Genomic DNA, 51,643 nt, shown 5'->3' with positions numbered 1-51,643 from the left:
TCTAAGCAACTCCACATCCTTTTCCACTTAACGTATACTTTGGGACCTTAGCTGGTGGTCTGGGCTGTTTCCCTTTTGACTACGGATCTTATCACTCGCAGTCTGACTCCCACGGATAAGTCATTGGCATTCGGAGTTTGTCTGAATTCGGTAACCCGATGAGGGCCCCTAGTCCAAACAGTGCTCTACCTCCAAGACTCTAACTACGTGAGGCTAGCCCTAAAGCTATTTCGGAGAGAACCAGCTATCTCCAAGTTCGATTGGAATTTCTCCGCTACCCACACCTCATCCCCGCACTTTTCAACGTGCGTGGGTTCGGGCCTCCATCCAGTGTTACCTGGACTTCACCCTGGACATGGGTAGATCACCTGGTTTCGGGTCTACGACTACATACTAATTCGCCCTATTCAGACTCGCTTTCGCTGCGGCTCCGTCTCTTCAACTTAACCTCGCATGCAATCGTAACTCGCCGGTTCATTCTACAAAAGGCACGCCATCACCCATGAACGGGCTCTGACTACTTGTAGGCACACGGTTTCAGGATCTCTTTCACTCCCCTTCCGGGGTGCTTTTCACCTTTCCCTCACGGTACTGGTTCACTATCGGTCACTAGGGAGTATTTAGCCTTGGGAGATGGTCCTCCCTGCTTCCGACCGGATTTCACGTGTCCGGCCGTACTCAGGATCCACTCAGGAGGGAACGAAGTTTCAACTACAGGGCTTTTACCTTCTATGGCTGGCCTTTCCAGACCGCTTCATCTACCCCGTTCCTTTGTAACTCCATGTTGAGTGTCCTACAACCCCGAAAGGCAAGCCTTTCGGTTTGGGCTGTTCCCGTTTCGCTCGCCGCTACTCAGGGAATCGCGTTTGCTTTCTCTTCCTCCGGGTACTTAGATGTTTCAGTTCCCCGGGTCTGCCTTCAATACCCTATGTATTCAGGTAAAGATACTGCTCCATTACGAACAGTGGGTTTCCCCATTCGGAAATCTCCGGATCGGCGCTTACTTACAGCTCCCCGAAGCATATCGGTGTTAGTCCCGTCCTTCATCGGCTCCTAGTGCCAAGGCATTCACCGTGCGCCCTTTCTAACTTAACCTAAAAGGTTTTACTTACTCTTAAAAATAAGAGAGAAAAACTAAAATGGCGATTACTCGGTTCTTACTTGGTTACTTCTTCTATACGATTATCTAGTTTTCAAAGAACGAAAGTTTTGAGAGATTGTTCTCTCAAAACTAAACAAACAAGAAACAGTCAACTTCTTATCAGTCCATAAGGACTGCATTATCCTTAGAAAGGAGGTGATCCAGCCGCACCTTCCGATACGGCTACCTTGTTACGACTTCACCCCAATCATCTGTCCCACCTTAGGCGGCTGGCTCCTTACGGTTACCCCACCGACTTCGGGTGTTACAAACTCTCGTGGTGTGACGGGCGGTGTGTACAAGGCCCGGGAACGTATTCACCGCGGCATGCTGATCCGCGATTACTAGCGATTCCGGCTTCATGCAGGCGAGTTGCAGCCTGCAATCCGAACTGAGAATGGTTTTATGGGATTGGCTCCACCTCGCGGCTTCGCTGCCCTTTGTACCATCCATTGTAGCACGTGTGTAGCCCAGGTCATAAGGGGCATGATGATTTGACGTCATCCCCACCTTCCTCCGGTTTGTCACCGGCAGTCACCTTAGAGTGCCCAACTGAATGCTGGCAACTAAGATCAAGGGTTGCGCTCGTTGCGGGACTTAACCCAACATCTCACGACACGAGCTGACGACAACCATGCACCACCTGTCACTCTGTCCCCCGAAGGGGAAATTCCTATCTCTAGGAGTGTCAGAGGATGTCAAGACCTGGTAAGGTTCTTCGCGTTGCTTCGAATTAAACCACATGCTCCACCGCTTGTGCGGGCCCCCGTCAATTCCTTTGAGTTTCAGCCTTGCGGCCGTACTCCCCAGGCGGAGTGCTTAATGCGTTAGCTGCAGCACTAAAGGGCGGAAACCCTCTAACACTTAGCACTCATCGTTTACGGCGTGGACTACCAGGGTATCTAATCCTGTTTGCTCCCCACGCTTTCGCGCCTCAGCGTCAGTTACAGACCAGAAAGCCGCCTTCGCCACTGGTGTTCCTCCACATCTCTACGCATTTCACCGCTACACGTGGAATTCCGCTTTCCTCTTCTGCACTCAAGTCCCCCAGTTTCCAATGACCCTCCACGGTTGAGCCGTGGGCTTTCACATCAGACTTAAAGGACCGCCTGCGCGCGCTTTACGCCCAATAATTCCGGACAACGCTTGCCACCTACGTATTACCGCGGCTGCTGGCACGTAGTTAGCCGTGGCTTTCTGGTCAGGTACCGTCAAGGTACCGGCAGTTACTCCGATACTTGTTCTTCCCTGACAACAGAGCTTTACGACCCGAAGGCCTTCATCGCTCACGCGGCGTTGCTCCATCAGACTTTCGTCCATTGTGGAAGATTCCCTACTGCTGCCTCCCGTAGGAGTCTGGGCCGTGTCTCAGTCCCAGTGTGGCCGATCACCCTCTCAGGTCGGCTACGCATCGTCGCCTTGGTGAGCCGTTACCTCACCAACTAGCTAATGCGCCGCGGGCCCATCTGTAAGTGTCAGCCGAAACCGACTTTCAACCTTCCCTCATGCGAGGGAAGAAATTATCCGGTATTAGCTCCGGTTTCCCGAAGTTATCCCAGTCTTACAGGCAGGTTGCCCACGTGTTACTCACCCGTCCGCCGCTAATCACCGGGAGCAAGCTCCCAGTGATTCGCTCGACTTGCATGTATTAGGCACGCCGCCAGCGTTCGTCCTGAGCCAGGATCAAACTCTCCAATAAAGTTGAGTTGATTAGCTCAAAAATGTTACGTTGGCTCATGTTTTCTATTTAATAGAAGAAACATGATCATTATTGTTTGTTGACGTTTTTGTTTGTTTAGTTTTCAAAGAACAATTTATTAGAGACAGATTTATAATATACCATCTCTTTCCGAACTAGTCAACTGCTTTTTTCAAAAGGCAGCAACCCGGTTCAGCAACAGTAATTAATATTACCGCAATGATCTTTAAATGTCAACTATTTTTTTGAGATAAAATGTTTTTCGTCATATCTCTTAGCGACAAACGTAATATTACTAGATTATTTTTAACACGTCAACATGTTTTTTTGTTTTTTTAAAGTTAATCCCCAAACATGACACCGCATTCTTATAGAATTAAAAGTTACGGTACATATCCTTCGCCCAAGCTGTAAGGGACAAATCTCCCTTTAATTTACGGAACATATAATAAGAAGATCTTATTAATGTAACGGAAAGAAGGTAAATGAATGCCTACCGGAATGCATCAAGTTGAGGTGGATGTACCGATCAATCAGGTTTGGAATTTTGTTAAGGATATGGATAATTGGGCTCCTCTTATCCCTGGATATATTCAACATCGGAAATTTACGAACCGTCAGTCGACTTGGGAGTTTAATAGTAACATAGGATTCATAAAGAAAAAGATCAGTCTGATGGTCACCATAAAAGAATGGATTGAACCAACAAAGATAACTTTTCAGTTAAAGGGGGTAAATGAAGGACTTTCTGGTGAAGGATATTTCCTAGCAGAGGCGGTAGATGCAAATAAAACGAAGATAACCGGCTTTCTTGAACTCACTGCCGGCGGTGCAATGGGTCCGGTAGTTAATGCGATCTTAAAGTCTCAGCTTCCTAAAGTAACGAAGGATATGGTTACTGCAATCGCTACTAAATTGGAGCAGCTTAATACCAATGTATCTCGAGTTTAGCCCCTAAAAAGGGACAGTCCCCTGTTTTGTTTAATTTAAGCGGTCTGTCCCATTACTTAGCCATCCCCCAACTTCCAACAAAGTCCCACATTTATTTTTTTAATTAAACGTTTGATTAATTGCAATGAAATGCTAATAAAAATAGGCTTTCCATTGGGTTTTATAACTAAAAACATTGTCGTTTACACAAACGTTTAATTAAATTTGTACATAACTCAAGTCAAGCGGGAAACTGGCATCTTTTTAGGGCAAAATAATTGCAGAATGAACAAGAAAATAACCGAAGAATTCATATCCCACCGCCATCATCGCTCATGACCTCAACTGCGATTGTCAATCTTCGCCAGATTTCCCTACTAGAAATCTATACAAACGTTTGGTTAAAAACTCTGACATGCGTGTTATGATTGGGCAGGACCTTAGAAGCTTCTAAAATATTTGTCAGTTACTCAAACGTTTGATTGAATTCACAAAAACATTGCTGTTTAAGGAAGTTGCTTAATTAGCATATTAAAAAATTGCAGATTTTTGCCGACGGGAAAATAAATAGACAAAATGCTGCAGAAGAGCCGTCCGACGCTGCTGAAATCACTTCATAAGAGGCAGATAAAAGATTCCCCCACAGGCTTGCTTATTGTCTCCAATAAAAATATGAAGTCCATTTTCCATCTTGCCCTGTACCGTTTTGGTCTTCATTGACCTTAGGATGGTCCATTCAGAAGAGATTTTTCAACTTCGACTCAGCCATTTTTGTATCTTAATCAGGTTTGATTTTTTCTCAGTGATCCTCGATCCGTCCCCTTGCCACATTCCTTAAGCACCATCACTCCAATCAAGCCAAATAGGGAGAAGATGACTGGTGTGATGAAACCATAGTGGTAACCGGCGCTTAAACTGCCTGAAGCGGTCTGAAAGTGATCTAAGACATTTCCAAAGATACTTGGCAGCAATACGGCACTCAAGAATCCACCTGTATTCGCAAATCCGGAGGCAAGGCCGGATTCCATGATCGGAAAAGATTGACGAACGGCAGCAAACGTTAAGGCATTTGCCCCATATGCAAGACCAATAACAAAGAAAAGCATCGTTAACAAGAAATTGGGAGGATTCCCTTTAAATAAAAGAAAGGTAGACCAACACAATATTAGAATGATATGGACAACCACATAAGGTCGTTTAATCATCTCTAGCCGGCTTGAAATCCAGCCAGATAAAGGAGCACCAATCAGTGCCCCGACCAGACCAATCAAAATAAGCTGGCTTGCCTCTGAACGTGTCATTCCATACATATCCATCCCATAGGGCACTGCCCATGAACCGATAAATCCTACATACGTTCCGACAATCCCAAAGTGACATAAGAATAAAGCCCATGCCTGGCGATTCGAAACAATTCTTCTCAGTAAAACCAACGTTTTCTCACGTTGGGTCTCATCTTTTTTAATTATTGTTTTATTAGAAAGGACTTGTTTTGGCTTTTTGACGAGCACAAAATAAAGGAAAATGCCACATAGACATAATAATAGGCCTGTTGAAAAAAACGCAGCTCTCCAACCAATCAGGTCAATCCATAAGGAGAATGGAACTGTCGCCAACAGAAAACCAAGACTCCCCGTCATTGCCGCTACACCGATTAAGCGGGTAAATTCCTTCGCACTAAACCATTGGCTCAAGATTAACACCATATTGACCCAGATGGTCGCATCTCCCATCCCCGTAAGGATTCTGGCAAAAAACAAGACAAATTCATGGGTGCCGAGACTATAAATGATGGTACCGAGACCCGTAAGGATCGCACCGATAATGAGAAAAAAATTGGGACCAAATCGGTCAGCCATAATCCCCATCGGAATTTGCAAACCCGTGTATACAAAAAATTGAATGCTTGCCAGTAACCCAATCGTTGTTGCTGTTACATGAAAATCCCTCATTATTTGGTCCGTAATCAATCCCGGTGCAGTTCGCTGGCTTGACATTATTAAATAAGTAAACAGTACGGAAGCAAATACAACCCATCTAAATCGGTTATTTTGTTTGTCCAATGTATCTACCTCTGTGAACTTTTACTTTATATATATGGTTTTTCTGGCGGCGGTAGAAACTAGTTTTTGAAAAAAAACGACTCCTATATTAGGAATCGCTTTTTGAAGATCTCATTTATTGAAATTCATACCTTTCCGCCTGGCAAATGTGCACCGTATTTAGGAAGAATGGTTTCCTTTGTGTAATCATCGACTTGACGAAGGGTTTCAACGATAGCCGGCATATCCAATGCTTTTACAAGTTCATTAATCGCTTGAACACCCGCAGCGGCATGCTCTTCTCTTTCCTCAGCTGTTTTTAAAAGCGGCGTAGCCATATGATCAGATGGCTCAAAGAAATATGAGCCCACTGCTCCGGATTGATACGCATACTTTCCTAATGTATTCCCTGGATTCTTATTCATCCCTGCTAACATATGCTGCACATCATAAGTCACAGAAGGAGATTCAGGCATATTCAATGGAACATCTTCTAATCTTCCTAACATTTTATAAGCACCTATCGTCATATCATGGAATGCATCCATTAGATTGAGATTGGCTGCCTCTGCTGCTTTTAATACGTCCATATACAGGGCAGGCACTTTTGTTTCATCAAAGAAATCACGAACCATGCCGCTTACGGTCAGATACGCCGGACCATGACTGGTGATATAAATTTGTCGTCTAAAGCCTTGATTCAGCAATGACTTTGCAATTTTATCTAAATAAGCCATTCCGTCTTTTACGGTCATTTGAATGGTTCCCCGGCCGACAATCGTTCCGCCTGGGAAGAAATAAGGTAAGTTGTGCAATACAAGCCCATCCGATTCTTCTGCCATTTTTAAAGCGATGGCTTCCGCAAGAACCGTTTCTGAATCCAGCGGTAACGCTCCATGTGTTTCCGTCACTCCAACAGGAACAAAAATGATATCATTTCTATTTAAATATTCTTCGACTTCCCCATTTGTCAGTTTTGAAAGGAATCTAGTACGCATATAAATCTCTTCTTTCTTGAAATTTCTATAAAACTTATTAAACTGCTCTTCTTTCTTTTAATAGAGCATACATTTCATTTGTTCTCTTTTCATTGAGGTTATAGATCATACCTACACCAATCAGCATTATAATGAATGCAGCGATTGGCATGCCGGTGTACATTTTTAATACACCTTCTGCTACTGCCGGTGATTGAGATTTTGCCCCGGAAACGAAGCCTACCCAGCCTAATGCATAACTGCCAAGAGCGGAGCCTAAACCCATCCCTACTTTACGAGCAAAGGAATATAAGGAATAAAGTGTTCCTTCGTAATGTTTTCCTGTTTGAAGCTCTGCATAGTCGATGCAATCTGTTACAAGAGCCCAAACAACCATAACGAAGACAATCGAACCGATTGTAGCAAGGTTATATAAAACCATGAACACATATACATTTTGAATTGTAACCAATGTCAATATGGCTGTTGCAACTAAACTGAAGATCGCTGTAGCTATGACTAAATTTCTTTTATTAAACTTTACAACCAGTTTAGGAACTATCACGAATAACACGAGCGTAACACCAATGCTAATAAATGAGTTGATAGCGAAAGCGCCTGGCATCCCATAACGTTCCGCAAAAACAATTGGAGCTACTTGGCTTACACCATTGATCATAAGAAGTGAACCTATTGATGCAACCATCATTCCGATTAACGGTCTATTTTTAATCGCTACCTTAAAGGCATCCTTAAAACTGTAATCGGAATTGGCTCCGGTCGTATGATCATCACGAATACGTTCTGTTGATAATTTTACAAGTCCTGTATAAGCTAATACCGATAAAATACTAAATACAATGGCAATTTGAAAGAATGCGTCTGGAACTACAGCCTTAGATTTATCATAGATAAACATTGGAACGAAGGATAAGAATCCAACTCCAACAACCATACCGCCAATCGCACGGGCACGAGATAATTTTGTGCGTTCAACAGGATCATTTGTAATAACAGATGCTAGCGAGCCATAAGGGATTGAGTCAGCTGTATAAGCAACACAGAAGAATAAATAAACGAATACTACCCAAATATGAGTTGCTGCGGATCCCCAACTGGATACGTTTGCAAAAGCTAATAGACAGGAAGCTGCTAAAATCCATTTTGATATATTAATATACGGCAAGAATTTGTCGCCAGATTTGCCTAATTTCCAACGGTCAGGAAGAGTCCCCATAATCACATTACAAATGGCATCAAAGAATTTTCCCAACAAAAACATCGTTCCCATAAAGTAAGGGCTTACACCTAATACATAGGTACAGAAGATTAAGAAAAAACCGCCTATATATAAGTTAACAAAACTCCCCCCAATATCCCCTAGCGCATATCCAACCTGGTCTCTTACTCCAAACTTTTTCATATAAAACCCCCATTTTTTCTTGTAGATTTTGCAAACGTTTAATTTATTTCTTGAAATTAAGTATATATCTGATTTTGAAAACGTTTTTATATTATAGTTGCATCCTTTTATAGTATAATTGCAAAATTTTCTGTTTTTAAAAAGTCCTAGAACGCAGAAAATAAGCGCATGAAATACTCACGCGCCCCTCATTTCTTTTTCAGCTTTTTAAATTCGACTGGGGTGATTCCTTCTACCTCTTTAAAAAATTTGGAGAAATATTGGGGGTTGCTGAAGCCAACCATGATGGCAATTTCCGTCATCGAGAGATTTGAGTTTAGGATGAGCTCCTTCGCTTCCTTCATTCTTCTCAAATTCCGGTAAGTACTAATCGTTATGCCTTTTTCTTTTTTAAACGCCCGCATTAAATGTGAGGGATGAACATGTATTTTTCGGGCTATTTCCTCCATTGAAATATCCTCTGCAAAGTTCATCTCTATATAGTTTTCTGCTTTCTCTACAATTGTTAAGCTGCCACTATTTGATTTTCGGATTTTAGGGTCGGAATACTCTTTTATCATATATAAATGAATCTGATCCAGTTTCGAAATGGTTTCGGCATGCTCAATCATAATGGCATACTTTTCAGAGATAAAGTGGCATTGCCATGGACTTAATCCGCCTTTTTCGGCTGCATAACTATAGAGGGTATTGTGGGACAATAGAATATTTTTATAGGATCGCATTTTATTATTTGGGACTCTGTTTAGAAGGTTAAATTGGTCATCACTTAACTTCAAAAATGGATCCTTTTCAAAGTCAGTCATCAACTCCTGATCACCCATTTGTATTCTATAGAGTAATTTTTCCCTCAACTTATGGCCGGCTTCAATGTATTCAGGTGTAAGTCCATTTCGATTAATATTTGGATTTGGGGTATCAGGTTGCAGATGATCGTTCATTAAAATTCCCTGCCTTACACATTTGGCTTATCCACCTATTATATTATTTTTTGCTACTATCTTGCATTTAATTTAGGGACTTCGTCTAACTATTCCCTTCTGCAACCGTTTTTCAATGACATCAGTGTTATTAGCTGCAAAAAAAATCCTAATCTTTGTCAAGGAGACCCATAAAAAATGATGCACAAGAACCGTCCCCATGCCTCATTAATGACGAAAGTCACATAGATTTATTGACTTTGGTTACTACATTGGAAATGCCCTGTGGCCCTATAATCAAGAGTGTTAAATACAAACTGCCAGCTGAATCGTCCTCTAAGGTTATTTTTTTGTAAATTTATGAAAATGGACTATTCAGAATGTGGCAGAAAAGGTATAATTTACCTGTTTGTAATACTTTTGTACTAGGGGGTACATATTATGACTTGGTTTACCAAGTGGGCGTTACGGAATAAGGCTGCATTAGCTTTTTCTGTCGTTGCCTCAATGATTTTTGGTATTTTCAGTTACACTACGATTCCAATGGAGCTGATGCCATCTGCTGATCAGCCATACGTTACGATTTCAGTCGTCGGAAACGGCGTCGATGCCGTCAGCATGGATGAACAGGTCACACAGCCAATTGAAAAAGCCATAAACGGCGTCAAAGGAAAACAAAATGTGGTCGCACAAACCGGGAATAACTTTACCCAGTTGACCGTCACCTTTGAATCCAGCATTGATATCAAAGAGGCAAAACAGCAAATACAAGAAAGAATTTCGATGGTCAATCTCCCCAATGGAGTCATGAAACCATATGTAGTCAACCTCAACACATCTGAAATTCCAATTGTAGAATTAGGCCTCACCTTCGATAAGGAAGTTGGCAATACTGAGCTAAATCTCGTAGAAAATGAGATTATGCCAATGTTCCAAGACCTAAAAGGTATCGGTAACGTCATCGTAAACGGCGGGAAAAATCAACAGGTAATGATTAAAGTCGATCCAGAAAAATTAGCCGCTGCTGGGTTCCCGCTTGAAAAACTTTATACTCTTCTTCAAGGAAAAAATGCATCCGTCGCAATGGGCGAGCAAACGCTAAATAACGAAGCAACAAGCATTATCGTAACAGGCAAATTAGAAACGCTTGACGATCTCAAAAACATCCAATTAATCGGTAACATTAAACTGCAGGATGTTGCCGATATTACCATGCAAAAAGATACCCAAAGCATCACCCATTTGAACGGGAAGAATTTCATTGACGTCGTTATTCAGAAGGATTCCACCTCCAATGCTGTAACCCTTGGGCAAGATGTCCAAGACACGGTTAAAAAAATCAATCAAGACTACAAGGGAACGCTCCAAGCAACGATTGTAATGAATTTGGGCGATACCGTTCTTGATTCCATCAATTCGATGACAAGAGAAGTATTGACTGGAGCCTTATTTGCAACGCTGATTATCTGGTTATTCCTGCGCAGTTTCCGGATGACCCTGATCACGATTGTCAGTATTCCGCTGTCACTTTGCATTACGATGATTCTACTTTCTTTCTTTGGCGTTACCTTAAACATCCTCACGCTCGGAGGTATTGCGGTATCAGTCGGACGGCTAGTGGATGACAGTATCGTGGTAGTAGAAAATATTTACCGAAGGAAAAAAGATAATGAATTAACCCCCGCTTTTCTAATCGAAGCGGTAAAAGAAGTGGGAGCAGCGATTACGTCTTCCACTCTCACAACGGTGGCCGTATTCCTTCCAATGCTGATTGTTTCTGGAGGCTTACGTGATATTGTTGCCCCGTTCGCCATTACAATCACTTGTTCATTACTGGCTTCACTGCTTGTTTCACTGACAGTGGTTCCAGCACTCAGCGGCCGGATGATGTCAAAGGTAAAGATGAAAGAACACAAGCAGAATTCCTTCTACCCATCACTGTTGAAATGGTCGCTTAACCATAAATGGCTGCCAATCACAATAGCCGTACTCGTTGTGGTCGGGTCTGTCGGGTTATTTGTGAGCATGCCTAAAGGGTCTGTCGATCAGAAGGATTCCGCCTATATAGAAATCGGTCTTCGCTATCAAAACGGAACTCCATTTAGTGAAATGGAAGACGGGGTTGAGAAAATGGAGAACATTCTTGCGGATAAAGAAGGGGTAAAAACCCATATTACAATCGCGGGAGTCAATGAGGACGCTGCCCAATATGGCAATCTGCAGGATGCAAATATGGTACGTTTTATGGTTTTTCCTAAAGAGGGAACCGATTCCGCCAAATTTGTGAAAGACATCCGAAAAACAAAAGATCAGTTCCCAGATGCGGAGCTTACAGCTGACACCGCTGGATTAATGGGAACCAACAAAACGACTGTTTCCATTGATGTCATCGGAAAAAATGATGATGACATTAAAAAAGCCGCTGATAAGGTGAAGGAAAAAATCAGCAGCATTGATGGTGTCCTAAAAGTAGAAAGCAACGATCAAAATACAAAGCCAACCGTAACCATTCAGGTAGATTCAAAAGTAGCAAATGCGCAGGAAATCTCCCAATCAATTTATGCGATGCTTCAGCCTGCTGTCATTGGAAGCATCAAAATAGACGGACGGACCACTGCCGTAAAATTAGGACCACTAAAAGAGATTCAAACGCCAGACGATTTGAAAAATCTTCAGCTAATGTCACCAAATGGACCTGTTACTTTATCCAGCATTGCGAAGGTTGAAGAAAGCAAGGAGCAAGGCACGATCTTTACGAAAGACGGACATCATTATCTTCAAGTCACGGCTCAAGTCAATCCGGACAAAATGGTGGACGTAGCCGGCAAAATACAGCAGCAGCTTGTAACTTGGAGCAAAGATAATACCTTTGCCAAAGGAACTAGCGCCGAACTTACCGGTTCATCTATGCAGTCATCCGACCAATTAGGCGAACTCGCCAAACTGGCCATGTTCTCCATTGGAATCGTGTTTATGATTTTACTTGTGACCTTAAAGTCGTTCCGGGCAAGCATCGCTATCTTGATTTCGCTGCCGCTTGCAGCAATTGGTTCGCTATTAGGGCTGGTTGTTACCAACTCCAGCATTAATATTTCTTCTGGTATCGGAATGCTGATGCTCGTCGGAATTGTGGTAACGAATGCGATCGTGCTGGTTGACCGAATCCGTCATAACGAGGAAAGAATGAGTATCCGCGAAGCGATTATGGAAGCTGGAACTGTGCGTTTACGGCCGATTCTAATGACCGCACTTGCTACGGTATTCGCCATGCTGCCACTCTTGTTTGCACATGAATCAGCCATGAGCCTAAACCTTGTTTCCAAAGGACTTGCCGTCGTAGTTATTTTCGGACTCATCGTGTCCACCCTGCTGACACTGATCGTCATTCCGACATTCTATGAACTATTCCACTTCCGGAAAGCTAAGAAACAAAGACTGCAGGCTAATCAGGTAGAAGGTACTATAAGTCAATAATGAAGCACGGGGACGGTTCTCATGCATCAGTTTTTTGTTCTTTGGACAAAAATGATGCAACGGAACCGTCCCTGTGTATGCCCCAACTAGGGTTTGTTTTATACTTAAAAATTGCTTTAAATAGTTTTTTATAGCTCAGCTAGTCCTTTGAATAGTTCCACTCCAGTTTCAATGAGGTCATCTCGGAAGTCATACTCATAGCTATGCAAATTCGGGTAGTCTTCTCCGTTTCCAATATAACAGTAAGAACCTTTTGTGAGTTTCGTGTAATGACCGAAATCTTCTGATGCACGGAACGCTTCCGTCATTTCAGCCATTGGAATGCCTTTTTCTTTGCAGACTTGACGAATTTTGTCAGAGCTCTCTTTATGGTTTGCTGTTTCTGGGAACTCCTCCTGATACTCAAAGCTCACCTTGAGCCCATAGTTTTCTGCCTCAGCCTTTGCAGCATTTTCCAGATTCTCCTGAAGTTTGACCATCTCTTCTTCGTAACGTGCTCGAATCGTCATCCTTAATACACCCTTGCTTGCATTTACACCGAATGCTTTTGCACCAATATCCACTTGAACGATCGTGCATAGAACGATTCCTTTATTGTTTGCAGGAGCAATGTATCCAGGAATAGCATCAATGATCTTTGCAATAGCAAATGATGGATTTATACCTTTTTCTGGTTCGCTGGCGTGAGAAGGAACACCTTCCATATAGATGGACATACCCTTGGATGCAAATTGTGCTGTTCCATCAATGACATGGACCGTATTTTTTTCAACACCACTCCAATTATGCCAGCCAAAGATTTCATCAATATTGTTTTCCTTGATAAAAACAGAGCATTCGGCAGCACCATTCCCTGTTTCCTCTGCGTGCTGAAACAGGAAGAAGATGTTATTGTCACAGCCTTTCTGATCAATCTCCAAAGCGAAACCACAAAGAGTTGCAGAATGGCCATCATGTCCACATTTGTGAGAAACTCCTGGGAACTTAGAACCGTATGGGAGATTGATCGTTTCCTCTATTGGAAGAGCATCGAAATCTGCGCGGAAAGCTATGTTCCTTCTTCCAATCTTGGAGTGATAGATTGCATAGAACCATGAGCCTCTGTCGACAATTTCGAGCTGTGTATATTTTTTAAGAAAATCAATCAAGTATTGTTTCGTCCAAAATTCCTGATTCGAAAGTTCAGGATGCTGATGTAAATCATGTCGCAATTGTATAGCCAATTCTAGATTTTTACTTTCCATTTTCATTCTGTCTCCCTGAATTAATGGCAAAAACCCTGCTTTCCAGAAGGATTACCAGGGTATTGCATCAAATGATTTTAGCGTGATGCTACAAATAAAATTCTTTATTTTATTTCTGTTTCATTGATATGCGCCTTTAAGAACGGCTCATAGTTCATTTCCTGCAGCTTCCCTTTTTTATTCAGGTACCTGCCAATAATAAAGTACAATATTAGCATCGGTACTCCAATGTAGAAGGAAAATCTTGTATCAGGGCTGTAGGCGGTGTAAATGGCAATACCAACTAAAACCAATAAGCAGATGATTGTTGGAATCGGATAAGTTCCCATTTTGAACTTTAGCTTCTCTACAGAACCTCCGTTTGCCACCAGCCATTTTCTAAACCGATAATGGGAGAGAAAACTGCCGAACCAGCCAAGCAGAGTATTGAATCCAGCGATGGATGTCAGCCAAATGAACACTTTATCCGGTGAAACGAAGTTGGTGATAAGAGAAATCTGACCCAGAAATAAAGTCAGAATAACCGCATTCGTTGGGATCCCGCGTTTGTTCACTTTTCCTAATGCTTTCGGTGCTTTTCCTTCTTTTGATAACGCAATTAACGTTCTGCTAAGTAAATATACGATGGAGTTTGCAGCAGAAGCTAAAGATGTAAGAATAACGATATTCATGATAGCAGCCGCACCTGGTATACCGGCAAAGTCAAATAAGCCAGCATAACCATTACTCAAAACGCTTACATTTTTGTGAGGAACAACCAAACCCATAACCGTTATCGAACCAACATAAAAAATTAATATCCGGAAGAAGATGGTGTTGATCGCTTTAGGAACATTCTTCTGAGGGTCTACTGTTTCTCCTGCTGCTGATACAACCGTTTCAACCCCTAAATAAGACCAGACTACCCCAGTCATCATTAATATGACCGCTGTAAATCCATTCGGGAACACGGACTCGCTCGTCCAGTTGGATAATCCAATAAACCCTTGATGTCCAATCACTCCAAAGATCATTAGAACCCCCATAATCAAGAAAATGATAATGGCGAATACCTTAATTCCTGCAAACCAGTATTCAGCTTCTCCGTACGATTTAACATTGATCAAGTTTAAGACCAGAATCAATAATGAAATCGCGATACAGAATACAACCGGCGGAATGTTTGGGAAAAATTGATTTAATATCATTCCCCCTCCTACAATTTCAGCCCCAAGACCGAGAAAACCGTTAATGTATAAATTCCATCCGACCATGAAACCTAAAACCGGGTGGACAAACAAACCCGAATAAGTAGTATAAGCACCAGGAGTCGGCATGAAAGTGGACATTTCGCCAAGACCTTTCATTAAGACATAAACTAAAATTCCTATCACTAAATATGCAATAGGGCCCCCAAGAGCACCTGCCTTCGATACTACATTTCCCGAAGCAAGAAATAACCCTGTTCCAATTGTTCCACCAATGGACATCATAGTAATATGTCTACGTTTAAGCCCACGGTGCAACTCATTACCTTGATCCCCAAATTGTTTTTTTGGCTCCTCAATCTTTTTAGCAGCTTGCATAAAATTTCCCCTTTTTTCTTTAATTCGTTTCCGACTTGTTTTCTACGTTCCAATTAGGATGCATTTTCTTGAGTACACTTTGTAATATTGCAAGAAGCATGCCAATTTTAAAAGACTGATAAATCAGCACATTCAAAAAAGAATTTACTAAATTTATAATTCATTTCTAACTCAATGATTCTAAATAGATTCAATTCGTGTCGAAAAATGTATGAAAACGTCTTATAACATGCTATAGTTTCTTACATAGGGGTTCAAATTGAGTCGCATACGAATCAAAAATACTGAAGGTTTAAAGCTTTTCTAGCATAAGGAAATAAATTATGAGAGGGGGAAACACTTTGACTGCAAAGATCTTACAACAATTTGATGGGCAATTACTCTTAAAGATTATTAATACATTAAAAGACCCTATTTGGATTATCGATAACCAAGGGAATGTATTGTGGGTGAATCAAGCAGCTTATGATTTTTTTTCAGTATTACAAGTCGATGAATTGGTTGGCCAAAACGTAATAGAAATGGAAAAACGAGGTTTATTTACCCCTTCTATCGCACGGCTTGTTATCGAACAAAAACAGTTTGTAAGCACCACGCAGGTCACTCAAAATAATGTTCACTTGCTAGTTTCCAGTGACTATATCCCCAACGAGAAGGGGGATATCCAATATATTGTTACACATGCAAGACAATTATCCCAAGTTATCAATCAATCGAGTGAATTAGAAAAAATCGAATCTATTCTACAACTATATAAACAGCAAATTCGTCAACTCATCTTACAACAAAAAAATCAGCAGTATGAAGATTTCTATGTTGGAAAAAGTAAAGTTTCTCTGCACCTTATCGAATGGTCTCAAAAGGTTGCGGATATCGATACAACAATTCTATTAACAGGAGAAACAGGTGTCGGAAAAACGGCCTTTGCCTACAGTATTCATCAGCTGAGCAGTCGCAATCATAAACCATTTATTCATTTAGACTGCGGTGCTATTCCAGAGTCCCTCATTGAATCTGAATTATTTGGCTACAAAAAAGGGGCATTTACAGGGGCCAATTCGAATGGAAAACTCGGTTTAATCGCTGCTGCTGATCAAGGGACTTTGTTTTTAGACGAAATTGGGGAATTTCCTCTTCATCTACAATCAAAGCTTCTGCAATTTCTGCAAAACAAGACTTATCGGATGATTGGGGATAACCAAGTCCAACAAGCGGATGTGCGAATTATTGCAGCAACCAATGTGAATATAATGGAACGCGTCAAAGAAGGAACATTCCGTAAGGACTTATTTTATCGTTTAAACATCCTTCCTATGGAAATTCCACCTTTACGTAAAAGAAAAGAAGATATTATTCCACTTTTGAATTTTTATTTAAAAAAATTCAATCAAAAGTATGGCCGTCAACATACTTTATCCAAAAACATAATGGATGCCTTATACAATTACAGCTGGGATGGAAATATTCGTGAACTTGAAAATCTAATGGAACGATTAGTGATTACCTCTGCTGGACCAAAAATCGATATAGACGATTTACCAAGTGACTTCCCCCTTCACCAGTCTCAACAAATGCTCATCCAAAATGTAGAAGAAGTGAGCTTACCAATCTATTTGGAACAGATTGAAAAAAACATTTTAATTAAAGCTTATAATGATACGAATAGTACTTGGAAAACAGCAAAAAAACTCGGTGTATCCCAATCCTATATCATTCGTCGGTTAAAAAAATTCAACTTGAAAATACGCGAGAAGGAATTGGTTGAGGAGTAGGTCCATAGGGACGGTCTGTCTTTGGACAGAATGACACAGCAGAACTGTCCCCATATCCCAGAACAACTCAAAACGAGGCATGAGAACCGTCCCCATGCCTCCCCATGCCTCACTTACCTTATGAAACCGCCGCATGAAGTGCGTTTGCATTTACCGCCATTAGTACCAGCTCTGATATATCAACCACTTTGATCTGGTCCTCTACGCCAAGGGAAGCGACTGCTGCTGAATACATAACCATATCTTTTGGACAGCTTACGACAAAGTGGGTTACTCCAGGTAATGTTAAGGCTTCTTTAATCCGGCTTTCTGATGGCCGTTCCTGTACGCCTGATTCATTCATCCACATTCGGCCGCCGCCAGCGCCGCAGCATAAGCTTCCCCCGCGATTCCGCGGCATATCTACAACCTCAACACCGCAACGATTCAGGACCTCCCGCGGCTGTTCGAAAATCCCATTCCACCGCCCGATATAACAAGGATCATGGTACGTTGCCCGAATTCCAAGCGGGGACTCAACGGAAAGCTTTCCCTCATTGAATAATTCTAAAAACACCTGGCTGTAATGATAGACCGGCTTATCTAGCCCAAGCTTCTGATAATCGTTAGCAAGCGCGTTGAAGCTATGAGGGTCTGTTGTAAGAATCCGATCAAAGTTTGCTTCTTTTATCGAAGCCATGTTTTGATTTGCCAGCTGTTCAAAAAGCCCGATTTCTCCCATGCGCAGTGCATCATTTCCTGAGCTTACTTCACTGTTAAATAACAAACCAACATTTAAATCGGCCTTTTTAAATACTGAACTTACTGAGTGAATGGAATTTAAAACGCCCGGGTCCGTCTCAAAGGATGCTACATCTCCCAAGAACCAAAGCCAATCTACCTTTTCATTACGGGCGTCCTTGAAGCGGTAATCAACCGAAGCAGCCCAGGCCGGTCTTAGCTTATGGTCTTTTCCATACACATTTCCATGATCAATGAGACCTTCCAGCGTTGCTTGTGCCCGTTCTTCTAATAATCCATTCTCTACCAACGATGCACGCAACCCGACAATTTTTGGTACATGTTCAATGAAAACTGGACAAGCCTCCTGGCATGCGCCGCAAGTGGTACATGACCAAAGCGTTTCAGCGGAAATCACATTTCCGGCAATTGCCCAATCTTCATTCATTGCCGGCTTATTTCCATGCAACTGTTCTAGATGAGCATCCCTTAAGTTTAGGATAAGCATCTTCGGTGATAAGGGAGACCCTGATGCGTGGGCAGGACATACGTCTTGACAGCGTCCACATTCCGTACAGGTATATAAATCCAAAATGTCTTTCCATGTAAAGTCTTCATATGTTCTAATCTCCTCCAAAGACTGATTTGAGTCATCTTGTGAGACTAATTGGCCGGGCGGGTCCATTTTCCGGAAGAAGATCGCCGGTACTGCAAAAAAGACATGCAGGTGTTTCGACGTTGGCAGGTACATCATAAAAGCAAAGATGATTCCGATATCCATTAAATAGCCAATTGTATAACCAATAGCGGGGATAATCGTTTGGTCCAGCCCTAGGGCAATCCAAACCTTAGAAAGCATAACCCCAAGAAAATGGCCATCTTTCATTTCATCAATCCCGTATAACGAGTCTGCGACAAGCGGAAAAAACGATGTATGGATCACAATGCCAATCATAATGGCGGAAATCATTCCAAGGATTATTTCTCCATCGCGCTCATCTGACCCTTCATAGCGCTTCGGACGGATGACGCGGCGCTGGTAAATAGCCAGAACCACGCCAGTCAAAACTAGTAATACCCACAAATCGATAACAGCTTGAAGTACCACCCCTACTGAAAATGTCGGGGAAATAACTTGCCCAATCGCTTCAATAATATCCAACATCAGGATCACAAAACCGCTGAATATAAATAGATGGATGATCCCCGCCAAACGGTTGCGCAACAGCCGTTTATGTCCAAATACCTGGACTACCATCGAGGAAAGCCGCTTGCCTATCTGATCCATCCGGTAAGTAGGCCGGCTCCGGCGCATTGCCAGCAAAATAGGTCTCAGTCTTAGAAGCATCAATGTTATTGAAAAGCTCGCCAACAAAATGGTCAGCAGGCCTAAAAGTCCTTGTAACGTCATCTTTTCACCATCCCCTCGCTGTTCAATCTAAATAGATAGACAGATAGTCTTACAGAAGTTTTTCAGGAAGCAGTTCCTTCTTCTTCAGAAATTCAATAATCTCCCGAACAGCCTCTGACGGTGCCGCTTCCACCATTTTTTTGTCCTCTTCCTTCCCCGCTTTTGCAGTTTGTGCGGGGCCGCCGCCCCTTAGGAATTTTAAGCGGTCAGCCGCACTTTGACTTGAGTCGATAGCAGTCCGTTTCGTCCGCGGCTTCGGAGCTTCGACTGAGATTACCTTTGTTCCCGGCAGCCCGTCCCACTCCGGATTTACCACTTTGATCTGGACATGATTTTGATTGGCCCAGTTTCGGCGTTTGACGGAAACATATTTGACAGGAAAGTATCCAGCCTGGACCGATAGCAATGCCGGCATGCTTACCGAAAGCATTTGACGCCAGCCACCCTGAAGGCGCTGTCGCACTTCTAGGGTTTTCATGTCCCGTTTTTTGACGAAATCAACACGCGGTATACTTGGCATTCCGAGATAGGTTGCCAGTAACGCTGGCAGTGTTCCGGTACCGCCAGCATTTCCGCATATAATCAAATCAAACGACTGCTTCCTTAGCCAATTAGCGAGAATAATAGCCGTAACCGTAGAATCCTGCCCGACGAGGCCTGGAATTCTACTAATCTGAACAACCGAGTGAACCCCGTAAGCTAACGCATACTCCAAAGCCGCTTCACTAGATTCACCGCCAAAGCTAACGGCAATCAATTGATCATCTTTCCCACAGAGTGAACTTGCCAGCTGGATTGCCGCAACACTCGATGGTTCAATCATATATTTGACCGATGTTTGTTCATCGAAATACGTTTGTTTCACAGTCTCCAGTGTCGTACTTTGCAGCGATAAGAACGAATCGATGCATACAGCCACCTTCATATGTCATCCCCCACTTAATTGATCAAACTGACAGCTTTCGGCCTTTTGTCTGCAGCCTGTGATGTCCCGCCCGCTTCTAGTTCAGCTATTAATCCCCTTATGATCGTATCGGCATCACCGACAATTCCTAAATGGGCGATTTTAAATATATTTGCGTTCTTATCCGTATTAATGGCAATGATCACCTCGGAATCACGCATCCCATCCACATGTTGGGAAGCACCCGCTATCCCAGCGGCGATATACAAACGGGGTTTAACAATTTTCCCGGTTTGCCCCACCTGTCTAACATAAGGAACCCAGCCTAAATCTACCGCTACCCTGCTTGCCCCCACTGCCGCCTCAAGAAGAAATGCCAGTTCTTCAAGGGCTTTAAAGCCTTCCTCTCCCTGAATGCCGCGGCCTCCGGCCACAATCCGTTCCGCTTCAACCAGATCAAGCTCGCTTGGGTTTGGAGGTAATAACTCTACCGTTTGAACAGTCTCTGTTTGCTTCTTGCTAACATCCTGGCGCAGGATTTGTGCCTTTGCCTGCGGTTTCGTTTTTCCAAGGCCGGCAACTCCAGGCTTCAGACATACGCACCATGGATGATCGTCAGACATGCTGATTGTCATTTGTCCCTTGTTTTGCCATATGGATTGAATGACCTCAAGCTTGTTATCTGGAGTAAGTTTAAAACTGATGGCATCACGGGCGATCACTCCATCCCAAGCACCGATTAGACGGCAAGCGCATTCAACCCATAGAGGGGTGGACGGACACAACAGCAGCCGGGGGGATTGACCATTCATGCTGTCGAGCAAAACCTGGCTATACCCCATCATTGAGCCTGGTTTGCCAAATTCCGCATGTAGTAAAACAAGAACTTTATCCGCCCCATTTGCAGCTAATTGATGGCAATCTTGATCCGAGATCATCTCAGACTTTCCAAACACAATCGCCAGTGTTTTCCATCCGGTCTTTTTGGCCAGCACCTGGGCATCCTGAAGCAATTCCAATGTGATTGTATCCCACTGCTTTCCCGTCCGTTCAGCAAGCACCCAAATCTGTGAATCCTCCGCGTATCCGATGCTACTTGTTTTTTCAGGCACAAATCCCACCCCTTTACACTTAAATCTGTCTAGCGACCCTTGTACCTTCTAACAGCGCATTATTTAAACCGCGTGCAGCAACCGCATCGCCAACAAGGTGAAGGTCAGCTACTTTTCCTTTCAATTCTTTCCATAAGCCGTCATTTGCAACTCCTTTTGCTGCAACTACCACCGTATCATATGGTCCCATTTCCCATTCACGATGGGATAGATAATGCTCAACTAACACGGTTTTGTCCTCATTGATTTCTTTGGCATTTGTTACAGGAGTAATCTGTACACCCAGGCCATCCAAGCGGGCATATAAATCAGGGCGCATCGTTCCGTCAATTTCTTCCCCTACAACCCAAAGGCGTGAAATCACTTCAACAACATGGCCTCTTTCAGCAAGGAACTCCGCTACGGATAAACCTTCTTGATGGTGGTGTTCATCAATAAACAATACTCGTTCTCCGATTTGTGCGGTTTCGGCCAAGGCTTCTCTGGCTGTAACAACAAATGGTAGATCCGTTCCAGGAATATCGAGTCTTCTAGCAGTTGAACCAGTTGCAACAACGACTGAATCTGCACCAAATGCTACTACATCTTCTACATTAGCGGTTTTGCCCAATTGCACCTCAACACCTAACTTGCGGCACTGCCCTTCCAGCCAGTCAACGGAACTTGCCCAAGCTTCACGATTAGGGGCTTTGGCTGCCAATCGAATTTGTCCTCCCAGCTGGCCGCTTTGTTCCCAAATTGTTACATTATGTCCAATCTCTGCCGCCATACGTGCCGCTTCTAGTCCGCCTGGGCCTCCGCCAATGACTAATACTTTTTTCGCAATCTCTGCAGGCTTCCATTCCATCAATTCGCTTTCGCGGCTGATGAGAGGATTTTGGACACAAACCATTGGTTTGCCGATATAAATTCTGCCGATACAGCCTTCATTGGCCCCCATACAAATCCTGATATCATCTATTTTGCCTTCCTGTGCCTTCTTAGGAAGGTCAGGGTCTGCGATAATGGCACGGTTCATTCCGACAAAATCTGCTTGCCCTTCTTCAAGAACTTGGTTTGCCTGCAGTGGGTGGACAATTCTTCCACAGGTTAAAACCGGTACATCACATCCATTTTCCTGCAAATAGGAGCGTATGGCCCCGGCAAAACCGGTAAAGATTCCGAGAGGATAGTTCATCGATGGAACCGTTAATGCTGTGTGATATTGTGTCGCACCCACGGACCCGATGACATTAAGCAAGTCGATTTTTCCACTCTTCACACTTCGAAGCGCAATTTCCTGCATGTCTTCATTGGTAAGACCGCCTTCAATCAGTTCATCACCTGTAATCCTTAACGCCACTAGGAAGTCATCCCCGACGGCGTCTCGAACGGCGTCGATCACTTGATTTCCAAATCTCATCCGGTTTTCCAAGCAGCCGCCATATTGATCGGTCCGGCGGTTTGAAATAGGCGACCAGAAGTTATCAATCATATGCCCGTGGGCTGCCGAGATTTCAACTCCATCAAATCCGCCTTTTTTCAGTCTTAATGCTGCCTGAACATAGGCATCCACTAACCAATCAATATCGTCAGGCTGAACAATATGCGGCATATGATAATGATTTGGTTCCGGTATATCGGACGGGGCATAGGTTGGGAGCCATGTAACATCATTCCAGGTACGGCGCCCGCGGTGTGAAATCTGGGCCATCAGAACGGTACCATAAGGCTTGATTTTTTCTGACATTTTCTTGAAATAAGGAATTACACTATCATCCCAGTTGTGAATTCCGCCCCAGTCGGAGTTTGGAGAAGTAGGATGGACAGAAGATGATCCCATCGTCATCAGCAATCCTACACCACCCCGGGCTTTGGCTACATTGTAATCAATGAATTGATCAGAAGGATTACTTGTAGGGTTAAAAGCGGTAGCATGCGCGGTAACCGCAATCCTATTTTTGATTTCAATGTGACGAATTTGTTTTGGGCTAAACAACAGATCCAGATTTTCCATTTTTTCCTCTTCCTCCCTGAATGTTTCGTAATTTTTTTAATTTTATAAATTCCTTACTTGGTTTTAATTATAAAAATTCTCTTTGTTCTTTTCTTCGTATAAAATACAGAAAAAAAAGAGGCAATTTTTGCAAAAATACACAAATGCCTCTACGTTAAAAATTTTTCAGTTTTTAGGTCAAAATAAAGAATTAACTTTTGCATCGGATCCATTAAATCGATTTCCCCGATTTCCTCTATTCTCTTTAAGCGGTAATTAAGGGTATTGATATGAATATGCAGCGCACTTGCGGTTTCTTTAATATTGTCATATTTTAAATAGATTTCTAGCGTTTTCAGCAAATTAGAATTTCCTTGCTGGTCATATTCGCCGATTTTCTGCAGGGCCTGATTCTGATAGGCTTCATCGGCATTTTTTTCTAAAATGGCGGGGATAAATCGAAAAAAACCTAATTGAGGATAATGGAAAATACCTTTTGTTTCCTCTGGAAGCTTTCGTTTAATCCCAATTACCGTTAAGGCTTCTTGGTAGCTGGTTTGGATTTTCCGATAATTGGAATAGACACACCCACAGCCTCCGATAAACCCCGAAGCCCCTAGTTTTTCCGTCATTTGCGAAATCGCACTCGAAATAAAGCTGCTGCAATTTTTATTTGGAGTACCTTTCCGGGCATCAGGATTGACTAAAAAAATAAGCCTTTGGCCCTCATTACTACTCATGATGACCTGCACCGATTTGAAAGTGTTCGCTAAATAAGCAATTTGCCTGTACATGCTTTCACTTATTTCTTCTGGAGATTCAAATACAATGATACTAAATTCGGGAGGAAGGGAGACCTTTACTTGCAGCGCCCTCTCCTTGATTCTTTCCTGAGTATTGATCTCACCCGATAGAATCTGCTGGAAAAACTTATGGTATCCTTCGTGTTCATTTTTTCTTCTATACCGAAGCTGCAATAGTTTGATGCCCACTGCTTCTGCAGCTTCTTTCAGCAATTGGGTCTGCCACACTTCATCAGCATGTCCGGAGCCAATCACCCAAATATGGCCCAACAGGTCATTTCCATTCCTTACAGCAATCGCAATCCGGCTGCCAAAACCGGCCTCGTCGATGGGAGAAACACGAATGGGATTGTCACTGTTTTTCAGTTGTTGAATGACACCATCCCTCCATAAACCATTAATGATAATTTCCGGTACTTGCCGATTAATAATCGTCGCAATCCTGCCTGCGTCTGTGACCTTTTCATGCGAGCTATAGGCAAGAAGCCGGAAATTGACATCCTCTACCGTAACAGGACAACCAAGCAGATCGCTAATCGTATCCACCAGTTCTTCGAGACTATCAATGTGAACAAATGAATTACTATCTTTCCCCATCTACCTAACCCCTTTTAGTCGAATTCTATCATTACCCGCGAAAGAAGTTTTCCAACCCTATTTTATTTAAACCATGTTTAACTGTTCCCTACCAATGACGAATATCACATATTCGCACCTATTTTTCCACCAATTATGAATTGTTTGAAAAATAAAAACCCTTGGCTAGGCCTAGGGTTTAAAATAGAATTTGTTTATTTTTCCAGCCACTCAGTATGGAAAATACCTTCTTGATCAACACGTTGATACGTGTGTGCACCAAAGTAATCACGCTGTGCCTGAAGGAGATTGGCCGGTAATGTTTCTGAACGATAACTATCATAGTAGGCAATCGCGCTCGAAAAAGCGGGAACTGGAATACCGGACGTAATGGCCACTGCTACTACTTCTCGTAACGAAGATTGATAGCTTTCGACAATCTCTTTAAAATAAGAATCTAATAATAGATTCGTAAGTCCTGGATTCCGGTCATATGCCTCTTTAATTTTTTGTAAGAATTGCGCCCGAATAATACAGCCGCCGCGGAAAATCATGGCGATATCGCCATAACGTAGGTTCCAATCATATTCTTCTGACGCAGTCCGCATTTGGGCAAATCCTTGTGCATAAGAACAGATTTTACTCATATACAAGGCTTTTCTTACCGCATCAATGAAATCCTCTTTTTTGCCTTCAAATGCAGTTGCTTTTGGCCCTTTTAACCATTTGCTTGCTTTTACCCGCTCTTCTTTCATAGCGGAAATAAACCGGGCAAATACCGATTCAGTGATAATCGGAAGCGGAACTCCCAAATCCAGGGCATTCTGGCTTGTCCACTTGCCAGTGCCTTTTTGTCCGGCCGAATCCAAAATGACATCGACAAGCGGTTTGCCGGTTTGTTCGTCCACTTTTGTAAAAATATTGGCCGTGATCTCAATTAAATAACTGTCTAATTCCCCTTTATTCCACTCTAAAAATACTTCGTGAAGCTCTTCCGCTTTTAAACCCAGCAGCTGTTTCATAATAAAATAGGCTTCCGATATTAACTGCATATCACCATATTCAATTCCATTATGCACCATTTTCACATAATGTCCGGCCCCATTTGGTCCGATATATGTGCAGCAAGCATCTCCTTCTACCTTTGCGGAAATCGCCTCCAAAATGGGTTTCACCAATTCATAGGCTTCTTTCTGGCCGCCAGGCATGATGGAAGGACCCTTTAATGCACCTTCTTCGCCTCCTGAAACACCTGTACCAATAAAATGAAGGCCTGCTTCCGCTAATTCCTTATTCCGTCTAATCGTATCCTGGAAAAACGTATTGCCGCCATCAATAAGTATGTCCCCTTCTTCAAGATACGGTTTTAAAGATTGGATCGTTGCGTCTGTGGCCGTACCCGCTTGAACCATTAACAAAATTTTTCGGGGTCTTTCTAATGAATGTATAAACTCTTCCACACTATATGTTCCGACAATCTTTTTACCTGCTGCTTCTTTGGTTAAAAAAATTTCTGTCTTATCCGAGGAACGGTTATAAACCGAGACGGAATATCCCCGGCTTTCAATGTTTAATGCAAGGTTTTTCCCCATTACAGCTAAACCAATTACACCAATCTGTTGTGTTGGCAAAATTCCTTCTTCCTTTCCATATTAAATTTATGAAGAAGAGTTTCATCATCTAGAATCATCTGACAGAAGATGGCTCTTGCGGTTGAATTAACTGCAGGAGATTGCGCACTGCATATGCAAAACCGTCTTCGTCATTGGTTTTTGTTACAATCGAGGCTTTCTCTTGAACATATCGCGGTGCATTTCCCATTGCCACAGATGTCGTTGCCACTTCGAATTGGGCGAGATCGTTCCCGCCGTCGCCAAAAGCAAAAATCTCTTCGAAAGATACATTCATGATCTGTTGATAGCGTAATAAGGCCTGCCCTTTTTGAGCTTCATTTGATGTAATTTCAACATTATTCGGAAAGGAAGAGGCCATTGCGATCTCAACTTGATTTTTTAAACTCTTTTTTACTTCCTCAATTTTTTCTAGTTGATCATTCTGAACCAAGGCAATTAATTTATAGATTTTAAGGTTTTCCAGGTTGAAAATTTCATCGTAATGATAGTCACGGAAAACGACTGCTAATTCTTCATTACTTTTCCGCTGCAGCGGAGGCAATGTGGAAGGGAAACCGCCATGATTCGTATAGACCAGCACATAGACTCCGATTCTTTGTAAAATAGAGAGTGTCTGTTTATAGGCGGGAATCGGTATGGAAGTCTCGAATAGCAGGTTTCCCGTTTTTGAGTATAAAACAGAGCCATTTAAACAAATAATTGGAATTTCCAAGTCTTGTATTCCGTTGATTTTTACAATATCTTTATACGCCCGTCCTGTATTGAGGATTATTTCATATCCTTGTTGTTGTAATTCATTCAAGGCCAAAATATTCTCCTTCGATATCTCATGTTGAGAGTTTAAGAGTGTACCATCTAAATCAATCGAAACACATTTCATTGCTTTATCCCAATCCTTTCATCTCTGTGCCAATTTCCTTTGCCTAAATCGGCAGCAGCTGAACCTGTTTATTTTTTTCCAAATTTTGAACCATAACATACCATGAGATTGGTTTGTTTGATAAAACGGTATAATATCGTTTTAAGAATTTCACAATAAGGCTTGTAGGCAGTTCTTTCAGATTGTCATTGGTCGGAAGAAAGCAAAGATCGAGGCCGGTTACAGGCTCACCATCATTGTTCCAGGATGGATGGACATAAGGAAAATCAAGGCGTTTATAGCCGAGATGCGCCAATACCTCGCGGCGGACATAGGGATCCATCGGCTTAACGCCGCCGAATCCATAATCGTCTACTTGGTATGGATCATAAACTTCGGCAAACATACCATATAATTCTTCCCCGTTTTCTGCCGCTAAAGCTTTCAAATCTGCTAACCTCTTATTCGCCAAAAAAGGACCTATCCCCAGCCCGGCTTGACCAATAATCGTAAAATCAGTCATCGCAATATTAAAGTCTTTATAATAACGATATTCCGTCGCTCCTACTACCTTATTATTTTCAACTGCCACAAAAACCCGAATATTAGGGTCTTCCAAAGGCTCTTTCCACAAATTAAATTCTAGTACTTCTTCCGGCGGGAACACTTCTCCCATCAATTGATGCAACTGTTTAAAATACGGATCTACTATATTTGTTATTCGATGGTATTCCACTTTTTCTTCACCCCTATTATTGATTTAATCAGCTTTTGCCAAATACAAATAAAAAAGATTGAAAGATTATTTTTATTATTAAGTACAGATTGAGTTTTAACAAGTACACACTTTTTTGTTAGATAGTGAGAAAAAAAACACCTAATTTGGAAGATGGAGCCAAGATTTAAAGCAGGTTAACATGTCTTTTTAGCACGTCTTTACAGTGTCATTTTTAACACTATATGAAAAAAAAGTGCATACTTTGTTTTTGGAAAATTGCAAATTATAATGAACATTGTAGCAACCAAAATATTAAAGGAGGAACAAAAAATGGAATTACAATTAGCTCTAGACCTTGTAAATACTGAAGAAGCAATTAAATTGGTGGAAGAAGTTAAAGACTACATTGATATCGTAGAAATCGGTACACCAGTAGTTAAAATCGAAGGTCTTCAAGCAGTAAAAGCAGTTAAAGAAGCATTCCCACAATTAAAAGTACTAGCTGACACGAAAACAATGGATGCAGCAGGTTACGAAGTTTTAAAAGCAGCCGAACATGGTGCTGATATCGTTACGATTCTAGCAGTTGCTGAAGACGAGTCGATCAAAGGTGCAGTTGCAGAAGCGAAAAAACAAGGCAAAAAGATTCTTATTGATTTAATCGCTGTTAAAGATATTGCCAAACGTGCCGCAGAAGTTGACGCAATGGGTGTAGATTATATCTGTGTTCATACAGGTTACGACCTGCAAGCAAAGGGCCAAAACTCCTTTAAAGACCTTGAAACACTTAAGAGTGTCGTAAAAAATGCAAAAACTGCCATCGCAGGCGGCATTAAATTAGAAACACTTCCAGAAGTTCTTAAATCAAACCCTGACCTTGTCATTGTAGGCGGCGGTATTGCGAACCAAGCTGATAAAAAAGCTGTTGCGGCTAAAATGCAAGACATGATTAAGCAACATGCTTTAGTGTAAGAAGGGTATTTCCATTATGACAACTCTCAAATATGCTTCAGAAATTGTAAAAGAGGTAGATCGGACAATCGGCCAAATTGCCGAAGAGGATTCTGAAAGATTAGTAGACAGAATTCTTGAAGCCAGAAAAGTGTTTGTAGCCGGGGCTGGAAGATCTGGATTTATGGCCAAATCTTTTGTAATGCGCTTGATGCATATGGGGTTAGATGCTTATGTTGTTGGTGAAACAGTAACCCCCAGCCTGCAGGAAGACGATATTTTAATTATTGCTTCTGGATCGGGTGAAACGAAGAGCCTTGTATCAATGGCAGAGAAGGCTAAATCAATTGATGCCACTGTTGCAGTTGTTACCATTTCTCCAGAATCAACGATTGGCAGATTAAGCGATGTAGCCATTAAAATCCCGGCCAAGCCAAAAGCTGGTGCGGATGGTGATTACAAAACCATTCAACCGATGGGCTCATTATTTGAGCAGACCCTCTTACTTTACTTCGATGCGACCATCTTAAGGATCATGAGCAAGAAGGGGTTAGAATCTGGCGTTATGTATGGCAGACATGCAAATTTGGAATAGAATTCAAAACAGCTTCACCATCCGGTGAAGCTGTTTTATTTCACTAAGTAAACAGCGATTTAAAGTTAATTTCAACTACCTTGATTTGACAATGATTCAAGGTCGAGCGCGACCTTAATCCAAAATTGACAGCTAGTGGATGACAGGCTGTCCCCGATTAGTTCCTCAATCCGTTCAATTCGATACCTTAAGGTATTCCGGTGAATATGCATGGCTTTAGCGGCACTTTCCCGGTTGTACTCAAGCGAGGCGAGACATTTTAGCGTCTCATAGAATATGAAACCACGTTCGGTAAGCAATTCCTTCGGCAGGATTAAGTTCCGTAATTGCTCAGCCCTGTCCGAACTCATTGCCCCATAAATAAGCAGCTCACGCCTAAATCGGCCGGCAAAATATGGCCCCTCTGATTGACTTTTGTATAAAACGATGGGCACTAGAGCTTTGGCCTCACGGTAGCTTTCAGCAAGAGATGAAACGTGCTGCTTTGTTTCCCCCAATATTAGCACCGGGGCTGGTTCTTGGCTGCTTTTGTTTATGTTAAGTTGTAAGCGCTTTAGTTCCTTTTCGATTAAATTCTGATCTCCGCTAAAAGACAGGATTAAGACAAACTGATTCTCATATATCTCGCATAGTCCGTCAACTTCAGCTGTATCCTCGATCCATTGTTCACATTCAGCCAGCAGCTTGTCCATATCTTCCCGCTCCCGTGGTCCATGCTTATTTTCATCAAAGAGAATCAGACCCGCAAGCCAATTTGTGCTCCGTGAAAAACCCAGCTCTTGTACTTTTTCTTCCATAATGGCGGGGGCTTCTTGCGGATTTTCGATTAGAAACTCCAGTAATTCCAAACGTAACTGTCTATTTTTCAGCTCCGTTTCCTTGTTATGTAGTACCTGGTCAATAAGGAGAGCTGCCGCAAATTCAAGGATAGGAAGCTGTTCCTCCGTCAAGTCATTACCTGAGGGTAAAAGCCAAAGAGCTCCCCAAAAATCCCCTTCTATTTGAAGTGGAACAACAAAAGCATCCGTTTGTTCGCTGATTACCTGTACTTTAGTTTCTATCGGTCTATCGTCAAGCAGACGATCAGATAAACCTTTTTGGAATATTGGAATAAGGGAACCCAATACTTCTGGCAGGTTCATGCTGGTTTCTTTTGGAACTGATTGTTCTAGTACTTTGTTCGCAGAATCAGTAATGACGGCTGGACAGTTCAAATGTTCACTCAAAAGCTCGCAAACCTTTATTCTGCTATTTGCCTCTCCTAATTCTTTGGCAAGTTTACTAGGCAGTTGTGCGGCTAATTCTCTTTTTTTAATTTTGCGGTTCATAATTTCAATATGAATCGCATGGGTTATTTTCACAAATGGTACATGATAGGGTGCTTCTAAAACAGGAATCGCATATTTTTCTCCAAATTCCAAGGCAGCCGGAGGACATTCTGTTAAGTAACGCCCGGTCGCAAATAGAATGCCTGAAATTTGATAACTCAAATATCCTTCAAGAAGTTTACTCTCCAATTCCTTATCTTTCGGCCAGCTTTGTCCGCTAGTTAAAAGCAGTTCCCCTCCCTCCAGGAAATGTTGCACATCATCATATTCAAAAGCGTGAGCCCAGCGTACTCTTCGATACAGTCCTTTTTGCCCTGAACGGACGGTTATACTGCTCAACTGCGACAGCTGTAATGCCTCTTTAACTGTTAACACGCAGTTTTCCCCCTTTGTGCCAGATGTATAGAAAATTCTAAATTTTATTACAATATTTTAGCATTATAGTACAATTGTGCAAAATATTAAATAATGCTAATCTTATTAAGCTACTATTTTATGATAAAATAGTGTAGAGCAATCTAGCTTTATACTCGTAATTTTCCCAATCTTTCGATAATACTTACATATCTATTCTATCACTTTAATAAGTTTTCTGCACTTTCAGACCCCCTGATATGAAAGCGCTATATCTATGAATTTAATAAAGGAGGATTGCTATGATTACAATGAGAGAAGTCTTACAATTTCCTGAACTCCAGAAAGCGGTGGTCCATGCCGGAAAAGGCGGTTTAGGCCGTAAGGTCCGCTGGGTTCACGTCATGGATACTGAGGACGTGGGCCTCTTTTTAGAGGGTGGGGAATTTTTGTTGACGTGTGGACAAATATGGCCGCAAAATAAACAAGCGGAAGAAAGACTTCTCAACTCCTTTCTTCGCAACCAAATTTCGGGTATTCTCTTTGCCACAGGACGATACTTAACTGGATGCCCTGCCGCTGCATTAGAATTTGGTGAAAAAAACTCCATTCCTGTAATCGAAGTTCCATATAATGTCCCGTTCGTGAAAATTACCGAACAAATTCATCTGGAAATCATAGACCGACACTATAAAAAAATGGAGCGATCCGCACGGGTTCCAATTGAACTCAGGGATAAATTACAATCTTCTCCCAGTTACTCGTCCATTTGTGAAATTCTTGCCGGTTATCTTAATTGCCCAGTTGCGATAACGGATACTGCCAATCAAATCTATGTAAAGGCATCTCCAAACGGAGGAGAGCGTGTTAATTTTCAAAAATGCATCAATACTTTTATTCAAAACAAGCAGTCCCAACAGCTGATGAATAATGCAAAAACCGTTTATTTATCTGATAATCCCCCAACCTATATTATGAACGTTCCGATAAAGATAGAGGGAATAAAAAGGGGTGCTCTTTGGCTGATCAGTCCGGGGCAAGAAGTAAATGAAGAGTTTGCTTATAGCCTCGATTTTGCCGCAGACCTCCTGGTTGATATCGTTTTAAATAAGCAAGATCTCGAAGCAAGAGGCAGACAGTTACGTCTGGAATTACTGGAACTTCTGCTTGAAAATCCTGAAACAGCCTCTATCATCATTGAAGAAAGAATTCAGGAGCTTGGAATCGAACAACAAAAGCATTGGCTGGCAGGACTGATTCTTGTCGGGGTAAACAATCTTACCTCTCCCCTATCAATCGGGATGGAGTCAATTCGTGATGAATGTAAAAAGTGGATTGATGAAACCGAAGGGCTAAACGGCTTTTGCGAGATTTATAAAGAGCAGTTAGTGCTTTTTCTAGCATCTAATCTGGATAAAGCTTCTATTAAACAAGCAGTCCATCATTTACAAAATAATGTAAGAAATACAACAGCTCACACAGCTCCAGTCGTGGTATTAGGAGAGATTAAACAGCATGTTTTGTCTTTTAAAGAAAGTTACCAGGAGGCTAAAGCTTTGGCGCCTTTAGTCCTTCATCAAAGCCACTCGGGGGGAGCCTACTTTTCTGAGCAATTGAAACGTGAAATGTTTCTTTACGGGGGGCTAAGCCCCAAGAAAGCAATGGAATTTAGAAATATCATCTTACCAAAGGAATTACTGACTGAACATGGAACAACCCTATACGAAACGTTAAAATGCCTTGCATTAAATAACTATAATCGCGATAAAGTAACAAAAGATCTTCACATCCATCTTAATACTTTACGCTATCGTATTAAAAGAATTGAACAACTTTTTGAAGAAAGTTTAACGTCGCCACGGTGCCAATTTTGGATTCAGGTAGCGCTTGATCTTGAATCATTGGCCACTGAATACAAAGAATCGGATCTGAAGAACGAATCAGAAGGCGATATCGCGATAATTTGAAAAAAGGTCTAATGGCGACTCCCATTAGACCTTTTTCACGCTAATCCAGCTTAGTTATTTCAGGCTTAAGAATGTTTGCATTAATTGAATTTTTCTTGGATATGTTCGTTTTAATAGCATATAAGATGACTACTACAATGGCACTAAGGATGCTTAAGGTAAACTGAGACCGGGTACTAGCGTTAAAAGCCATTGTCGTGATGACCGCGATGATTGATAAACTGGCCAAAATTGTCAGATACGGGTATGCCCACATCCGTAATTTAAGACGCTCAGGCGCTTCACGCTCCATCTTTTTGCGAAGTATTAGCTGCGAAATAGCGATTAATAAGTAGACGAACAGCGCAATAGCTCCGGAAGAGTTCAATAAGAATTGAAACACTGTATCTGGTGATACGAAAGCCATAATGACGGAAATGAATCCAAATATCGTACATGTCAGGATTGCTTTTAACGGGACTCCTCTTTTTGTCACTTGTGTAATCCATTTAGGAGCGTCTCCTTTATCCCCCAGAGCAAATAACATCCTCGAAGCAGTGTATATGCCGGAGTTCAAACATGAAAGGACGGCTGTTACAACAACCAGGTTCATAATCGTATCAGCGTATGGCATCCCCATTACTTTAAGTGCACTAACATAAGGATTTGTAAGTGCTTTTGCATCATTCCAAGGAATAACACTGACGATAATAAAGACGGATCCTACATAGAATGTCATGATCCGGACAATAACAGAGTTTACCGCTTTTACGACTGCTTTTTCAGATTCAACTGACTCAGCTGCGGCAATTGTTACGATTTCGGAACCAACGAAGGAAAAAATAATGGTGGCAACAGCGATAAAGACTATTCCAGGTCCTTTAGGAATAAATCCGCCATGTGCCGTCAAGTTAGATAAGTGCATTTCTGTACCAGGCAATAAACCAAAAATGTAGGCACCACCAAGGGTAAGGAATAGCGTGATGGCTACAATTTTTATCAATGAGAACCAATACTCAAATTCACCATAGGCTTTAACTGAAAAGATATTCGTGACCGTTAAGGCTACAAGCAAAATGAGATTTAATGCCCATAAAGACATATTAGGAAACAACCAATCTCTTAATATTTGAGCACCGGCAATTGCTTCTACCGCAATAACAATAACCCAGAAATACCAGTACAGCCAGCCCACGGTGAACCCCGCCCAATTCCCCAGCGCCTCACGTGCATAATCAGAAAATGATCCTAATGATGGCTTAGCAACAACCATTTCCCCGAGCATTCTCATAACAAGGATGACTAAGATCCCCGCCAATAATGCTGTAACGACAGCAGCCGGTCCTGTCATCTGAATGATGGCCCCGCTTCCGACAAATAAACCCGCACCGATTGAACCGCCAAAAGCAATCATTGTTAAATGCCTAATCTTTAGACCTTTTTGCAGTTGTCCTTCCTGACTCATAAAATCTCCCCTTATTAAAGATTATTTTTTGTTCAGATGTAAAACAAACAAATGGAGACTATTTAAAAGTGACCAAATCTAAGGAGAATTCTTTTTTCAAAAAGGAAACGATTGTTTTTGTTGCATCTTCTACGATTAGTTTCCCTTTCTCAGCAGAGCTGGATCGTGCTGAATGCAAGCATCCTGTAGCCGGAATAAGAGATTTAGATGGAGGAAAGCTTTGATAGGTTGGAGGACTTACCATTCCATCATCCGTAATCAAATCTTCATTAACAAGTTCTGGTGAAAGATGCATCATTAAGGATGTTTCGGAAATTGCCGCATGTTCCAGGGCCCAGCCCGGGAATTTTACTTCATCAAATACTCTTGACACTGTTTCAGATGATAGATTATCCCACCAATTGCAAATTAAAACCTTAGGAAACTCTTCTGTTTGATTTCGAAGCAAGAGATCACAAGCTTCCGAAAGAAATGCCTCATTCTCATAATGGGCGCTGAAAATGAGAATTTGCTTCCAGCCATCAGCCACGAACTCTTTCAATAAATCGAATACTAATGAGGTTAAAGTAGAGCCGTTTAGATCAATCGTTCCTGGGAACATCGGCCCGCCGCCTGAGGCCGGCAGTGATTTATACCCATAGGATACTGTTGGGGCTACTACCGCATTCACTTCCCCGGCGATAGTCAAACTAAATTGTGTTGCGATAATCGTGTCAACACCAAGCGGCAAATGGGGTCCGTGTTGTTCTGTAGAGCCGACAGGTAATATTAAGATCCCATTCTCTACTTTGTCACGATATTCTTTCCAGGTCATATTACTAATAAGACGATTCATTCCTCTACTCCTTTCAATTGTAATGACCTTCTGCATCACGAGCTGAAACTGCTTTCATTAATCTAAAATCCTGTTGTTACCCCCCCATCTCTTATCATGTATTCTCTAAGCTGCTATTGGCTTTGTTTTTTAAATCTTAACACCCTATGAAAGCGATTACCATTGACCGAAAGTGCTGAATTTTTGGAAAATTACACATAATTTTATATCTATTTTAGACAAATACAACAAAATAACAAGCAAAAGATGAGATTTCTACAAACTAGCTTCCAATGTATTGGAACGAACTTGTACTGCGTGCACAAAATATCCCCTGTTTTTAAATCAAATATTAAGCATGAACATCCAATTGTTAACACGGAATATCGGTTGTAAGATGAAATTATATCAGGTAGTTTTCAAAATATTAAAAAATTGGTGGTGGTTGCTATAAGTACATAAGAATAGAAGATTCATAGTTTCTAGGTTAGCAAAGTTTAAAAATAAATTTTATTATCAGGAAGGCAGGAGAAGAAACATGCAACAAATCACAGATCTTGAAAGAACGAAAATTCTGCACAACGGCGAAAAGTTTAAAGGAACTTTTTCAAAAGCGGAAATGGAGCGCCGTAATACGAACTTGCGCAATTACATGGCTGAAAAGGATATTGACGCTGTACTATTCACTTCTTACCATAACATTAACTATTACAGTGATTTCTTATTTACTTCTTTCAACCGGAATTATGGACTAGTTGTTACCCAAAACAAACACGTAACAGTCAGCGCCAACATCGACGGCGGAATGCCTTGGAGAAGAAGCTTCGATGAAAATATCGTTTACACTGACTGGAGAAGAGACAACTACTTCTATGCAATCCTAAAAGTTTTGGAAGAATCCGGAGTTAAACAAGGCCGTTTAGGCATTGAAGAAGACCATGTATCCGTTGATCTTCGCAAAAAATTTGAAGATGCATTTCCAAACTTTGTATTAGTTGATGTTTCTCAAGACATTCAGAGATCACGCTGGATCAAATCTGCTGAAGAAATCCAACACATTAAAAATGGTGCAAGGATCGCTGACATTGGCGGTTATGCAGTTGTTGAAGCAATCCGTGAAGGTGTGCCTGAATATGAAGTAGCTCTTGCCGGAACACAAGCAATGACGCGCGAAATTGCAAAATTATATCCGCAGTCTGAATTAAGAGACACTTGGGTATGGTTCCAGTCTGGTATTAATACTGATGGTGCTCATAGCTGGGCTACATCTAGACAAGTACAAAAAGGTGATATCCTAAGCCTTAACACATTCCCGATGATTGCCGGTTACTATACTGCTTTAGAGCGTACAATGTTCTTGGAGGAAGTTTCCGATGCCCATCTTAAATATTGGGAAATCAACGTTGCCGTACACAAGCGCGGTATTGAATTAATCAAGGCTGGTGCAGTATGTAAAGATATCTGTGCAGAGTTAAATGAAATGTTCCGCCAGCATGACCTAGTTAAAAACCGTACATTCGGATACGGCCACTCATTCGGAGTTCTATCACACTACTATGGCCGTGAAGGCGGACTGGAATTCCGTGAAGATATCGAAACAGTTCTTCAACCAGGAATGGTCGTTTCTATGGAGCCATGCTTTAATATTCCTGAAGGACAGCCAGGTGCCGGCGGCTACCGTGAGCATGATATCTTGGTTATTAACGAAGATGGTACTGCTGAAGATATCACTGGCTTCCCATTTGGCCCTGAATATAACATTATTAAGAAGTAATTCAAGCGCTTAATAAAACAAAAGTTTGCTAGAACTGGGGGTTCATCGCCCCCAGTTTTATTCGCTTATAAAGCAGGAAACTTTTTTGAACCAGACACATAGATTCTATTGTTCAGCAAAAGAGGTTGCTATTAATCTATGTAGAAAGGAGCATTAGAAATAAATGAAGAAAAACCAGCAAATTTGGAAGTATGCCTTGACATCCACATTGGTATCTTTATGTGTAATTGGCTTCGGCAGGATGTCTTATGGGATTCTAATGCCCTTTATGAAAGATAGTTTATCACTTACTTACCAGCAGGCCGGATTATTGGGCACAGTTACTGCTGTCGGCTATTTGAGCCTAGTTCTCTTTGTTGGCATATTTGCGGCGAAATGGGGATCGAGGAAGTTAATCATCATCGGGACCTTGCTTGTCACCTGTGGTTTAGTCTATTTAACCTGGACGCAAACTTTTCTTAGCTGTTTAGTTGGAATGGTGCTTTTAGGGATCGGGGCTGCGTTCACCTATACCCCGCTGGTAAATATCGTGGTGGGATGGTATCCACAGCAAAGAGGAATGATGATTGGCTTTATTATTAGCGGTTTAGGATTAGGGTCACTGATTTCAAGCTTACTAATACCAGTCTTTACTGATTGGTTTTCCACCAATGGCTGGCGATATCTCTGGCTTTTATTCAGTTTCGTTACTCTTCTTTCCTCCTTTGTTTCCTATAGAATCCTTCGAGACCCTCCGACAGTGTTACATAAAACTGCTCAAAAGGGACATTCTTTTGTTCATGATGTGTACCTAAATAAAAAAGTGGTCCTGGTTGCAGTCATTTATGGGTTGATTGGATTTGCTTATTTAATTCCACAAAGCTTCCTATTTAGCTTTTTATTGGACTCACATATTAATCAATATTCTGCCGGCCATATCATGTCTTTGGGCAGCATTATGTCCATCTTTAGCGGGCCGTTATGGGGAACGATTTCGGACAAAATTGGCAGGAAGACGTCCATGCTGATTACCCTTTTTCTCGGCGCCATCTCGATGATCATCCCGATTGTATTTCCGGTATACCTTGGGTTTGTCATCTGTCAATTCCTGTGGGGGATTACGTACGTCGGAATGCTTTCGCTTATTCAAGCTCTTTCAACAGAGCAGGTTCATCAATCTTACGCACCTGTTGCATTAGGTTATGCCACTGTTTATTTTGCTGTCGGACAATTTATTGGCCCAGGCCTTGGCGGCTGGTTCATCGACTATCTTGGCGGAATCCCTTCCGCGTTATATCTTTGCAGCGGGCTACTTCTGGCAGCCTTTGTATTATCCACACAATTAAATAAAAAAGTAAAAGGAAAGCTGGTATTCGAAAAGCATCATGAATTAATGGAAGGCCATGAATGAATTCCTATGTAAGAAGGGTAACCCAATGCTGGGTTACCCTTTATTAATTAGGCATGTAGTTCCTTGCCCTCAACTGCCAGTGCCGCTTCACCAATCGCTTCGGCTAATGTCGGATGAGGATGGATGGTATGAGCAATCTCCATCGATGTTGCATTTAGAACCTGAGCTAAGCCCAGTTCCGTAATCATATCGGTTACATGTGGTCCAATCATATGAGCCCCTAGTAGCTTATTAGATTCTTGATCAACAACCAGTTTGACAAAGCCATCTGCTTCCCCAAATACAAGCGCTTTACCGATTGCCCGGAATGGGAATTTACCTGTTTTCACCTGATAGCCTTTCGCTACGGCCTCATCTTCTGTTAGCCCGACACTTGCTACCTCCGGGCTTGAGTAGATACATTTTGAAACAAGAGTATAATCGAGTGGTGCCGGGTTTTCACCTGCCATATGTTCAACGGCGATAATGCCTTCATGGGAGGCTACATGGGCAAGCTGCAAACCGCCAATTACATCACCAATGGCATAAATATTGGATTCACTTGTTTGATAGAATTCATTTGTCCTGATTACACCACGGTCAACTTCAACAATAGTATTCTCAAGACCAAACCCTTCCAAATTGGCCAGTCTTCCGACTGATACGAGCAGTTTATCAGCGGAGTATGGAACTTCCTTCCCTTTTTGTTCCGCCTTAATTGATACACCTTCGCCTTTTCCTAATGTTTCCGGCAGCACCTTTGCCCCAGTGACAATTTTTACGCCTTTTTTCTTCATAAGACGCTGTGCTTCCTTCGAAATTTCCTTATCCTCTGTCGGCAAAATGCGATCGGCATACTCGATGACTGTTACCTCTAAACCAAAGTCAATTAACATAGAAGCCCATTCAATCCCAATGACACCGCCGCCAACAATCAGAATCGAACCAGGCAGTTCTTCCATTTGCAGTGCTTCGTCCGATGTCATGACATACTTCCCGTCCGCTTCCAAACCAGGCAGTGTCCTTGGGCGGGAACCTGTTGCGATTAAAATATTTTGACAGTTTAAGAGGATTTCCTCCTCATTATTCAGTTGCACTGAAACATTACCTGCCCCTATAATCCTGCCTTTGCCTTCATAAACATCAATTTTTCCTTTTTTTAGCAAATGTTGGACTCCCTTAAACAAGCGGTCCGTGATTTCTTCCTTCCGGGCCTGGACTTTTCGAAAATCAAGGCTGACTTCAGGCGCAATCACTCCGAATTTTTCGCCATTTTTTGCATTTGCAAATACTTCCGCACTTCTTAGCAAGGCCTTGCTTGGAATACAGCCTGCATGTAGGCATGTTCCGCCGAGCTTTCCTTTTTCCACTACTGCCGTTTTTAACCCTAATTGGGACGCCCGAATGGCTGAAACATACCCGCCTGTTCCCCCGCCGATAATGACAACATCATATTCCTGTGACATTCTATATATCTCCTTTTATATCTATTTAAAACTTAGGTGGCACATGCACTTGAGCTAAAGCTTTCGCCAACATGAAAACCCTGTTCCTCTGTATAATCAACTTGTGTTACTTCATCTAAATAACGTTTTGTAAAATGATCAATTCGAATCTGAATTCCTTCATATTCAATCACCGTATCATTCCGCCGCATTTCATCAAAAATAAGAGTAAATTTAACTGAAATTCCGCATCCGCCAGCAATATCGGCATCAATCCTTGGGAACTGATTTTCGTTTGTGTCTATTTTTTTCAGCTTGTTCACTGCTGCTTCTGTTAAGCTGATTACCATTTCTCTCTCCCCCTTTATAGTCTAACGCGATAATTTACACATTCATTTTTATCGCATTGACCTGTTCATCTGCATGATAAGAAGAGCGAACGAGTGGACCTGCTTCACAATGACTGAACCCTTTTTGCATGGCGATTTCCTTTAATTCGTTGAACTCTTGCGGACTCCAATACTTTTGGACATTTAAATGTTGTTTTGTCGGCTGCAAATATTGGCCAATTGTAATGATGTCCACATTGTTAGCACGAAGATCGTCCATCGCTTCCATAATTTCTTCTTTTGTTTCGCCAAGGCCAATCATAATGCTGGATTTGGTCGGAATGTTTGGGTTTATTTCTTTTGACCTTCTTAAAAACTCAAGCGACCGTTCATATGTAGCGCGGGCACGCACTCTTGGGGTCAAGCGCTTTACCGTTTCAATGTTATGGTTTAGTATATCGGGCCTTGCATCCATTAATATTTTTAAATTTTCATATTCTCCATTCATATCGGACGGAAGAACTTCTACACTGCAAAATGGGTTCCGGCGCCGGACTGCACGAACGGTCTCGGCGAAAACGCTTGCGCCTCCGTCTTTTAAATCATCTCGGGCAACCGCGGTGATGACAACATGCTTTAAACCCATTTGCTCGACCGATTCAGCTACACGTTCCGGCTCCACCAAATCCAGCTCTGTCGGAAGCCCGGTTTGTACAGCACAGAAACGGCAAGCCCTGGTGCAGACACTTCCTAATATCATAAATGTTGCGGTTCTTCTTACAGCCCAACATTCATGAATGTTAGGGCATTTCGCCTCTTCACAGACTGTATGAAGCTTTTTTTCACGCATCATTTTCTTTAAACCGGTATATTGTTCATTCGTATTTAATTTAATTTTAAGCCAATCAGGTTTGCGAACGTGTTCCACAGTCATTTCATCTACTCCCATGAACGAATCGAGTCAAAAATTGATTCAGTTTGTTTAAAACCACCACGAATGAAAGTAATAACAATCCGCCTCTTTTCATACGTGGTGGCCTATTTTTTTAACTATGAACGGTTAAGATTTTACAGTTTCTTTGCTTGCTTCCTTTTTATAGCGCAAGATTGGCTGCCTTGCCGCCTGTACCTCATCCAATCGTCCAATCACGGTTGTATGCGGGGCCTCCAGCACCACACCAGGATTTTCTTCGACTTCTTTAGCAATTTGAATCATCACATCAGCAAAAGCATCCAATGTTTCTTTTGACTCTGTTTCGGTCGGTTCAATCATCAAGCATTCTTCTACATTCAACGGGAAGTAGATAGTCGGCGGATGATAGCCGAAATCAAGCAGGCGTTTAGCCATATCAAGAGTCCTGACACCAAGCTTTTTCTGTTTCGATCCCGATAAAACAAATTCGTGCTTACAAACTTGTGAATATGGAGCCTCAAAATACGGCTCAAGTTTCTTACGAAGATAATTTGCATGAAGCACAGCACTTTCCGATACTTGGCGCAATCCTTCAGGTCCCATTGTCCGAATATAAGTATACGCGCGAACAAGAATGCCAAAATTCCCATAATAGCCTTTTACCCTGCCGATTGACAATGGCTGATTCGTATCCAGCACATAGCGGTCGCCGTCTTTGTCAACACGCGGTACAGGCAGGAACGGAATCAGCTTCTTCTTGACACCGACCGGACCTGCGCCAGGACCTCCGCCTCCATGAGGGGTTGTAAAGGTTTTATGAAGATTTAAATGGACAATGTCAAAGCCCATTTTGCCTGGAGTCGTTTTCCCTAAAATCGCGTTCGCATTGGCTCCATCGTAATACAATAACCCGCCTGCTTCATGGACAATCTTGGCAATATCGAGGATTTCTTTTTCAAATAATCCAAGTGTATTCGGGTTTGTCAGCATTAATGCAGCTGTGTCACCATCGACATGTTTCTTTAATTCTTCCAGGTCAACCAACCCATCTTTATTTGATGGAATGGTTACCGTTTTAAAACCAGCAACGGTTGCACTGGCAGGGTTGGTTCCGTGGGCCGAGTCGGGAACAAGTACCTTTGTTCTCTTTTCTCCCTTTTGCTCATGATAAGCTTTTACCATCATCAACCCGGTCCATTCGCCTTGAGCACCGGCAGAAGGCTGCAATGTAACGGCATCCATTCCGGTAATGACAGCTAATTCTTCCTGCAATTCATATAGAAGCCTAAGAGCACCTTGTACGGTTTCAACTGGCTGATAAGGATGAATGCGGCTAAAGCCGTCAAACCTTGCGACATCCTCGTTAATTTTCGGGTTGTATTTCATCGTACAAGAACCAAGTGGATAGAACCCATTATCAACCCCGTGATTTTTATTCGAAAGTGCTGTATAATGGCGTACCAGCTGAAGTTCTGATACTTCCGGCAGCTCCGCTGCATCCTGACGGATCAAATGCTTAGGAAGCAGTTCTTGCAAATCAACTTTTTCAACATCGCTTGCCGGAAGGCTGGCACCAACACGGCCCGGCCGACTGACTTCAAAGATTAACTCACTATACTCAACCATTTACAACTGCCTCCAATACATTGATAAATTGGTCAATCTCCTCTTTCGACCGCTGCTCAGTTACAGCAACAAGCATTTGATTTTCGAACCCGTACTCACTTCCCAAATCAAACCCGCCAATGATGCCTGCTTCAAGAAGCTTCGCATTTACTTGCTTGACCGGAAGCGGCAGCTCAACGATAAATTCATTAAAGAATGGTGCCTGATTTTCAATAATAAAGCCTTTTTCTTTTAACCGTTTGGCCATATAAGCAGCTTTCTCAATGTTCAGCTGGGCCATGTCGCGAATCCCTTGTTTTCCAAGTGCCGACATACAAATGGCAGAAGCAAGGGCATTCAATGCCTGATTGGAACAGATATTGGAGGACGCTTTGTCACGGCGAATATGCTGCTCCCTTGCTTGCAGGGTCAACACAAAGCCGCGTTTCCCTTGATCATCTGACGTTTGCCCGACAATCCGGCCTGGAACTTTACGCATCAACTTTTTATCAACGGCAAAATAACCGCAATGCGGACCGCCATAGGACATTGGGATTCCTAATGGCTGCATATCACCGATCACAATATCCGCCCCGAGATTTCCCGGTGCCTCCAAGAGTGCCAGCGCAAGCGGGTTGGCACTGACAATAAACAGAGCCCCTTTTGCCGCTGCAATTTTCTTAATTTCCGCTAAATCTTCAATCGAACCAAAGAAATTTGGGTATTGGACAATCACAGCCGCAGTGGTTTGGTCTACTTGTTCCTCAAGCTTCTTTAAGTCTGTTACATCACCATCAAGACGAGTTTCTTCCATTATATATGTCTGTCCCACAGCTACCGTTTTCAGAACGGCGCGGGATTCAGGATGAACGGCCTCTGACACAATTACTTTAGAGCGCTTCGTATGAGCAACTGCAAGTGAGGCTGCTTCAGCCAATGAAGTAAACCCATCGTACATCGAAGAATTGGCTACATCCATTCCTGTCAGTTCGCATACCATTGTTTGAAATTCAAAGATCGCCTGCAGTTCACCCTGGCTGATTTCCGGCTGATAGGGTGTATAGGCTGTATAAAATTCAGAGCGGGATATCATGTGATTCACTACACTTGGGATGTAATGGTCATAGGTTCCTGCACCAAGAAACGTCGGGTATTGATTGGCATTTATATTTTGCCCAGCAAGCTGTTGCATTTTTTTCAACAAAAGCGGTTCAGGAACTGCTTCCGGTATATTTAGCTCACCATCAAGACGAATCTCCTCCGGTAAATCCTCGAATAAGGCATCCACAGACGAAGCATTTAACAATTCAAGCATTTCCGCTTGATCTTCTTTTGTATCAGGAAGGTATCGATAAGTCGCTGTCATCCTATTCCTCTCCTTCATTAATAAATGCCTGGTACTCAGCCTCATTTAAAAGCGATTCTAATTCTTCTGGATTGGACAATTCTACCTCCACCAGCCAGCCGGCATCATATGGTTGTTCATTAATCGTCTCAGGAGCGCTTTCCAGTTCCTCATTGACACTTACAACGGTACCGGATACAGGTGAGTAAATATCAGAAACTGCTTTAACCGACTCAATTGTCCCGATTGTTTCGTTAGCCGTTAATTCATCGCCTTCTGCTGGATTCTCAACGAAAACGATATCCCCCAACTGGTGCTGTGCATAATCAGAGATTCCGATTCGCACACGATTTTCACCCAATAATAATACCCACTCATGCTCCTTGCTATATAAAAGGTTTGCTGTTGCGTTTGTCATATGAACCCTTCCTTCCACCCTAGTTTTCAAAATTTAGTCATTCCTGTAAAACCAATCAATCTCGGAAAAAATGAACCTAATTCTTTTTATAAAAAGGTGTTTTCACAACAACTGCCTCAATTTGCTTATTGCGAATCTCTACCTTAACCTGAGTTCCAACTGCTGCAAATTCCGCGCTTAAAAGGGCAAGGCCTAAACTTTTCTTCAATGTCGGGGAATGGGTTCCCGATGTAATGAAGCCGATTTCCTCTCCGCCTTCAGAAAATACTTTATAGCCATGCCGCGGGATCCCTCTCCCTGTCACTTCGATTCCGACTATTTTTCGTTTTAATCCTTCTTCTTTTTGCTTAGCGAGTACTTCCTTACCTAAAAATGCTGATTCTTTGTTTGTTTTTACGGCAAACCCAATGCCTGCTTCCAGCGGTCCGATGTCGCTGGAAAGCTCTTGACCATACAGTGCTAAACGGGCTTCAAAGCGGAGTGTATCCCGGGCCCCAAGTCCGCAAGGCTTTAAGCCATCTTCTGTTCCTGCATCTAAGAGTCTCTCCCAAAGCGCTTCCACTTTGTCTGCCGCTAAATAAAGCTCAAATCCGTCCTCTCCCGTATAGCCGGTGCGCGAGACTAGTACACCAGAGATCCCGGAAACCGTGACATGATCAGCAAAATGGAAAAAGCCAATTTCCGCTAAATTTGTATCGGTTACTTTTTGTAAAATCTTTTCGGCTTTTGGACCTTGAATGGCAAGCTGGGCAGTGTCAGAAGAAATATTTGTTAAGGCAACATTCCCTTGTACCTGCTGTTTCATCCACTCGTAATCTTTTTCAATATTTGCCGCATTAATCACAAGCAGATACTTTTCACTCGCTAACTTGTAAACTAGTAAATCATCGACTGTACCGCCGTCCGGGTAACACATGGCCGTATACTGTGCCTGGTTGATCTGAAGCTTGGTTACATCGTTTGTTACGAGGTAATTAATATAGCTCTCAGCATCTTTTCCTTCTACAAGGACCTCACCCATATGTGAAACATCGAACAGGCCTGCTTCATTACGGACTGCCTCATGTTCTTCTAAAATTCCGGAAAATTGAACCGGAAGCTCCCAGCCTCCAAAATCAATGACCTTTGCGCCGTACTTTTTATAAGTTTCAAAAAGCGGTGTCCGCTTTAATACTGTATCTGTACTCATCTAAGCCCCTCCGTCTTAAGTGTTTCTGCAAAGTAACCGATCCTTTAATTTTATTCCCGTGTCCGTCATCGCCAGTCCGCCGAGTGCCGTTTCCCTTAGTGTGCGCGGCATTTCTTTGCCTATTTTGTACATTGCCTCTATGACTTCATCACATGGGATCCGGCTTTCAATTCCGGCCAGCGACAGGTCGGCTGCTGAAAAGGCGATCGAAGTGCCGATCACGTTTCGCTTAATGCAAGGAACTTCTACGAGACCGGCGACCGGGTCACATACTAACCCTAAAAGGGATTTCATCGCGATTGCGGTGGCGTTTACGACCTGCTCTGGTGTCCCGCCCTTTAATTCAACAATTGCGCCGGCCGCCATTGCGGTGGCCGAACCAACCTCCGCTTGGCATCCTCCTGCCGCTCCAGAGATAAAGGAGCGGTTGGCAATCACATATCCGAGTGCACTTGCGGTAAACAAACCCATGACTAAATCCCGATAGGAGGTGTCGTCATTCTTTCGCAGTGAAAATAAAACCCCCGGTAAAATACCGGCTGCCCCGGCCGTTGGCGTCGCCACAATCACGCCCATCCGTGCATTGCTTTCAGATGTTGCCATCGAGAACGTCATTGCATCGTTAATATATGGACCTGATAAGCCCTTCCCGTTATTTACATATTCGCTCATCTTGACGGCATCACCGCCGGAAATACCGCTTGGTGCCGGGGAAGCATCTTCTACACCGGTCTCCACTGCTTGCTTCATTTTAATTAACCGCTCTGCCATCATATCGATGATCGTCTCTTTGTCACGGCCTGATTTTTCCATTTCCACCATCAGCATCATTTCGCCAACTGTTTTCCGTTCACGGTTACAAAGTTCAATAAGCTCGTTCATTGACCGAAAATCCATCATACACCCTCCAAGATTGCTTCATGAAAAGGATTGGAACGAAATTTTGCTGCGATTTCTGAAAAATCATCACTTGTGCTTAATCGAATATCAACTATTTCATCATCAATCATAAAGATTTTTGATAAACCGCCGCCTAATGATACACCGCCTACTTTAACAAAATGGCCCGCACGTCTTGCCCTAATAACAGTTGTATTGGGATGATCGTAATAAGGGCAGCGATCTTCAAATTTAAATTCATAGTGAAGCCCGTATCGTTTGGTTAATTCAACCGCATATCTAATTCTGGTATCATCTGTATTCATCCCAAGCAGGCCGCCAAGAAGCGCTTTATCCGTTCCGTGTCCCTGGTATGTTTCGGAGAACGAATCATAGAAAGTAATATCCGCCCTTTGCGGGGACCCTCCAAGCAACTCATAAACAAATTTCCCAATTGATACAACACCGGCTGTATGGGAACTCGATGGCCCAACCATAATCGGGCCGATGATGTCAAAACAGCTTTGATACTCCATTAAGCTACCCCTTTCTTACACAGTGATTGGCTGTTGAAATAATGGAAATCTCCCGCAAATTGCTTTTGTTGTCTTTCTCCCCTGTTCGATTACGGCTAAATCCCCTTTGCTCTTAAGAACGGCTGCGATCACTTTTGCGATTTGCACCATTTCCTCTTGTTTCATTCCACGTGTTGTTAACGCGGCTGTTCCCATGCGGATTCCGCTTGTCACAAACGGGCTTTTCGGGTCGTATGGAATGGTGTTTTTATTAACTGTAATCCCGACTTCTTCAAGCAATTTCTCTGCTTCTTTTCCTGTTAAATCCCATGGACGCACATCGAGGAGCACAATATGATTATCAGTCCCGCCGGATACAAGCGCTGCCCCTTCCTGCTTAAGCGCCTCTCCCAGTGCAGCTGAATTTTCAATAATTTGTTTGGCATATTCCTTAAAGCTTGGCTGCAATGCTTCATTGAAAGCAACTGCCTTAGCGGCAATAATATGCATAAGCGGCCCGCCCTGAGTTCCCGGAAAAACAGCTTTATTTATTTGTTTGATTATTTCTTCATCGTTTGTTAAAATCACTCCGCCTCGTGGGCCGCGCAATGTTTTATGAGTGGTGCTGGTCACAACATCCGCATATGGAACGGGAGAAGGATGGAGACCTGCAGCAACAAGTCCGGCAATATGTGCCATATCAACCATCAGTTTTGCGCCAACCTGATCGGCGATTTGTCTAAATCTCGCAAAATCAATCACTCTCGGATAGGCGCTTGTACCGCCGATAATTAATTTTGGTTGTTCTCTTTTCGCAACTTCTTCCAGCTCATCGTAATCAATCAGGTGATTGTCTTCTCTTACCCCATAAGAAACAACATCGAACCATTTTCCTGACATTGCTACCGGACTGCCGTGAGTTAAATGGCCGCCGTGCGATAAATTCATCCCCATAATCTTATCGCCTGGTTGAAGCAGGGCAAAAAATACAGCAGTATTGGCCTGTGCACCGGAATGTGGCTGGACATTGGCAAATTTGGCGCCGAATAATTTAGTTAACCGTTCAATCGCTGCCTGTTCTGCGACATCCACAAATTCACAGCCGCCATAATAGCGCTTACCTGGATAACCCTCGGCATACTTATTCGTCATCACACTTCCCATTGCTTCTAAAACATCCGGGCTGACAAAGTTTTCGGATGCAATTAATTCCAAGGTATGAAGCTGGCGATTTTTCTCACTTTCAATTGCCTCAAAAATTGTTGAATCGTTTTGTTGTAAACTCATTGACAATTCCTCCATTTTTCCATAATTGCTTTAAAAAAAACAAAAAAGGACAGAAAAGGGGTGTAAAATCATCCCTTCTCTGTCCTTTTACCTGAGAGTTAAACTCCAACATTTGGAGCTTTCTCCTTTGGTGGCATTTTCAAATACGCTCTCCAGAGGTGCGTCCTGTTATGGTTCTTTTACCTGAGAGATTGGTTCCAAGGGTTTTTTTGGAACTTGCTCCTTCGGTGGTAGATGTAGATATTACACTCTCCCACAACAATCATCCGCCCTATTCAATTTTATTATTTTCAGAATAATCATTCTGTTTGTAATTGTCAATGCTTTTTTAAATAAGTTTGGTTATTACAAATAAGTAGGATTTGCCTCTACATTTTTGAAGTAAACCACTTCGCCATCACTTTCACCATCGAAAATAACCGTTGTATTAGGGGAGAAGACTAATACGTCCCCTACTTCTGCCACATATTTGTTTCCTTCTACATCGCGGACAACCATTTTACCTTTGGTCACAACTTTAATTTCGATAAACGTAAATTCTGCAGAATAATCAACCGAAGGCTGGAGTGCATAGTAACCCATTGTTAATACTTGTTTTTTATCTGTAATCGGCACATCAAGGATTTGTCCCTTTAACTCAGGTGTTCCCCGCAATACGCTTAATTCATTTAATTTATAGGTTCCTGCTTTAATTAATTGAATGCCCGGTTTTGCATCTAAATAAGTTAATTGGCTTTGGGTTAATGTTTTTTCGCTCATTTTTGCACCTCTAAATTTATTATTTTTTTAATCGTTCTAGGATAATGGCAATTTAATAATCTATTAGATCTTTGCTTTCTGTTTTAAAGCAGGGCGATTGATAGAGAAAAGAGAAATATCATGTTCGGTTTTGCCAGTTGTCACTAGTTGGCTTAGCGTTTCACCAACAACACTTGAGAATTTAAATCCATGGCCGGAGAAGCCTGCTGCGATTGCCACATTGGAGTACTGTGGATGCAAATCAATCACAAAATGCTCATCAGGTGTTTTTGTGTACATGCACACTGCCCCTCTTTTAAGAGTTCCAGTAGCACCCGGCATGTATTCTTCTAGAAATCTGCGAATATTTCCTTCATCCTCCGTATAGATCCCAAATTCACGATTAATTGTATCCGGGTCGATTTTTTGACCGAAAGTATGGTATCCTATTTTCAAACCGCAGCCGCTGAAGCTTGGGAACCCGTAATAGATGCCTGTCGGTACTTCAACCATGAAGGCCGGGAAACCATGGGTATTGCTATACTGTGATTCTTCGCATTCGAAGAACCCAACAACTTGGCGGTAAGGCTGTAATGGAATATCAATATTTAATTTTGATAGAAGTTTGCTGTTCCAAGCCCCCATGCTCAAAATCAACTTACTGCCGGTAAAGGAACCAAATTCAGTTTGGATTTTGACAGAGTCCTCGGAAATCTCAAAATCCTCAACCCTTGTATGTGTTAACACTTTTGCACCATTTGCTTCAGCTAGCTCGCGATAGGCGCGAATGCAATTTTCACTGAATAAGACGCCGGAGTTTTTTTCATAGATTGCGTTAAAGTTTTCAGGGACGGTTACACCCGGCCAGCGCTGATGAATTTCTTCGCCTTCTAGTAAATCAACATCCAACCCATGAATGCTGGCAGCTTCTATCGTTTCAGCAACGAAGTCAGATTCACCCTTAGGTCCAAATACTAAAACACCGGTTTTTGTAAAAATCTTATGATGTGTTTCTCTCTCAAGTTCATACCATAACTCTTGGGCTCTTAAGGCAAACGGTACATACTCACGTCCTTCACCATAGGCATGGCGGATAATCCGAGTGTCACCGTGATGGCTGCCATTCGTATGAGGCGGATCAAATGCATCTACCAATAATGTTTTCACACCTTGTTTGGCCAGGTAATAACCTGCTGCCATTCCCATCGATCCTGCGCCAACTACAATTACATCAAAGTCTTTTTTGCTCATCGTTTCTGCTCTCCTTTTTCAATAATTTAAATTTTCTTAATTCTTTAATAACATCTTACGACCTTTCTGCCATCAAGTAAAATGATTAAAAGAGATACTATCTATCTCTATTAGAAATATTATCTCTATTAGCAATGTGGTAATAGGAATAACAAATTAATACGGGGGAATAGCCATGGAAATTAAGGATTTGCGGATTTTTCAAAAGGTAGCTGAATTCGGAAGCATTTCAAAGGCCGCCAAAAGCTTAAATTATGTTCAATCCTATGTAACCGTAAGGATCAGGCAGCTGGAGGAAGAACTTCAAACCGAGTTATTTCACCGCTCAAGCCGCGGCATGGTTATCAATTCGGAAGGGAAAAAACTATTGTTTTATGCTCAAAAAATTATTTCCATGGTCGATGAGATGTTAAAAGTGGTTCAAGACTCGGATAACCCGGTTGGCACCCTTGAAATAGGCACTGTTGAGACATTATACAAACTTCCACTGATTCTATCTGCCTATCACAAGAAATATCCCAACATTGACTTGTCTCTTGTAAGTGGTGTAACAGAGGATCTTGTCGAGGATATTCTCAGCTATAAACTGGACGGAGCATTTGTGACAGGAAATTTTAATCATCCACAAATTGCTCAATATGAAGTCTTTGAAGAGGAGTTGGTTTTAATCTCCAACCAGGAAGAGGTTCCTTTTGAGGAATTAAAAAACAAGCCGCTCCTTGTTTTCAAACAAGGGTGCAGCTACCGTTCAAAATTGGAGGGCTGGGTCCGCGATGAGGGAAGAATCAATGCAAAAATCATGGAATTTGGCACATGGGAGACGATTTTGGGCAGTGTAATAGCCGGTTTGGGGATTACAATTATCCCAAAATCTACGGTTAGTCTCTTGGAGGCAGATGGGGTTGTTCGAATCTATCATATTCCCGAAAAATACTCCAAAATCACAACGGTTTTTATTCGCCGGGCAGATTCATTCCTGACAAATACAATGCAGAAATTTATCGAAACAATCCAAAATGTTAGTGATCAAGAAAAAAAGGTAGAAGTATAAATATAGTCGTGAGCGTAATCCCCCTGCATAATGGAAGAGGGATTACGCTAGTTTACAAGATATAGAGTGTTCAGCTAAAATTTTTTTCCGATTCGATTGTTCTTGATGATGAATCATAATTTTTATATCCTGGAATTCACTTTTTCCACATATACCGCAAATCGATTCTTTCGAATAGAGCGT

At 42.3% G+C, this 51,643-nt stretch carries 38 protein-coding genes, 2 rRNA genes and 2 riboswitches (1 of these 42 cut by a window edge); of the genes, 9 read left to right on the top strand and 31 right to left on the bottom strand.

The window, feature by feature from the left end:
- Together V5M37_RS02835 and V5M37_RS02830 are read right to left on the bottom strand one after the other, a co-directional pair.
- A 23S ribosomal RNA gene (locus V5M37_RS02835) occupies nucleotides 1-1,095 on the bottom strand; it reaches 1,840 nt to the left of the window's first position.
- A 195-nt stretch (nucleotides 1,096-1,290) separates the two neighbouring features.
- Nucleotides 1,291-2,840 (bottom strand): 16S ribosomal RNA (locus V5M37_RS02830).
- The 16S and 23S rRNA genes sit together here, the layout of an rRNA operon.
- Nucleotides 2,841-3,329: 489 nt before the next feature.
- Here V5M37_RS02830 and V5M37_RS02825 point away from each other — a divergent pair.
- Nucleotides 3,330-3,791, top strand: coding sequence for a CoxG family protein (locus V5M37_RS02825; protein WP_423800671.1), 462 nt, complete (start codon nucleotides 3,330-3,332; stop codon nucleotides 3,789-3,791).
- 761 nt (nucleotides 3,792-4,552) lie between these two features.
- Here V5M37_RS02825 and V5M37_RS02820 read toward each other — a convergent pair.
- The 4 genes from V5M37_RS02820 to V5M37_RS02805 all read right to left on the bottom strand — a co-directional run bounded on the left by V5M37_RS02820 (nucleotide 4,553) and on the right by V5M37_RS02805 (nucleotide 9,153).
- Nucleotides 4,553-5,833, bottom strand: a complete 1,281-nt coding sequence (locus tag V5M37_RS02820; protein ID WP_423800670.1) for an MFS transporter — start codon at nucleotides 5,831-5,833, stop codon at nucleotides 4,553-4,555.
- 125 nt (nucleotides 5,834-5,958) lie between these two features.
- Nucleotides 5,959-6,810, bottom strand: coding sequence for a creatininase family protein (locus V5M37_RS02815; protein ID WP_423800669.1), 852 nt, complete (start codon nucleotides 6,808-6,810; stop codon nucleotides 5,959-5,961).
- Nucleotides 6,811-6,847: 37 nt separating this feature from the next.
- Nucleotides 6,848-8,212, bottom strand: coding sequence for an MFS transporter (locus tag V5M37_RS02810; protein WP_423800668.1), 1,365 nt, complete (start codon nucleotides 8,210-8,212; stop codon nucleotides 6,848-6,850).
- Nucleotides 8,213-8,400: 188 nt separating this feature from the next.
- Entirely contained in the window at nucleotides 8,401-9,153 is a 753-nt protein-coding gene (locus tag V5M37_RS02805; protein WP_423800667.1) for a helix-turn-helix transcriptional regulator, read from the bottom strand.
- A 420-nt stretch (nucleotides 9,154-9,573) separates the two neighbouring features.
- Here V5M37_RS02805 and V5M37_RS02800 point away from each other — a divergent pair, with 420 nt between their 5' ends.
- Nucleotides 9,574-12,606 (top strand): efflux RND transporter permease subunit, encoded by a 3,033-nt coding sequence (locus V5M37_RS02800; RefSeq protein ID WP_423800666.1) that lies wholly within the window; start codon nucleotides 9,574-9,576, stop codon nucleotides 12,604-12,606.
- A 128-nt stretch (nucleotides 12,607-12,734) separates the two neighbouring features.
- Here V5M37_RS02800 and V5M37_RS02795 read toward each other — a convergent pair whose 3' ends face one another.
- Nucleotides 12,735-13,850, bottom strand: a complete 1,116-nt coding sequence (locus tag V5M37_RS02795; RefSeq protein ID WP_423800665.1) for a M20 metallopeptidase family protein — start codon at nucleotides 13,848-13,850, stop codon at nucleotides 12,735-12,737.
- Between the two features lie 104 nt (nucleotides 13,851-13,954).
- Entirely contained in the window at nucleotides 13,955-15,415 is a 1,461-nt protein-coding gene (locus V5M37_RS02790; RefSeq protein ID WP_423800664.1) for an amino acid permease, read from the bottom strand.
- 341 nt (nucleotides 15,416-15,756) lie between these two features.
- On the opposite strand from V5M37_RS02790, the gene V5M37_RS02785 reads away from it, so the two are divergent.
- Nucleotides 15,757-17,187, top strand: coding sequence for a sigma-54 interaction domain-containing protein (locus V5M37_RS02785; protein ID WP_423800663.1), 1,431 nt, complete (start codon nucleotides 15,757-15,759; stop codon nucleotides 17,185-17,187).
- Between the two features lie 118 nt (nucleotides 17,188-17,305).
- Here the strand turns inward: V5M37_RS02785 and V5M37_RS02780 are convergent, their stop codons facing one another.
- The 8 genes from V5M37_RS02780 to V5M37_RS02745 form a co-directional block, all read right to left on the bottom strand.
- Complete coding sequence (locus tag V5M37_RS02780; RefSeq protein WP_423800662.1) at nucleotides 17,306-19,318, bottom strand: (Fe-S)-binding protein; 2,013 nt, start codon at nucleotides 19,316-19,318, stop codon at nucleotides 17,306-17,308.
- 49 nt (nucleotides 19,319-19,367) lie between these two features.
- Complete coding sequence (locus V5M37_RS02775) at nucleotides 19,368-20,243, bottom strand: electron transfer flavoprotein subunit beta/FixA family protein (RefSeq protein WP_423800661.1); 876 nt, start codon at nucleotides 20,241-20,243, stop codon at nucleotides 19,368-19,370.
- A 14-nt stretch (nucleotides 20,244-20,257) separates the two neighbouring features.
- Nucleotides 20,258-21,334 carry an electron transfer flavoprotein subunit alpha/FixB family protein gene (locus V5M37_RS02770; protein WP_423800660.1) on the bottom strand — a complete coding sequence of 359 codons (1,077 nt, stop codon included), beginning with the start codon at nucleotides 21,332-21,334 and terminating at the stop codon, nucleotides 20,258-20,260.
- Between the two features lie 19 nt (nucleotides 21,335-21,353).
- A complete protein-coding gene (locus V5M37_RS02765; RefSeq protein WP_423800659.1) occupies nucleotides 21,354-23,330 on the bottom strand; it encodes an FAD-dependent oxidoreductase in 1,977 nt (658 codons plus the stop codon).
- A gap of 149 nt (nucleotides 23,331-23,479) precedes the next feature.
- Entirely contained in the window at nucleotides 23,480-24,709 is a 1,230-nt protein-coding gene (locus V5M37_RS02760) for a PucR family transcriptional regulator (protein WP_423800658.1), read from the bottom strand.
- Nucleotides 24,710-24,903: 194 nt separating this feature from the next.
- Entirely contained in the window at nucleotides 24,904-26,319 is a 1,416-nt protein-coding gene (gndA, locus tag V5M37_RS02755) for an NADP-dependent phosphogluconate dehydrogenase (RefSeq protein WP_423800657.1), read from the bottom strand.
- Between the two features lie 55 nt (nucleotides 26,320-26,374).
- Nucleotides 26,375-27,202, bottom strand: a complete 828-nt coding sequence (locus V5M37_RS02750) for an HAD family hydrolase (protein WP_423800656.1) — start codon at nucleotides 27,200-27,202, stop codon at nucleotides 26,375-26,377.
- A 43-nt stretch (nucleotides 27,203-27,245) separates the two neighbouring features.
- The gene (locus V5M37_RS02745; protein WP_423800655.1) at nucleotides 27,246-27,917 is read right to left on the bottom strand and encodes a GNAT family N-acetyltransferase; all 672 of its coding nucleotides are present in this window, start codon (nucleotides 27,915-27,917) and stop codon (nucleotides 27,246-27,248) included.
- A 312-nt stretch (nucleotides 27,918-28,229) separates the two neighbouring features.
- On the opposite strand from V5M37_RS02745, the gene hxlA reads away from it, so the two are divergent.
- Both hxlA and hxlB read left to right on the top strand, forming a co-directional pair.
- Entirely contained in the window at nucleotides 28,230-28,871 is a 642-nt protein-coding gene (hxlA, locus tag V5M37_RS02740) for a 3-hexulose-6-phosphate synthase (RefSeq protein WP_378588400.1), read from the top strand.
- A gap of 16 nt (nucleotides 28,872-28,887) precedes the next feature.
- A complete protein-coding gene (gene hxlB, locus V5M37_RS02735; RefSeq protein ID WP_378588397.1) occupies nucleotides 28,888-29,445 on the top strand; it encodes a 6-phospho-3-hexuloisomerase in 558 nt (185 codons plus the stop codon).
- A gap of 71 nt (nucleotides 29,446-29,516) precedes the next feature.
- Here the strand turns inward: hxlB and V5M37_RS02730 are convergent, their stop codons facing one another.
- Complete coding sequence (locus V5M37_RS02730) at nucleotides 29,517-31,148, bottom strand: PucR family transcriptional regulator ligand-binding domain-containing protein (RefSeq protein WP_423800654.1); 1,632 nt, start codon at nucleotides 31,146-31,148, stop codon at nucleotides 29,517-29,519.
- 281 nt (nucleotides 31,149-31,429) lie between these two features.
- On the opposite strand from V5M37_RS02730, the gene V5M37_RS02725 reads away from it, so the two are divergent.
- Nucleotides 31,430-33,094, top strand: coding sequence for a PucR family transcriptional regulator (locus V5M37_RS02725; RefSeq protein WP_423800653.1), 1,665 nt, complete (start codon nucleotides 31,430-31,432; stop codon nucleotides 33,092-33,094).
- A 40-nt stretch (nucleotides 33,095-33,134) separates the two neighbouring features.
- Here the strand turns inward: V5M37_RS02725 and V5M37_RS02720 are convergent, their stop codons facing one another.
- Both V5M37_RS02720 and V5M37_RS02715 read right to left on the bottom strand, forming a co-directional pair.
- Complete coding sequence (locus V5M37_RS02720; RefSeq protein ID WP_423800652.1) at nucleotides 33,135-34,538, bottom strand: amino acid permease; 1,404 nt, start codon at nucleotides 34,536-34,538, stop codon at nucleotides 33,135-33,137.
- Between the two features lie 58 nt (nucleotides 34,539-34,596).
- Entirely contained in the window at nucleotides 34,597-35,373 is a 777-nt protein-coding gene (locus V5M37_RS02715; protein ID WP_423800651.1) for a creatininase, read from the bottom strand.
- A 517-nt stretch (nucleotides 35,374-35,890) separates the two neighbouring features.
- On the opposite strand from V5M37_RS02715, the gene V5M37_RS02710 reads away from it, so the two are divergent.
- Nucleotides 35,891-37,126 (top strand): M24 family metallopeptidase, encoded by a 1,236-nt coding sequence (locus V5M37_RS02710; RefSeq protein ID WP_423800650.1) that lies wholly within the window; start codon nucleotides 35,891-35,893, stop codon nucleotides 37,124-37,126.
- Between the two features lie 163 nt (nucleotides 37,127-37,289).
- Nucleotides 37,290-38,516: a YbfB/YjiJ family MFS transporter gene (locus tag V5M37_RS02705; protein WP_423800649.1), complete on the top strand. Its 1,227-nt coding sequence runs from the start codon at nucleotides 37,290-37,292 to the stop codon at nucleotides 38,514-38,516.
- Nucleotides 38,517-38,563: 47 nt separating this feature from the next.
- Here V5M37_RS02705 and lpdA read toward each other — a convergent pair whose 3' ends face one another.
- The 12 genes from lpdA to solA all read right to left on the bottom strand — a co-directional run bounded on the left by lpdA (nucleotide 38,564) and on the right by solA (nucleotide 50,409).
- Entirely contained in the window at nucleotides 38,564-39,961 is a 1,398-nt protein-coding gene (lpdA, locus tag V5M37_RS02700) for a dihydrolipoyl dehydrogenase (protein ID WP_423800648.1), read from the bottom strand.
- Nucleotides 39,962-39,993: 32 nt separating this feature from the next.
- Complete coding sequence (locus V5M37_RS02695; RefSeq protein ID WP_423800647.1) at nucleotides 39,994-40,290, bottom strand: HesB/IscA family protein; 297 nt, start codon at nucleotides 40,288-40,290, stop codon at nucleotides 39,994-39,996.
- A 34-nt stretch (nucleotides 40,291-40,324) separates the two neighbouring features.
- Complete coding sequence (gene lipA, locus V5M37_RS02690) at nucleotides 40,325-41,203, bottom strand: lipoyl synthase (protein WP_423800646.1); 879 nt, start codon at nucleotides 41,201-41,203, stop codon at nucleotides 40,325-40,327.
- A 126-nt stretch (nucleotides 41,204-41,329) separates the two neighbouring features.
- Nucleotides 41,330-42,808, bottom strand: coding sequence for an aminomethyl-transferring glycine dehydrogenase subunit GcvPB (gene gcvPB / locus V5M37_RS02685; RefSeq protein WP_423800645.1), 1,479 nt, complete (start codon nucleotides 42,806-42,808; stop codon nucleotides 41,330-41,332).
- Nucleotides 42,801-44,153 (bottom strand): aminomethyl-transferring glycine dehydrogenase subunit GcvPA, encoded by a 1,353-nt coding sequence (gcvPA, locus tag V5M37_RS02680; protein ID WP_423800644.1) that lies wholly within the window; start codon nucleotides 44,151-44,153, stop codon nucleotides 42,801-42,803. Before gcvPA ends, gcvPB begins: the two co-directional genes overlap by 8 nt.
- Before the next feature lies 1 nt (nucleotide 44,154).
- Nucleotides 44,155-44,550 (bottom strand): glycine cleavage system protein GcvH, encoded by a 396-nt coding sequence (gcvH, locus tag V5M37_RS02675; RefSeq protein ID WP_423800643.1) that lies wholly within the window; start codon nucleotides 44,548-44,550, stop codon nucleotides 44,155-44,157.
- A 76-nt stretch (nucleotides 44,551-44,626) separates the two neighbouring features.
- Nucleotides 44,627-45,739, bottom strand: coding sequence for a glycine cleavage system aminomethyltransferase GcvT (gene gcvT, locus V5M37_RS02670; protein ID WP_423800642.1), 1,113 nt, complete (start codon nucleotides 45,737-45,739; stop codon nucleotides 44,627-44,629).
- Nucleotides 45,740-45,754: 15 nt separating this feature from the next.
- Nucleotides 45,755-46,636 carry an L-serine ammonia-lyase, iron-sulfur-dependent, subunit alpha gene (sdaAA, locus tag V5M37_RS02665; protein WP_423800641.1) on the bottom strand — a complete coding sequence of 294 codons (882 nt, stop codon included), beginning with the start codon at nucleotides 46,634-46,636 and terminating at the stop codon, nucleotides 45,755-45,757.
- Nucleotides 46,636-47,154, bottom strand: a complete 519-nt coding sequence (locus V5M37_RS02660; protein ID WP_423800640.1) for a serine dehydratase beta chain — start codon at nucleotides 47,152-47,154, stop codon at nucleotides 46,636-46,638. The genes sdaAA and V5M37_RS02660 overlap by 1 nt, the downstream gene beginning before the upstream one ends.
- A gap of 15 nt (nucleotides 47,155-47,169) precedes the next feature.
- Complete coding sequence (gene glyA / locus V5M37_RS02655) at nucleotides 47,170-48,420, bottom strand: serine hydroxymethyltransferase (protein ID WP_423800639.1); 1,251 nt, start codon at nucleotides 48,418-48,420, stop codon at nucleotides 47,170-47,172.
- Between the two features lie 77 nt (nucleotides 48,421-48,497).
- Nucleotides 48,498-48,578, bottom strand: a riboswitch (glycine riboswitch).
- A 3-nt stretch (nucleotides 48,579-48,581) separates the two neighbouring features.
- Nucleotides 48,582-48,686, bottom strand: a riboswitch (glycine riboswitch).
- Nucleotides 48,687-48,765: 79 nt separating this feature from the next.
- Nucleotides 48,766-49,179: a hypothetical protein gene (locus V5M37_RS02650; protein WP_213147528.1), complete on the bottom strand. Its 414-nt coding sequence runs from the start codon at nucleotides 49,177-49,179 to the stop codon at nucleotides 48,766-48,768.
- A 63-nt stretch (nucleotides 49,180-49,242) separates the two neighbouring features.
- Nucleotides 49,243-50,409: an N-methyl-L-tryptophan oxidase gene (gene solA, locus V5M37_RS02645; protein WP_423800638.1), complete on the bottom strand. Its 1,167-nt coding sequence runs from the start codon at nucleotides 50,407-50,409 to the stop codon at nucleotides 49,243-49,245.
- A 175-nt stretch (nucleotides 50,410-50,584) separates the two neighbouring features.
- Here solA and V5M37_RS02640 point away from each other — a divergent pair, with 175 nt between their 5' ends.
- On the top strand, nucleotides 50,585-51,460 hold the full coding sequence (locus V5M37_RS02640; RefSeq protein ID WP_423800637.1) for a LysR family transcriptional regulator: 876 nt from the start codon (nucleotides 50,585-50,587) through the stop codon (nucleotides 51,458-51,460).
- Nucleotides 51,461-51,643: the final 183 nt, after the last annotated feature.

The organism is Neobacillus sp. SAB-20_R2A (genome assembly GCF_049568635.1).
GTDB classification, from domain to species: Bacteria; Bacillota; Bacilli; order Bacillales; family Cytobacillaceae; genus Neobacillus; species Neobacillus citreus.
Note: the sequence above shows the minus strand (reverse complement) of the source record. Positions and strands in the feature narration are given on the sequence as shown.

What these genes read in the sequence shown, in the direction of transcription:
- V5M37_RS02825 (WP_423800671.1), top strand. Translation starts at nt 3,330, where the DNA reads ATGCCTACCGGAATGCATCAAGTTGAGGTGGATGTACCGATCAATCAG.
- V5M37_RS02815 (WP_423800669.1), bottom strand. Translation starts at nt 6,810, where the DNA reads ATGCGTACTAGATTCCTTTCAAAACTGACAAATGGGGAAGTCGAAGAA.
- V5M37_RS02810 (WP_423800668.1), bottom strand. Translation starts at nt 8,212, where the DNA reads ATGAAAAAGTTTGGAGTAAGAGACCAGGTTGGATATGCGCTAGGGGAT.
- V5M37_RS02805 (WP_423800667.1), bottom strand. Translation starts at nt 9,153, where the DNA reads ATGAACGATCATCTGCAACCTGATACCCCAAATCCAAATATTAATCGA.
- V5M37_RS02800 (WP_423800666.1), top strand. Translation starts at nt 9,574, where the DNA reads ATGACTTGGTTTACCAAGTGGGCGTTACGGAATAAGGCTGCATTAGCT.
- V5M37_RS02795 (WP_423800665.1), bottom strand. Translation starts at nt 13,850, where the DNA reads ATGGAAAGTAAAAATCTAGAATTGGCTATACAATTGCGACATGATTTA.
- V5M37_RS02790 (WP_423800664.1), bottom strand. Translation starts at nt 15,415, where the DNA reads ATGCAAGCTGCTAAAAAGATTGAGGAGCCAAAAAAACAATTTGGGGAT.
- V5M37_RS02780 (WP_423800662.1), bottom strand. Translation starts at nt 19,318, where the DNA reads ATGACGTTACAAGGACTTTTAGGCCTGCTGACCATTTTGTTGGCGAGC.
- V5M37_RS02775 (WP_423800661.1), bottom strand. Translation starts at nt 20,243, where the DNA reads ATGAAGGTGGCTGTATGCATCGATTCGTTCTTATCGCTGCAAAGTACG.
- V5M37_RS02765 (WP_423800659.1), bottom strand. Translation starts at nt 23,330, where the DNA reads ATGGAAAATCTGGATCTGTTGTTTAGCCCAAAACAAATTCGTCACATT.
- V5M37_RS02760 (WP_423800658.1), bottom strand. Translation starts at nt 24,709, where the DNA reads ATGGGGAAAGATAGTAATTCATTTGTTCACATTGATAGTCTCGAAGAA.
- V5M37_RS02750 (WP_423800656.1), bottom strand. Translation starts at nt 27,202, where the DNA reads ATGAAATGTGTTTCGATTGATTTAGATGGTACACTCTTAAACTCTCAA.
- hxlA (WP_378588400.1), top strand. Translation starts at nt 28,230, where the DNA reads ATGGAATTACAATTAGCTCTAGACCTTGTAAATACTGAAGAAGCAATT.
- hxlB (WP_378588397.1), top strand. Translation starts at nt 28,888, where the DNA reads ATGACAACTCTCAAATATGCTTCAGAAATTGTAAAAGAGGTAGATCGG.
- V5M37_RS02725 (WP_423800653.1), top strand. Translation starts at nt 31,430, where the DNA reads ATGATTACAATGAGAGAAGTCTTACAATTTCCTGAACTCCAGAAAGCG.
- V5M37_RS02720 (WP_423800652.1), bottom strand. Translation starts at nt 34,538, where the DNA reads ATGAGTCAGGAAGGACAACTGCAAAAAGGTCTAAAGATTAGGCATTTA.
- V5M37_RS02715 (WP_423800651.1), bottom strand. Translation starts at nt 35,373, where the DNA reads ATGAATCGTCTTATTAGTAATATGACCTGGAAAGAATATCGTGACAAA.
- V5M37_RS02710 (WP_423800650.1), top strand. Translation starts at nt 35,891, where the DNA reads ATGCAACAAATCACAGATCTTGAAAGAACGAAAATTCTGCACAACGGC.
- V5M37_RS02705 (WP_423800649.1), top strand. Translation starts at nt 37,290, where the DNA reads ATGAAGAAAAACCAGCAAATTTGGAAGTATGCCTTGACATCCACATTG.
- lpdA (WP_423800648.1), bottom strand. Translation starts at nt 39,961, where the DNA reads ATGTCACAGGAATATGATGTTGTCATTATCGGCGGGGGAACAGGCGGG.
- V5M37_RS02695 (WP_423800647.1), bottom strand. Translation starts at nt 40,290, where the DNA reads ATGGTAATCAGCTTAACAGAAGCAGCAGTGAACAAGCTGAAAAAAATA.
- lipA (WP_423800646.1), bottom strand. Translation starts at nt 41,203, where the DNA reads ATGACTGTGGAACACGTTCGCAAACCTGATTGGCTTAAAATTAAATTA.
- gcvPB (WP_423800645.1), bottom strand. Translation starts at nt 42,808, where the DNA reads ATGGTTGAGTATAGTGAGTTAATCTTTGAAGTCAGTCGGCCGGGCCGT.
- gcvPA (WP_423800644.1), bottom strand. Translation starts at nt 44,153, where the DNA reads ATGACAGCGACTTATCGATACCTTCCTGATACAAAAGAAGATCAAGCG.
- gcvH (WP_423800643.1), bottom strand. Translation starts at nt 44,550, where the DNA reads ATGACAAACGCAACAGCAAACCTTTTATATAGCAAGGAGCATGAGTGG.
- gcvT (WP_423800642.1), bottom strand. Translation starts at nt 45,739, where the DNA reads ATGAGTACAGATACAGTATTAAAGCGGACACCGCTTTTTGAAACTTAT.
- sdaAA (WP_423800641.1), bottom strand. Translation starts at nt 46,636, where the DNA reads ATGGATTTTCGGTCAATGAACGAGCTTATTGAACTTTGTAACCGTGAA.
- V5M37_RS02660 (WP_423800640.1), bottom strand. Translation starts at nt 47,154, where the DNA reads ATGGAGTATCAAAGCTGTTTTGACATCATCGGCCCGATTATGGTTGGG.
- glyA (WP_423800639.1), bottom strand. Translation starts at nt 48,420, where the DNA reads ATGAGTTTACAACAAAACGATTCAACAATTTTTGAGGCAATTGAAAGT.
- V5M37_RS02650 (WP_213147528.1), bottom strand. Translation starts at nt 49,179, where the DNA reads ATGAGCGAAAAAACATTAACCCAAAGCCAATTAACTTATTTAGATGCA.
- solA (WP_423800638.1), bottom strand. Translation starts at nt 50,409, where the DNA reads ATGAGCAAAAAAGACTTTGATGTAATTGTAGTTGGCGCAGGATCGATG.
- V5M37_RS02640 (WP_423800637.1), top strand. Translation starts at nt 50,585, where the DNA reads ATGGAAATTAAGGATTTGCGGATTTTTCAAAAGGTAGCTGAATTCGGA.